The organism is Schlegelella aquatica (genome assembly GCF_026013905.1).
Classification (GTDB): Bacteria; Pseudomonadota; Gammaproteobacteria; order Burkholderiales; family Burkholderiaceae_C; genus Caldimonas; species Caldimonas aquatica.
This window is the reverse complement of sequence record NZ_CP110257.1, coordinates 1,582,057-1,637,267: the sequence shown is the minus strand read 5'-3', so window position 1 is coordinate 1,637,267 and position 55,211 is coordinate 1,582,057. Positions and strand designations below refer to the sequence as shown.

At 68.8% G+C, this 55,211-nt stretch carries 52 protein-coding genes, 1 tRNA gene and 1 riboswitch (2 of these 54 only partly in view); of the genes, 17 read left to right on the top strand and 36 right to left on the bottom strand.

Going from position 1 to position 55,211, the window contains the following annotated elements:
* On the bottom strand, positions 1 to 591 hold the 5' end (the start) of the coding sequence (locus OMP39_RS07370) for a S8 family peptidase (protein WP_264894340.1). 918 nt of this gene lie to the left of the window's left edge; the window shows 591 of its 1,509 coding nt (coding positions 1–591); the start codon lies at positions 589 to 591; the stop codon falls past the left edge of the window.
* A gap of 83 nt (positions 592 to 674) precedes the next feature.
* On the opposite strand from OMP39_RS07370, the gene OMP39_RS07365 reads away from it, so the two are divergent.
* The 3 genes from OMP39_RS07365 (at position 675) to egtB (ending at position 3,613) form a co-directional block, all read left to right on the top strand.
* Complete coding sequence (locus tag OMP39_RS07365; protein ID WP_264894338.1) at positions 675 to 1,133, top strand: CBS domain-containing protein; 459 nt, start codon at positions 675 to 677, stop codon at positions 1,131 to 1,133.
* A gap of 219 nt (positions 1,134 to 1,352) precedes the next feature.
* Positions 1,353 to 2,345 (top strand): L-histidine N(alpha)-methyltransferase, encoded by a 993-nt coding sequence (gene egtD / locus OMP39_RS07360; protein ID WP_264894336.1) that lies wholly within the window; start codon positions 1,353 to 1,355, stop codon positions 2,343 to 2,345.
* The gene (gene egtB, locus OMP39_RS07355; protein ID WP_264894334.1) at positions 2,342 to 3,613 is read left to right on the top strand and encodes an ergothioneine biosynthesis protein EgtB; all 1,272 of its coding nucleotides are present in this window, start codon (positions 2,342 to 2,344) and stop codon (positions 3,611 to 3,613) included. The genes egtD and egtB overlap by 4 nt, the downstream gene beginning before the upstream one ends.
* An 18-nt stretch (positions 3,614 to 3,631) precedes the next feature.
* On the opposite strand, the gene OMP39_RS07350 is transcribed toward egtB, so the two are convergent.
* The 7 genes from OMP39_RS07350 to thiC form a co-directional block, all read right to left on the bottom strand.
* Positions 3,632 to 4,495: an SDR family oxidoreductase gene (locus OMP39_RS07350; protein ID WP_264894332.1), complete on the bottom strand. Its 864-nt coding sequence runs from the start codon at positions 4,493 to 4,495 to the stop codon at positions 3,632 to 3,634.
* Positions 4,496 to 4,831: 336 nt separating this feature from the next.
* Positions 4,832 to 5,833, bottom strand: coding sequence for a biotin synthase BioB (gene bioB / locus OMP39_RS07345; RefSeq protein ID WP_264894330.1), 1,002 nt, complete (start codon positions 5,831 to 5,833; stop codon positions 4,832 to 4,834).
* 43 nt (positions 5,834 to 5,876) lie between these two features.
* Positions 5,877 to 7,511 carry a bifunctional hydroxymethylpyrimidine kinase/phosphomethylpyrimidine kinase gene (gene thiD / locus OMP39_RS07340; RefSeq protein WP_264894329.1) on the bottom strand — a complete coding sequence of 545 codons (1,635 nt, stop codon included), beginning with the start codon at positions 7,509 to 7,511 and terminating at the stop codon, positions 5,877 to 5,879.
* Positions 7,508 to 8,314: a thiazole synthase gene (locus tag OMP39_RS07335; protein WP_264894328.1), complete on the bottom strand. Its 807-nt coding sequence runs from the start codon at positions 8,312 to 8,314 to the stop codon at positions 7,508 to 7,510. Before OMP39_RS07335 ends, thiD begins: the two co-directional genes overlap by 4 nt.
* A 1-nt stretch (position 8,315) precedes the next feature.
* Complete coding sequence (thiS, locus tag OMP39_RS07330; RefSeq protein ID WP_264894326.1) at positions 8,316 to 8,576, bottom strand: sulfur carrier protein ThiS; 261 nt, start codon at positions 8,574 to 8,576, stop codon at positions 8,316 to 8,318.
* Positions 8,573 to 9,748 (bottom strand): FAD-dependent oxidoreductase, encoded by a 1,176-nt coding sequence (locus OMP39_RS07325; RefSeq protein ID WP_264894325.1) that lies wholly within the window; start codon positions 9,746 to 9,748, stop codon positions 8,573 to 8,575. The genes thiS and OMP39_RS07325 overlap by 4 nt, the downstream gene beginning before the upstream one ends.
* 8 nt (positions 9,749 to 9,756) lie before the next feature.
* Complete coding sequence (thiC, locus tag OMP39_RS07320; protein WP_264894323.1) at positions 9,757 to 11,643, bottom strand: phosphomethylpyrimidine synthase ThiC; 1,887 nt, start codon at positions 11,641 to 11,643, stop codon at positions 9,757 to 9,759.
* Between the two features lie 83 nt (positions 11,644 to 11,726).
* Positions 11,727 to 11,826, bottom strand: a riboswitch (TPP riboswitch).
* A 150-nt stretch (positions 11,827 to 11,976) separates the two neighbouring features.
* On the opposite strand from thiC, the gene OMP39_RS07315 reads away from it, so the two are divergent.
* From OMP39_RS07315 to OMP39_RS07295, 5 genes are all read left to right on the top strand, one after another.
* Entirely contained in the window at positions 11,977 to 13,392 is a 1,416-nt protein-coding gene (locus OMP39_RS07315) for a sensor histidine kinase (protein ID WP_264894322.1), read from the top strand.
* Complete coding sequence (locus OMP39_RS07310; protein WP_264894321.1) at positions 13,385 to 14,032, top strand: hypothetical protein; 648 nt, start codon at positions 13,385 to 13,387, stop codon at positions 14,030 to 14,032. Before OMP39_RS07315 ends, OMP39_RS07310 begins: the two co-directional genes overlap by 8 nt.
* Positions 14,029 to 15,390 (top strand): sigma 54-interacting transcriptional regulator, encoded by a 1,362-nt coding sequence (locus OMP39_RS07305; RefSeq protein WP_264894320.1) that lies wholly within the window; start codon positions 14,029 to 14,031, stop codon positions 15,388 to 15,390. The genes OMP39_RS07310 and OMP39_RS07305 overlap by 4 nt, the downstream gene beginning before the upstream one ends.
* A 548-nt stretch (positions 15,391 to 15,938) precedes the next feature.
* Complete coding sequence (gene mdoH, locus OMP39_RS07300) at positions 15,939 to 18,164, top strand: glucans biosynthesis glucosyltransferase MdoH (RefSeq protein WP_264894319.1); 2,226 nt, start codon at positions 15,939 to 15,941, stop codon at positions 18,162 to 18,164.
* 299 nt (positions 18,165 to 18,463) lie between these two features.
* Positions 18,464 to 19,138, top strand: a complete 675-nt coding sequence (locus tag OMP39_RS07295) for a hypothetical protein (protein WP_264894318.1) — start codon at positions 18,464 to 18,466, stop codon at positions 19,136 to 19,138.
* A gap of 1 nt (position 19,139) precedes the next feature.
* Here the strand turns inward: OMP39_RS07295 and OMP39_RS07290 are convergent, their stop codons facing one another.
* Positions 19,140 to 21,569: a penicillin acylase family protein gene (locus OMP39_RS07290; RefSeq protein WP_264894317.1), complete on the bottom strand. Its 2,430-nt coding sequence runs from the start codon at positions 21,567 to 21,569 to the stop codon at positions 19,140 to 19,142.
* 109 nt (positions 21,570 to 21,678) lie between these two features.
* Complete coding sequence (locus OMP39_RS07285; protein ID WP_264894316.1) at positions 21,679 to 22,305, bottom strand: LysE family translocator; 627 nt, start codon at positions 22,303 to 22,305, stop codon at positions 21,679 to 21,681.
* Between the two features lie 231 nt (positions 22,306 to 22,536).
* On the opposite strand from OMP39_RS07285, the gene OMP39_RS07280 reads away from it, so the two are divergent.
* From OMP39_RS07280 to OMP39_RS07270, 3 genes are read left to right on the top strand one after another with little or no spacing between them, the layout of a single operon-like run.
* The gene (locus OMP39_RS07280) at positions 22,537 to 23,547 is read left to right on the top strand and encodes a D-2-hydroxyacid dehydrogenase family protein (protein WP_264894315.1); all 1,011 of its coding nucleotides are present in this window, start codon (positions 22,537 to 22,539) and stop codon (positions 23,545 to 23,547) included.
* 22 nt (positions 23,548 to 23,569) lie between these two features.
* Positions 23,570 to 24,157: a chromate transporter gene (locus OMP39_RS07275; protein WP_264894313.1), complete on the top strand. Its 588-nt coding sequence runs from the start codon at positions 23,570 to 23,572 to the stop codon at positions 24,155 to 24,157.
* On the top strand, positions 24,154 to 24,690 hold the full coding sequence (locus OMP39_RS07270; RefSeq protein WP_264894312.1) for a chromate transporter: 537 nt from the start codon (positions 24,154 to 24,156) through the stop codon (positions 24,688 to 24,690). The genes OMP39_RS07275 and OMP39_RS07270 overlap by 4 nt, the downstream gene beginning before the upstream one ends.
* A 22-nt stretch (positions 24,691 to 24,712) precedes the next feature.
* Here the strand turns inward: OMP39_RS07270 and OMP39_RS07265 are convergent, their stop codons facing one another.
* From OMP39_RS07265 to OMP39_RS07250, 4 genes are all read right to left on the bottom strand, one after another.
* Positions 24,713 to 25,153 (bottom strand): type 1 periplasmic-binding domain-containing protein, encoded by a 441-nt coding sequence (locus OMP39_RS07265; protein ID WP_264894311.1) that lies wholly within the window; start codon positions 25,151 to 25,153, stop codon positions 24,713 to 24,715.
* A gap of 244 nt (positions 25,154 to 25,397) precedes the next feature.
* Complete coding sequence (upp, locus tag OMP39_RS07260; RefSeq protein ID WP_264894310.1) at positions 25,398 to 26,030, bottom strand: uracil phosphoribosyltransferase; 633 nt, start codon at positions 26,028 to 26,030, stop codon at positions 25,398 to 25,400.
* A 134-nt stretch (positions 26,031 to 26,164) separates the two neighbouring features.
* Entirely contained in the window at positions 26,165 to 26,932 is a 768-nt protein-coding gene (rlmB, locus tag OMP39_RS07255; RefSeq protein WP_264894309.1) for a 23S rRNA (guanosine(2251)-2'-O)-methyltransferase RlmB, read from the bottom strand.
* Between the two features lie 9 nt (positions 26,933 to 26,941).
* Positions 26,942 to 27,640 carry an ABC transporter ATP-binding protein gene (locus OMP39_RS07250; protein ID WP_264894308.1) on the bottom strand — a complete coding sequence of 233 codons (699 nt, stop codon included), beginning with the start codon at positions 27,638 to 27,640 and terminating at the stop codon, positions 26,942 to 26,944.
* A 67-nt stretch (positions 27,641 to 27,707) separates the two neighbouring features.
* Between OMP39_RS07250 and OMP39_RS07245 the strand changes: the two genes are divergently transcribed.
* Together OMP39_RS07245 and mnmH are read left to right on the top strand one after the other, a co-directional pair.
* Positions 27,708 to 28,298 (top strand): arylesterase, encoded by a 591-nt coding sequence (locus OMP39_RS07245; protein ID WP_264894307.1) that lies wholly within the window; start codon positions 27,708 to 27,710, stop codon positions 28,296 to 28,298.
* 39 nt (positions 28,299 to 28,337) lie between these two features.
* Positions 28,338 to 29,417, top strand: a complete 1,080-nt coding sequence (gene mnmH / locus OMP39_RS07240) for a tRNA 2-selenouridine(34) synthase MnmH (protein ID WP_264894306.1) — start codon at positions 28,338 to 28,340, stop codon at positions 29,415 to 29,417.
* 136 nt (positions 29,418 to 29,553) lie between these two features.
* Here the strand turns inward: mnmH and phbB are convergent, their stop codons facing one another.
* The 5 genes from phbB to maiA form a co-directional block, all read right to left on the bottom strand.
* A complete protein-coding gene (phbB, locus tag OMP39_RS07235; RefSeq protein WP_264894305.1) occupies positions 29,554 to 30,291 on the bottom strand; it encodes an acetoacetyl-CoA reductase in 738 nt (245 codons plus the stop codon).
* Positions 30,292 to 30,396: 105 nt separating this feature from the next.
* Complete coding sequence (locus tag OMP39_RS07230) at positions 30,397 to 31,575, bottom strand: acetyl-CoA C-acetyltransferase (RefSeq protein WP_264894304.1); 1,179 nt, start codon at positions 31,573 to 31,575, stop codon at positions 30,397 to 30,399.
* A gap of 49 nt (positions 31,576 to 31,624) precedes the next feature.
* Complete coding sequence (locus tag OMP39_RS07225) at positions 31,625 to 33,331, bottom strand: PHA/PHB synthase family protein (protein WP_425340668.1); 1,707 nt, start codon at positions 33,329 to 33,331, stop codon at positions 31,625 to 31,627.
* 390 nt (positions 33,332 to 33,721) lie between these two features.
* Complete coding sequence (gene pgeF, locus OMP39_RS07215) at positions 33,722 to 34,501, bottom strand: peptidoglycan editing factor PgeF (RefSeq protein ID WP_264894303.1); 780 nt, start codon at positions 34,499 to 34,501, stop codon at positions 33,722 to 33,724.
* 15 nt (positions 34,502 to 34,516) lie between these two features.
* Positions 34,517 to 35,158 carry a maleylacetoacetate isomerase gene (gene maiA / locus OMP39_RS07210; RefSeq protein WP_264894302.1) on the bottom strand — a complete coding sequence of 214 codons (642 nt, stop codon included), beginning with the start codon at positions 35,156 to 35,158 and terminating at the stop codon, positions 34,517 to 34,519.
* Between maiA and OMP39_RS15405 the strand changes: the two genes are divergently transcribed.
* Positions 35,157 to 35,774, top strand: a complete 618-nt coding sequence (locus OMP39_RS15405) for a chorismate--pyruvate lyase family protein (protein WP_425340667.1) — start codon at positions 35,157 to 35,159, stop codon at positions 35,772 to 35,774. The two genes, maiA and OMP39_RS15405, sit on opposite strands and share 2 nt — an antisense overlap.
* 10 nt (positions 35,775 to 35,784) lie before the next feature.
* On the opposite strand, the gene OMP39_RS07205 is transcribed toward OMP39_RS15405, so the two are convergent.
* Positions 35,785 to 36,480 carry a fumarylacetoacetate hydrolase family protein gene (locus tag OMP39_RS07205; protein ID WP_264894301.1) on the bottom strand — a complete coding sequence of 232 codons (696 nt, stop codon included), beginning with the start codon at positions 36,478 to 36,480 and terminating at the stop codon, positions 35,785 to 35,787.
* A gap of 89 nt (positions 36,481 to 36,569) precedes the next feature.
* On the opposite strand from OMP39_RS07205, the gene OMP39_RS07200 reads away from it, so the two are divergent.
* The gene (locus OMP39_RS07200) at positions 36,570 to 37,115 is read left to right on the top strand and encodes an NUDIX hydrolase (RefSeq protein WP_264894300.1); all 546 of its coding nucleotides are present in this window, start codon (positions 36,570 to 36,572) and stop codon (positions 37,113 to 37,115) included.
* A gap of 46 nt (positions 37,116 to 37,161) precedes the next feature.
* On the opposite strand, the gene OMP39_RS07195 is transcribed toward OMP39_RS07200, so the two are convergent.
* The 16 genes from OMP39_RS07195 to OMP39_RS07120 form a co-directional block, all read right to left on the bottom strand.
* On the bottom strand, positions 37,162 to 37,518 hold the full coding sequence (locus tag OMP39_RS07195; RefSeq protein ID WP_264894299.1) for an ArsR/SmtB family transcription factor: 357 nt from the start codon (positions 37,516 to 37,518) through the stop codon (positions 37,162 to 37,164).
* 159 nt (positions 37,519 to 37,677) lie between these two features.
* A complete protein-coding gene (gene soxB, locus OMP39_RS07190) occupies positions 37,678 to 39,417 on the bottom strand; it encodes a thiosulfohydrolase SoxB (RefSeq protein WP_264894298.1) in 1,740 nt (579 codons plus the stop codon).
* Between the two features lie 114 nt (positions 39,418 to 39,531).
* Complete coding sequence (locus OMP39_RS07185) at positions 39,532 to 40,575, bottom strand: c-type cytochrome (RefSeq protein WP_264894297.1); 1,044 nt, start codon at positions 40,573 to 40,575, stop codon at positions 39,532 to 39,534.
* The gene (soxC, locus tag OMP39_RS07180) at positions 40,559 to 41,929 is read right to left on the bottom strand and encodes a sulfite dehydrogenase (protein WP_264894295.1); all 1,371 of its coding nucleotides are present in this window, start codon (positions 41,927 to 41,929) and stop codon (positions 40,559 to 40,561) included. The genes OMP39_RS07185 and soxC overlap by 17 nt, the downstream gene beginning before the upstream one ends.
* A gap of 199 nt (positions 41,930 to 42,128) precedes the next feature.
* Positions 42,129 to 42,205: transfer RNA gene (locus OMP39_RS07175), tRNA-Pro, on the bottom strand.
* Positions 42,206 to 42,235: 30 nt separating this feature from the next.
* Positions 42,236 to 42,718, bottom strand: a complete 483-nt coding sequence (locus tag OMP39_RS07170; RefSeq protein WP_264894294.1) for a MerR family transcriptional regulator — start codon at positions 42,716 to 42,718, stop codon at positions 42,236 to 42,238.
* A 34-nt stretch (positions 42,719 to 42,752) separates the two neighbouring features.
* On the bottom strand, positions 42,753 to 43,094 hold the full coding sequence (locus OMP39_RS07165; protein ID WP_264894293.1) for an integration host factor subunit alpha: 342 nt from the start codon (positions 43,092 to 43,094) through the stop codon (positions 42,753 to 42,755).
* A gap of 85 nt (positions 43,095 to 43,179) precedes the next feature.
* Positions 43,180 to 45,597 (bottom strand): phenylalanine--tRNA ligase subunit beta, encoded by a 2,418-nt coding sequence (gene pheT, locus OMP39_RS07160; protein WP_264894292.1) that lies wholly within the window; start codon positions 45,595 to 45,597, stop codon positions 43,180 to 43,182.
* Between the two features lie 25 nt (positions 45,598 to 45,622).
* Positions 45,623 to 46,660, bottom strand: coding sequence for a phenylalanine--tRNA ligase subunit alpha (locus OMP39_RS07155; RefSeq protein ID WP_264894472.1), 1,038 nt, complete (start codon positions 46,658 to 46,660; stop codon positions 45,623 to 45,625).
* 137 nt (positions 46,661 to 46,797) lie between these two features.
* Positions 46,798 to 47,157 (bottom strand): 50S ribosomal protein L20, encoded by a 360-nt coding sequence (rplT, locus tag OMP39_RS07150; RefSeq protein ID WP_264894291.1) that lies wholly within the window; start codon positions 47,155 to 47,157, stop codon positions 46,798 to 46,800.
* Positions 47,158 to 47,188: 31 nt separating this feature from the next.
* Positions 47,189 to 47,392 (bottom strand): 50S ribosomal protein L35, encoded by a 204-nt coding sequence (rpmI, locus tag OMP39_RS07145; RefSeq protein WP_264894290.1) that lies wholly within the window; start codon positions 47,390 to 47,392, stop codon positions 47,189 to 47,191.
* Positions 47,393 to 47,536: 144 nt separating this feature from the next.
* A complete protein-coding gene (gene infC / locus OMP39_RS07140) occupies positions 47,537 to 48,061 on the bottom strand; it encodes a translation initiation factor IF-3 (protein WP_264894289.1) in 525 nt (174 codons plus the stop codon).
* Between the two features lie 101 nt (positions 48,062 to 48,162).
* Positions 48,163 to 50,082, bottom strand: a complete 1,920-nt coding sequence (gene thrS, locus OMP39_RS07135) for a threonine--tRNA ligase (protein ID WP_264894288.1) — start codon at positions 50,080 to 50,082, stop codon at positions 48,163 to 48,165.
* Between the two features lie 347 nt (positions 50,083 to 50,429).
* Positions 50,430 to 51,719, bottom strand: a complete 1,290-nt coding sequence (gene aceA / locus OMP39_RS07130; protein WP_264894469.1) for an isocitrate lyase — start codon at positions 51,717 to 51,719, stop codon at positions 50,430 to 50,432.
* 234 nt (positions 51,720 to 51,953) lie between these two features.
* Positions 51,954 to 52,379, bottom strand: coding sequence for a gamma-glutamylcyclotransferase family protein (locus tag OMP39_RS07125; protein ID WP_264894287.1), 426 nt, complete (start codon positions 52,377 to 52,379; stop codon positions 51,954 to 51,956).
* Entirely contained in the window at positions 52,376 to 52,858 is a 483-nt protein-coding gene (locus tag OMP39_RS07120) for an Lrp/AsnC family transcriptional regulator (protein WP_264894286.1), read from the bottom strand. Before OMP39_RS07120 ends, OMP39_RS07125 begins: the two co-directional genes overlap by 4 nt.
* Positions 52,859 to 53,016: 158 nt before the next feature.
* Here OMP39_RS07120 and aptA point away from each other — a divergent pair, with 158 nt between their 5' ends.
* The gene (gene aptA / locus OMP39_RS07115) at positions 53,017 to 54,327 is read left to right on the top strand and encodes an omega-aminotransferase AptA (protein WP_264894285.1); all 1,311 of its coding nucleotides are present in this window, start codon (positions 53,017 to 53,019) and stop codon (positions 54,325 to 54,327) included.
* 106 nt (positions 54,328 to 54,433) lie between these two features.
* Positions 54,434 to 55,211, top strand: partial view of a DMT family transporter gene (locus tag OMP39_RS07110; RefSeq protein WP_342454886.1) — the 5' portion only. It continues 158 nt past the right edge of the window; only the first 778 of its 936 coding nucleotides appear in the window; it begins with the start codon at positions 54,434 to 54,436; its stop codon lies off the right edge, out of view.

Sequence of the window (55,211 nt, the reverse complement as noted above, 5' to 3'; positions counted from 1 at the left end):
CAGGCGAGGCCCGCCGAGCCGCAGCGCCTTCCATTCGCGAGGCCAGGCGCCATGCAAGGGATACGCGGCCACGAGCGGCAAGGCCGCCAGATCCTGAGGCAAGCGCACCTTCAGTTCCCCGCGGGAGTTGGTCACCCCCTCGACGCCGACCCCTGCCTCGGTGTCGGTCAGCACCACCAGCACGCAGTCGGGCAAAGGCGCGGCCGCGGCTCCCTCTCCGGTCGTCACCCGCAGCGTCACCGTCGCAAGGGGTGCGGGCTGGCGCGCGGAGATGCGATGACGCACGCGCAGCCGCGGCGCGCGCGCCGGCATGTAGCGTCGCTCGGGCACGATGCGCAGCCCTGGCGCCTGGGCCTGCAAGAGCGCCACCTCGTCCGCGGTGAGTTCCACCACCTTGGTTCCGTCGCTCGCTGCCGAGGCGACGACCCTCACCGGCACGCCCGAAAGCGTCTCCACGGGCCCCACGGCCGGCACCAGTTGCCGCAGGAGTTTCGTGGACTGGGGCAAGGCGTAGGCCCCCGCGGCGAAGCCCACGGGCGGCAGGACGAGAAAGCGATGGCGCTGCAAGGCGGTTCCCCCCGATGTCGTCATGGAACGGGGGATTGTCGCTTCGGCAGGCATCCCGATTGCGATGCAGCGACGATTCCGGAATGCCGACGCGAGGAGCCTTTTCGATGTCCCCCGTCCCCGTCTCGAAGCTCATGACCCGAGAGGTGCATACGGTCTTGCCCGCCGACAGTCTTCAGGAGGCCGCCGCGGCGATGGAGCGGCACGACGTGGGTGCCTTGCCGGTGTGCGAGGTCGGCCGCCGCCTCGTCGGGATCATCACCGACCGGGACATCACCGTGAGGGCTGCGGCCTGTGGCCTGGAAGCGGCGACGACGACGGTCGCGCAGGTGATGACGGAACAGGTGCGTTGGTGCCTGCAGGACGAGCCCGTGGAGGATGTGGCCCAGCGCATGAGCCAGGTGCGCATCCGCCGCCTGCCGGTGCTCGACCGCCGCGAGCGCCTGGTGGGCATCGTCACGCTGGCCGACCTGGCGCGTCAGCCGGATTGCGACATCGCCCCCGTGCTCGCGGAGATCTCCAGCCCTTGCGAGCCCGACCGGCCCGCACCGCAGAGCACACATTGACACCAAGCGCCCGGTTGACGGCCCCCTGCAATCGCACGAGGATCGAAGCGACGGCCGGAGAGCCGGGGCCCGCGGGCAGCCAAGCCCGCACACGGCGGAACACGAAGCAAGCCGCGAACGCAGCGAAAGGCACCGATGTTCGATCCCCCCTGCGCGCCACATCCGGCGTCACCCCTGGCGTCATCCCCGGCGGCGTCGCCCGAGCCGCATGGCAGGGCCGTGCGCGCCACGACGCCCGACGCCGGCGCCTCGGCTTTGCGACTCGTCACCGGCCGGGTGCCTTCGCAAGCGGCGCGGCGAGCCTCGTTGCTGGCGGGCCTGCTCGCGCGGCCCGCGCGCATCGCACCGAAGTTCTTCTACGACGCTCAAGGGTGCGCGCTGTACGGAGCGATCTGCGAACTGCAGGAGTACTACCCCACGCGCACCGAGCGCGCGCTCCTCGAGCGCCATCGGGCCGCCATCGCCCGGCATCTTCCTCGCGCAGCGCAGTGGGTGGACCTCGGCTGCGGTGACGGCAGCAAGTCCCTGCCGTGGCTGGCCGCGATCCAGGCACGCCGCTACGTGGGGGTCGATGTCTCGCCCACCTGGCTCGTGCGGGCGGCTCAGGCGGTCGAGGCCGCGCGTTCCGGCATCGAGTGCGTGGGCGTGGTGACCGACTTCGAGGAGCCGCTCGACTTGCATCCCGTGCTGAGCGAGCGGCCCCACGCCCCGCCCGTGCTGTTCTATCCCGGCTCGTCCATCGGCAACTTCGAGCCGCAAGCCGCCGCCGAGCTGCTCGCCAGCTTCGCCCGACACACCGGCGGCGAGGGGGCACTGCTCATCGGCGCGGACCTGGTCAAGGACCGCGCGCTGCTCGAGGCGGCCTACGACGACGCGCTGGGTGTCACCGCCGCGTTCAACCGCAATGTGCTGCGCGTGGTGAACCGCGAACTCGATGCGGATTTCGAGCCGCGCGCCTTCGACCATGTCGCACGCTACGACGCCGTTCACCAGCGCATCGAGATGCGGCTCGTCAGCCGCCGGCCGCAGGCGGTGCGGTTGGGCGAGGAGATCCGCCACTTCGAGGCGGGCGAGAGCATCCTCACCGAGTATTCGCACAAGTACACGGCAGAGGGTTTCGAAGCGATGCTGCGCGCGGCGGGCTACGGGCAGGTGCGGCATTGGACGGACCCCCACGGCTGGTTCGCCGTCTTCCTGGCCCGCGCGTCATGAGCGTCGCCCCCGCCTGCTCGAACAGCGGCCCCGCGGCGGTGCAGACTGCCGCTGCCCGCTACGCGCGCATCCGCCAGCACACCGAGGCCCTGATCGAAGGCCTGAGCGCGGAGGACTGCCAGGTGCAGTCCATGCCCGACGCGAGCCCGGTGAAGTGGCACCTGGCTCACACCACCTGGTTCTTCGAGACCTTCATCCTCGAGGCGGCACTGAGGGACTACCGGCCCCACGATCCTGCGTACCGGGTGCTGTTCAATTCCTACTACGTGGGTGTCGGGGAGCGTCACCCGCGGCCGCAGCGCGGGGTGTTGTCGAGGCCGTCCTTGCAGGAGGTCCTCGCCTATCGCCAGGCCGTGGACCGACGCATGGGTGAGCTGCTACTCGGCCCCTCGCCGCAGCCGTGGCTCGACCTGGTGGAACTCGGCTTGCAGCACGAGCAGCAGCACCAGGAGTTGATCCTCACCGACCTCAAGCATCACTTCGCCTGCAATCCGCTCCAGCCCGCCTGGCGCCCGCCGCCGGCAGCCCGGCCTCTTGCTTGCCGCCAAGCCCCGGGGCGCGTGCGCATCGAAGCGGGGCTGCACGAGATCGGTCATGCAGGCCCGGGCTTCGCCTTCGACAACGAACAGCCCCGCCATCGCGTCTGGTTGGACGCCTACGAACTGGACACCCGGCTCGTGACGCAGGGCGAGTACCAGCGCTTCATCGACGATGACGGCTACGAACGGCCGCAACTGTGGCTGTCGGAGGGGTGGGACGTCTGCCGGCGCGACGGCTGGCGTGCGCCGCTTTACTGGCAGGACGACGGCACCCACTACACGCTGCACGGCCGCAGGCCGAGGTTCGAAGACGAGCCCGTGTGCCACGTGAGCTACTACGAAGCCGATGCCTATGCGCGTTGGGTCGGAGCGCGCCTGCCCACAGAGGCCGAGTGGGAGGTGGCCGCTCGGGGCCAAGCCGCTGAGCCGGGTGCGCTGCTCGGCGATGCCGCGGCCTGCCACCCGCGCCCAGCGACGGGCAGCGGGCTCGCGCAGCTCTACGGAGACTGTTGGGAGTGGACCGCCAGCGCCTACCTGCCCTACCCCGGCTTTCGTCCGGCGTCTGGCGCGGTGGGCGAATACAACGGGAAGTTCATGATCAACCAGATGGTCCTGCGCGGCGGCTCCTGTGCCACGCCGTCGGACCACATCCGGCCCAGCTACCGCAACTTCTTTCCTGCCCACGCGCGGTGGCAGTTCAGCGGCATCCGGCTCGCGTGGTCCGCCTGACCGGACACCGCCTTCGCCTCACCCGTTGACCACGTCCCCGCCGTTCGGGTGCAGGACCTGGCCGCTGATGTAGCTCGAGTCCTTGCTCGCCAGGAACACGTAGCTCGGCGAGATCTCGTCGGGCTGACCGGGGCGCCCCATCGGCACGTTGCTGCCGAATGTCTCGACGTGTTGCGCGTCGAAAGTGGACGGAATGAGCGGCGTCCACACCGGCCCGGGTGCCACCGCGTTGACGCGGATGCCTCGCTTGACGAGCTGCTTCGACAGCGAGCGCGTGAAGGCGACGATGGCTCCTTTCGTGGCCGAGTAATCGAGGAGCTGCGGATTGCCCCGGTAGGCGGTCACCGACGTCGTGTTGATGATGGTGCTGCCCGGCTTCATGTGCGGCACCACCATGCGCGTGAGGTTGAACATCGAGAAGAAGTTGGTCCGGAAGGTCTGTTCCAGCTGCGCCGAGGTGACGTCCTCGATCTTCTCCTTCGGATGCTGCTCGGCCGCGTTGTTGACGAGGATGTCGATGCGGCCGAACCGCTCCAGCGTGGAGTTGACGAGGATCTGAAGAAAGCCCTCGTCGGCGATGTCGCCGGCCAGAGCCAGACACTGCACCCCCTGCTCCTCGACCTTGCGCAGCGTGTGCCGGGCGTCCTCGTACTCGTTCAGGTAGCTGATGACGACGTTCGCGCCTTCTTTCGCGAAGCAGATGGCCACCGAGCGGCCGATGCCGCTGTCACCCCCGGTGATGATGGCCACCTGGCCCTTGAGTTTGCCGGAGCCGACATAGTCCTCGGCATCCGCCTTGGGCGCCGGCCGCATCTCGCCCTCGCGGCCGGGCTGCACGTCCTGTTGCTGCGGCGGCAGCGTCTTCGATGAGTCTTGCGACATCGCAGTCTCCTTACAACGAGCTGGAACGTCGCAAGCCGCTGCAAGCGCCGTGCCCCGCCACCGGGCGCAAGCCGCGCCGGAGCGGGAAAGGCCGGCGGCCTTGGATCTTTGCCCCCGGGGCTTGCGCCCGACCCCCCACGGGGGTGTCGGCCCGGCTTCGGGCGGCCGAGCGCCGGGCCTTATGTCTTTGCCCCCGGGGCTTGCGCCCCACCCCCCACGGGGGTGTCGGCCCGGCTCCGGGCGGCCGAGCGCCGGGCTTTGTATCTTTGCCCCCGGGGCTTGCGCCCCACCCCCCACGGGGGTGCGGCCCGGCTCCGGGCGGCCGAGCGCCGGGCCTTAGGCCGCCGAGAGACCGAGCTTGGCGAACAGCTGCTGGTCCCGCTCCCAGTCGGGGTTGCCCGTCGTCAGGAGCTTGTCGCCATAGAAGATGGAGTTGGCCCCGGCCAGGAAGCACAACGCCTGCACGGCCTCGCTCATCTGCTGCCGACCGGCCGACAGACGCACGCGGGCCTTGGGCATGGTGATGCGGGCGACGGCGATGGTGCGCACGAATTCGAGCGGATCGAGCGGCTCCAGCCCATGCAGCGGCGTGCCTTCCACCTGCACCAGGTGATTGATCGGCACCGATTCGGGGTACGGGTCCATGTTGGCGAGCTGGGCGATCAAGCCCGCACGCTCGCGCCGCGACTCGCCCATCCCCACGATGCCGCCGCTGCACACGTGCATGCCGGCCGCGCGCACGTGCTCCAGGGTGTCGAGGCGGTCCTGATAGTCGCGCGTGGTGATGATGCGGCCGTACGCCTCGGGCGCGGTGTCGAGGTTGTGGTTGTAGTAATCGAGCCCCGCGTCTTTCAACCTGCGGGCCTGTTCCTCGGTCAGCATGCCGAGCGTGCAGCAGGCTTCGAGGCCGAGGTCCTTCACGCTGCGCACGAGCTCGGCCACCTTCTCGATGTCGCGGTCCTTGGGCGCGCGCCATGCCGCGCCCATGCAGAAGCGCGTCGCCCCCTGCTCCTTGGCGGCCTGCGCGGCCGCCTTCACTGCCTCCACATCGAGCAGCTTGCCCGCTTCCACCCCGGTGTCGTAGTGGACCGATTGCGGGCAGTAGGCGCAGTCCTCCGGGCAGCCGCCGGTCTTGATCGACAGCAGCGTCGACAGCTGCACCTGATTGGCCGGGAAGTGCTCGCGATGCACCTCTTGCGCACGAAACAGCAGGTCGTTGAACGGCAGCTCGAACAGCGCCTCCACCGCGTCGATCGGCCAGCGGGCCGCGGAAGGCGCGGCCCCGGCCGCATCGCGGCGAACGACGTGGACGGGTTGAACGACAGTGGCCTGGGTCATGGGCAAGTGCGTGTACGAATGGTGTGGACGCGGCAGTGTATCGTCATCGCTCGACGCTCCTCGGGCTTGTACCCAGGGGCTCTGTCCAGGAGTCCCCCCTGGCCGCACAAGGCCCTGCGAGCGTCGGACGCGCCCTCGCGGGCGGGGCGCGCCTCGGCAGCCATACGCCCTGGTTGATGGCCGCCTGCAATCGCGCCACGGTCTCGCCCACCCGCTCGGCCTGCACCAGCCCTCTCAACACGGCCACACCGGCCGCGCCGCAGCGCATCGCTTGCCGGCTGCGTTCCTCGTCCATCCCGGCGATCGCGACGACGGACTCTTCGAGCACGTGGCACCAGTACGCCAGGTTGTCCTCACCCTGCGGCCTCCACGGCATCTTCTTGGTGACCGTGGCGTGGATGGGCCCGCAGGCGATGTAGCTCGGGCCCTCGGCGCGGGCGCGGCACACCTCCCAGTAGCTGTGCGTGCTGATGCCGAGCCGCAGGCCCGCTCTGCGCAAGCGCTCCAAGTCCTGCGGGGCCACAGCGCTCAGGTCTTCCTGCCCGAGGTGCACGCCCCAGGCCCTTTCCTCCAGCGCCATGCGCCAGTGATCGTTGATGAAGATCTGCGCATCCGCCGCCCGCGCGGCCGCCACCGCGCGGCGCACTTCCGCACGAAGGCCCTCGCCGCCCGGCGCCTTGATCCGCAGTTGCACTGCACGAGCGCCGGCCCGGATGACGCTCTCGACCTGCTCGGCACGCTCGACGATGGCGTAGAGCCCCATGCAGACGGGCTGCAGAGGCGCAAAGCCTGCGGGCGCCCAGGTCGGGCGATCGGGATGCAGCGTGGGCAGCCCGCCCCGCACCAGCGCGAAGTCGGCCCCCGGTCGCACGGGACCGGCCCCGCGCCCCGCGGCGTACCCACGACGCAGTGCCTGGGTGGTGGCGAGCTTTGCGAGCACCAGCGCATCCGCCTCGCAATGGCCGAGGGCAAGCGCCGCGGCCGCCGACGACGCGAACACGCAGCCGGTGCCGTGATGGTGAGGCGTGTCCACCCGCGGCAGGGTCAGCCAGCCCTGCGCCTGAGGGGTGTCGATCCAGTCGGCCGCCAGTCCATCGCCGCCCGGCTCGCGTGCGTCGCCGCCCGTGATCGCCACGGCGCGGGCTCCGGCGGCACGCAGCTCACGCGCGGCCTCAGGCACCTCGTGCGCTTCCAGGCGCTCCATCCCGAGCAGCCAGGCCGCCTCGGCGCGGTTGGGCGTGACGATCGTGGCGCGCGGCAGCAATTCGTCGAGGCAGGCCTCGCGCAACGCCGAAGCCGCCAAGGCCGCGCCCGTGGTCGCCCGCCAGACCGGGTCGATCACCAGGGCGAGCGGCCTTTCCCGCCGCAGCCGGTCCACCCAGCGCGCCACGCAGTGCACGTTGTCCACGCTGCCCAACATGCCGAGCTTGATCGCCACGGGCGGCAAGTCCTCGGCCAGCGCCGCGAGTTGCGCCTCGAGCAAGTCGGGGGCCACGGGCTCGCTGCGACACACCCGGAGGGAATGCTGCGCGGTGATCGCCGCCACCGCCGTGCAGCCGTGAACCCCGAACGCCTCGAAAGCCTTGAGGTCTGCCTGCAGTCCGGCCCCGCCGCCGCTGTCCGAGCCCGCGATGCTCCAGACGACCGGCGGCGGCATCGACGATGCGGGGGCGCTCATGGAAGCTCGAGCGGACGGTCCCACACCGGTGTGGAAGGCACCGCCATGGGCTGCGGGGCGAGCAGGCCCGACCGCCACCCCAGCCGCCCCGCCTCGATGGCATGGCGGAACGCCGCGGCCATGCCCACCGGGTCGGCCGCCTGGGCGACCGCCGAGTTGAGCAGCACGGCGTCGTAGCCCAGCTCCATGGCTTGCGCCGCGTGCGAAGGCCGGCCGATGCCCGCGTCCACGATGAGCGTCGCGTCTGGCAGGCGCTCGCGCAGCGTCCGCAAGGCCCAGGGGTTGAGCAGCCCTTGGCCGGAGCCGATCGGCGCGCCCCACGGCATCAGGACGCGGCAGCCCGCATCGAGCAGGCGTTGGCAGGTGACGAGGTCGTCGGTGCAGTAAGGAAAGACCTCGAAGCCCTCGCGCACCAGCTCGCACGCGGCCTCGACCAGCTCCCAGGGGTCGGGCTGCAGCGTGTGCTCGTCGCCCACCACCTCGAGCTTGATCCAGTGGGTGCCATAGAGCTCACGCGCCATGTGAGCGAGCGTGACCGCCTCGCGCGCGGTGCGGCAGCCGGCCGTGTTGGGCAGGAGCCGCGCCCCGCTGTCGCGCACGATCTGCACGAAGCTGCCGGCGCCGCTTGCCAACTGCCCCGCATCGGACAGCTGGCGCTTGAGGCCCAGCGTCACCACCTCGGTCCCCGCCGCCGCGATCGCCTCGCGCAGCACCTGCGGCGACGGGTAGCCCGCCGAGCCGAGCAGGAAGCGGCTCGCCAAGGGCACATCGGCCAGCAGGAACACGTCGTCTTGCCTCTCCATTTCAACCTCCCACGATGGGCTCGAAGCAGGCCACCTCGTCGCCTGCTTGCAGCGTGACGGCGCTGCGCGACTCTCGCGCCACGAAGCGGCCGTTGATCGAGGTCGCCACCGAGGCCGGCGTGCGTCCCAGGCGCTCCACGAGTTGCGCGAGCGTCGTGCCGGGCGGCACGTGCCGCGGCGCGCCATTGACGGTGACGGCGATCGCCCCATGCGCGTGCGCGTCCACGTAGGCTTGCGTGGGCAGGGTGCCAAGCGGTGTCATGCCACCTCCTTGTCGGGAACATCGGAGCTCGACTGCTCTGCACACGACAGCAGTTCGCAGCACTGCAACGCCTCCTCGACCAGGGCGGGCGCCAGCAGCCAACCATGACGGAACAGCCCATTGATGCGCACCAGCCCGGACTCCACGTGCAGCGCAGGCAGGTTGTCGGGCAGCGCGGGGCGCAGGTTGGTCTCGCTGTGCACGATGCGGGCCTCGGCCAGCGCCGGCACCGCGCTGTACGCCGCGCTCAGCAAACCGAGCGCGCTGCGCACCGACACGGGCGAGAGGTCCTCCGACTCGATCTCGGTGGCCCCCACGACCACGCCGTCACCGGGGCGCGGCACGAGGTACACCCGCCAGCGCGGGTGCAGCAGGCGCAGCGGCCGGCGCAGCGCCACCCCCGGCGCATGCAGCCAGAAGACCTCGCCACGCACTCCCCTCACGGGGCATTGCGGCCGCGCACCCAGCCCGCGCACGTCGAAGACGAGGTCGTGACGCCGGCACTCGCCCGCGGCGTCGAGCCACAACGCGCCCGGGTCCACCCGCCGCACCGGCGAGGCCCAGTGCCAGCGCACCCCTTGCGCGCAGCCCCCGCGGTACAGCGCCTCCAAGGCCTCGACGGGATGGATCTGCCCTTCACCCGGCAGCAGCCACGCATGGGCGGGCCCGTGCACCGCGGGTTCCAGCCGCGCAAGGGCCTCGCGGTCGAGGGGCTGTGCCGGCCTGTGCGTGCCGGGCAGGCGCGCGGCCATCACGCTCAGCAAGCGCCGGGCGCTGCCCAGGTCCTCGCGATGGGCGAGCAACAGACTTCCCTCTCGGCGGAAGTCGACCGCACGAGCCCCGCCGCCCGGCGGTGCGCCGTGGCAGCCGCCCTGCTCGCCGGCGTGGGGCCCCAGTCCCACGGGCAACACGTGCGGCAGGCGCGGCACCAGCGCCTGCCACCGCTCCATCGAGCGCAGGCCCCAGCGCGCGAGGCGCTCGTCCCCGGTCTCGATCTCGGCGAAGGGGCTCAGCATCCCGGCCGCGGACCAAGCCGCCGCCCGCGGGCTGGCGCCGCACGGGGGCCGCGGCCCGGGGGCTGGATCGTGCACGTGCACCTCGTGCCCCAGCGCGGAAAGCTCGAACGCGAGCAGGCGCCCCAAGAGGCCCGCTCCTGCAATGCCGATGCGCATGGCCGCCCTCAAGAAGCGGGCCGGACGGGCACGTACAGCTCGCCCCCCGCCTCGCGAAACTCCGCCGACTTGGCCTGCAGGCCTTCGGCGAGCGCCGCCTCCTCGCTCACGCCCTGGCGCGCGGCGAACTCGCGCACCTCCTGCGTGATCTTCATCGAGCAGAACTTCGGCCCGCACATCGAGCAGAAGTGCGCCACCTTGCTCGACTCCTTGGGCAGCGTCTCGTCGTGGAAGTCGCGCGCCGTCTCCGGGTCGAGCGAGAGATTGAACTGATCGTGCCAGCGGAACTCGAAACGCGCCTTCGACAGCGCGTCGTCGCGCGCGCGCGCGCCGGGGTGGCCCTTGGCGACGTCGGCCGCATGCGCGGCGATCTTGTAGGCGATGATGCCCTGCTTGACGTCCTCGCGGTCGGGCAGGCCCAGGTGCTCCTTGGGCGTCACGTAGCACAGCATCGAGGTGCCGAACCAGCCGATCATCGCCGCGCCGATCGCGCTCGCGATGTGGTCGTACCCTGGGGCGATGTCGATCGTGAGCGGCCCGAGCGTGTAGAACGGCGCCTCGTGGCAGTGCTCGAGCTGCTCGTCCATGTTGGCCTGGATCATGTGCATCGGCACATGGCCGGGGCCCTCGATCATCACCTGCACATCGTGCTTCCAGGCGATCTGCGTCAGCTCGCCCAGCGTGCGCAACTCGGCGAACTGCGCCTCGTCGTTGGCGTCGGCGAGCGAACCCGGGCGCAGCCCATCGCCCAGCGAGAAGCTCACGTCGTACGCCTTCATGATCTCGCAGATCTCCTCGAAGTGCGTGTAGAGGAAGTTCTCCTGGTGGTGGGCGATGCACCACTTGGCGAGGATCGAGCCCCCGCGCGAGACGATGCCGGTGCGGCGCTTGGCGGTCATCGGGATGAACGGCAGCCGCACGCCGGCGTGGATGGTGAAGTAGTCGACCCCCTGCTCGGCCTGCTCGATCAGCGTGTCGCGGAAGATCTCCCAGGTGAGGTCTTCGGCCACGCCGCCCACCTTTTCCAGCGCCTGGTAGATGGGCACCGTGCCGATGGGCACCGGTGAGTTGCGGATGATCCAATCGCGCGTGGTGTGGATGTTCTTGCCCGTGGAGAGGTCCATCACCGTGTCGGCGCCCCAGCGGATCGCCCACACCAGCTTCTCCACCTCCTCCTCGATGCTGGAAGTCACCGCCGAGTTGCCGATGTTGGCGTTGATCTTCACGAGGAAGTTGCGGCCGATGGCCATCGGCTCGATCTCGGGGTGGTTGATGTTGGCCGGGATGATGGCGCGGCCGCGCGCCACCTCCTCGCGCACGAATTCCGGAGTGATCACCTCAGGAAAGCACGCGCCCATCGGGTGGCCGCGCAGGCGGCCTTCGCGTTCGGCATCGGCCAGGTACTCGGCCATCCATTCGCGCCGGCCGTTCTCGCGCAGCGCGACGAACTCCATCTCGGGCGTGACGATGCCGCGCCGCGCATAGTGCATCTGCGTCACGTTGTGCCCGGCCTTGGCTCGGCGCGGGCGGCGTTGCAGGCCGGCCGCCTCCTGGCGCAAGCGATCCAGCCGCTCGGCCTCGCGCGTCTCGTGCTTGGCGCCGTCGTCCAGCGGCCTGGGCGCGCGCCCGTCGTAGGGCTCGGTGTCGCCGCGAGCCCCGATCCAGTCCGCGCGCAGGGCCGGCAGTCCGCGCCGCACGTCCACGGCCACCGTGGGGTCGGTGTACGGCCCGGAGGTGTCGTACAGCGTCACCCTCTCGCCGTTGGTCAGGCGCACCTCGCGCATCGGCACCCGCACCTCGCGGTGCAGTTGGCCGGGAACGTGGACCTTGCGCGAGGCAGGAAACGGCTCGCGCGTCAACGCGAGCCATTGCGAGAGCTTGTCGGGGGCGTTCATCGGGGCTCCTTCCGGTGGATGTGGTGCGACCCCGGAAGTGCCCCTGGCGGTGTGCGGGCCGCCGTTCAGACGGACGGGCCGCAAGGGACATTCGTTGCTCTTCTTACGCCGGTACTAGCCGGATCAAGTTCACGGGTTCGGCAGGTCGCCGTCTCAGCACGAGGTGCACCCCGGAGCGCGAAGCGCAGTGTAGGAGGCGGCCCGCCCGCCCGTCAACACGCGCGCCAGCGCACGCCGGCCCAGGGGCTGCCCTCCCCGGCACCCGCTGCGCGAGCCGGTGGGAATGGATACCACTTCCCCGTAGGCGCGAGGCTATATTTGCCGCCTCTCGCCATGGTCTCCTTGCATCGCATTTCGTTCCGCCAGCTGCTGCTGGTGGCTTTCCTGCTCATCGCCGCGCTGCTGGCCGCGGTGTCGCTGCGCGGCCTCGTCACGCTCGAACGGCTGATGGCCCAGGCCCGGCAGTCGTCCGAGACGTCGATGCGCCTGGCCGCCGAGGCTCAGACCCTGATGGACCACAGCGTGACGATGGAGCGCGCCGCCCGCCAATACGTGGTGCTGGAAGACCGCGCGCTCTGGCAGCGCTACGAAGACGCGGCCCGCGAGGCCGAGCAGGTGCTGGCGCGGCTCGCGCCCGATTTGCCGCCCGAGCAGGTGCAGAACTGGCGGCAGCGCGTGGAGCAGATCGGCAGGCAGATGCAGGGGCCCCGCGCGACGGCGCGCGTGCGGGAACAGGCCCTCATCGCCGCCTTTCGCGAGCTAGCCGACCACAACGCCACCATCGCGCTGCAGATCCGCCGCTCCACCGAGGAGCGAACGCGCCGCCTTCAGGACGAACTCGAGGCCAGCCGACTGGCCTTCGGCCGGCAGGTCCTCATCGCCATTGCTGCGGCCGTCGTGCTGGCGTTGGCCTTCGGCTTGTGGCTGGCTCGACCCTTCAAGCGGCTGGAGCGCGCGATCGTCGGCCTGGGCGAGAACCGGCTGGACCAGCCGATCGACATCCGCGGGCCGACGGACGTACGGCAGCTGGGACGCCGCCTCGAGTGGCTGCGCCTGCGCCTGGCCGAGCTCGACGCCGACAAGGCGCGCTTCCTTCGGCACGTGTCGCATGAGCTCAAGACGCCCCTGGCCGCCATGCGCGAAGGCGTGGCGCTGCTGGAAGACGAGGTGGCCGGGCCGCTCACCGCCAATCAGAAGGAGGTGGTGCGGATCCTGCGGGAGAACACCGCACGTCTGCAGGGGCAGATCGAAGACCTCCTGCGCTTCAACGCCGCGGCGTTCGAGGCGCGCCGCTTGCAGCGCCGGCGCGTGGACCTGACGGCGCTCATCCAGCGTCTGCTCGACGAGCAGAAGCTGCAATGGCAAGCCAAGCAGCTGCAAGTGCGTGTCGAAGGCGACCCGGCCTGGGCCGACGTGGACCCGGACAAGCTCGGCATTGCGCTGGGCAACCTGCTGTCCAACGCGATCCGCTTCAGCCCTGCCGGCGGCACCGTCGAATGGCGGCTGAGTCATCTGGGCGACCGGCTCATCATCGACATCACCGACGAGGGCCCCGGCGTGGCACCCGCCGACCGCGAGCGTGTGTTCGAGCCGTTCTATCGCGGCGAGCGCCAGCCCGAAGGTGCGGCCCGCGGCACCGGCGTCGGCTTGTCCATCGTGCAGGAGTACGTGGCGGCCCACGGTGGGCGCGTGCAACTGCTGCCCGAGGGCCCGGGTGCCCACTTCCGTATCGAGTTGCCCCATGCCTGATTGCCTGCACTCCCCCGCCCTGACCGTGCCGCTGCGTGCGGTCGTGTGGCTCCTCGCGCTGGCCGCAGCGGCCTGCGCCCCGCTGCCCGAGGTGACCGAGGTGCGCCAGGTGAAGGTGCCGGTGCGCGTGCCCGTCGAGATGCAGGTCCAGGTGTTCGAGCCGACCGACGCGGCCGCGCGCCATGTGCTGGCGTACTTCGAGCGCGTGCGCGTGATGCCGCCTGCGGAGTTGCAGAAGGAGTTGGCCCGCCTCGCGGAGACGCCCACCACCCCGGCTGCGGTGATGGAGCAGGCCATCGTGCTCGGTTTCACGCGCGGGCCGAACGACATCCAGCGTGCCCTGGTGCTCCTGGACGCACTGCTCAAGTCCACTGCGCCGGACGTCACCCCCTGGCACCCGCTGGCCCGGTTGTTGCAAGCGCGCTATCAGGAGCAGCGGCGGGTCGAGGACCTGCTGGATCGCCAGAACCAGCGCCTGCTCGAAGCCCAACGCCGGCTGGACCAGCTCAACGAGAAACTGGAGGCCTTGAAGGCGATCGAGCGCAGTCTCGCGCCGCGCAGTCCGGCACCGCCCCCGGGCCCCGCCGCGCCGGGCGGACCGGCGCCGACCCCGCGACCCAACGGAGACGCATCACGATGAGTGCCCACGTCCTGGTCGTCGACGACGATCCCGACATGCTGCGCCTGCTGTCGATGCGGCTGCAGGCCGCGGGATACCGGGTGACGGCGGTCGAATCCGCCGAGGCCGCACTGGCGCAGCTCGCCGTCGAGCGGCCCAACCTCGTGCTGAGCGACGTGCAGTTGCCGGGCAAGGACGGCATGGCCCTGTTCGACGAGATCCGCGCCCACCATCCGGCGCTGCCCGTGATCCTGCTGACGGCCCACGGCACCATCCCCGACGCGGTCGAGGCCACGTCGCGGGGCGTCTTCACCTACCTCACCAAGCCGTTCGACGGCAAGCTCCTGCTCGACAAGATCGCCCAAGCTCTGTCGCTCACCGCGCCGGCCGCCCGCCCGGCCTCCGGAGACGGCAGCTGGCGCGCGGACATCGTGAGCCGCTCGGCGCGCATGGAGGAACTCCTCGCCGAGGCCCGGCTCATCGCCCAGTCGGATGCGAGCGTGCTCATCCATGGCGAGAGCGGCACCGGCAAGGAACTGCTGGCCCAGGCCATCCACAAGGCCAGCCCCCGCGCACAACGGCCCTTCGTCGCGGTCAATTGCGGCGCCATTCCCGAGGCGTTGCTCGAGTCGGAGCTCTTCGGACACGTGAAAGGGGCGTTCACCGGCGCGGTCGCCAACCACCGGGGTCTTTTCCAGGCGGCCGACGGCGGCACTTTGTTTCTGGATGAAATCGGCGACATGCCGCTCGCCTTGCAGGTCAAGCTGCTCAGGGTCTTGCAGGAGCGCTGCGTGCGCCCGGTCGGCGCCAGCCACTCGGTGCCGGTGGATGTGCGCATCATCTCCGCCACCCATCGCAACCTGGAGGCCGCCATGGCCGAGGGGCAGTTCCGTGAGGACCTGTACTACCGGCTCAACGTGGTGTCCCTGACGCTGCCCACGCTGGCCGAGCGCCGCGAGGACATCCCGCTGCTGGCCAACCACTTCCTGTCCCGGCTGGCGGTCAAGTACGGCAAGCAGGTCAACGGCTTCGCCCCCGAGGCCCTCAAGGCGCTCGCCACCGCCCCCTGGCCCGGCAACGTGCGCCAGCTCTACAACGTGGTCGAGCAGGTGTGCGCCCTGGCCACCACGCCCCTCATCCCGCTCGCGCTGGTGCAGCGGGCCCTGCGCGTCCCCTCGGTCGAGGTGCTGAGCTACGCCGAGGCCAAGCAGCGCTTCGAGCGCGAGTATCTCGTCGGGCTGCTCAAGCTGACCGACGGCAGCGTGGCCGATGCTGCGCGCCTGGCACAACGCAACCGCACCGAGTTCTATCGCCTGCTGCAAAAGCACGGCCTCACCCCGGGGCTGTTCCGCACCGAGGGCAGCAGCCCCACCGAGTAACAGAATCCTTGTCGCCGTTTGGCGACAATAGAAATTCGTTGCCTGACAAGGAGTTGCGAGACTTCGCGTGAAGAATGTCGCTGCTTGGCGACGCTTGCCTCCTGGCCCACCGGCACCATCTTCAAGTTATTTCTAAGACTTCCTGCCTAACTCCCTGTCTCGCATAGGAAAACGGAGTCTGGCACACCCCTTGCGAGCGAGAGGCGAACCCGCCGTGAGCGAGCGGGACCATGACAGGGAGTACAGCCGAATGCCAGAGGCACACCGACCGCCGGCTCGCCGGGCCCTCTCCTCGGGAGAGGCCTTGCAGGCGCCCGGCGGCTCGTTTCGTGCGCTGCGGGGCATGCACGGCAGGGTTTGTCGAGTCCGCGGCCGGATGGGCCTGGACCGCGGGGCACCGCGGCCGGCACCTCTCCCCACCATCCGCGCCCGCGGCTCGGCCCCTGGGGCCGCCTTCTCTTCCTGTCACCGGTGTCCGCCCGCCCTGCCGCTGCGGCACGCAGCGGCAGCACGCCCTTCGGTCTACAGGAACATTGAGCAGCCCACCCATGGAGCACACCGAGTTTTTCCGTCCCCCGCATCGGCGTGAACCGGCTCCCCCTCGGGGGAACGGTGCGAGCGCGCCGCCGATCCACCGCGGCTCCATGCCTGCCCGGCCGTGGCGTGGCCTGGGCCGCGGCCTCGCCGAAGCCGCGTTGCGGGCACTGACGGGCCGCTCGCTGCCCCGCCCCCCGGCCGACGCGGCCTGGGAGCGAGCCGCGGTCGCCCGTCGCCGGATCTTCATCGCGCTGATCCTCGGCTGCAGTGCGGTGGCCACGGCGCTCATGGCGCACGTCCAGCCCGCCGACGGCGACCCCTGGCTCAAGTACGGGCAACTGGCCCTGTTTGCGCTGCTGTTCGCCTGGGTCTCGGCCGGCTTCGTCACTGCGCTCATGGGCTTCATGGTGCACCTGGGCGGCGATCCGCATTCCCTGTCCCGCCGCGACGCCGAAGGACAACCCTTGTCGGACGACGCCCGCACCGCCATCGTGATGCCCATCTGCAACGAGCACGTGCCGACGGTGTTCGCCGGTCTGAGGGCGACCTGCGAGTCGCTCGCCAGCACCGGGGCCCAGCGCCTGTTCGACGTGTTCGTCCTCTCGGACAGCAGCGATCCCGACGTGCGTGCCGCCGAGCTGGCCGCCTGGGCGGACCTGCGCGACCGGCTCGGGGGGCGAATCCGCATCTACTACCGCTGGCGCCAGCGCCGCACCAAGCGCAAGGCGGGCAACGTGGCGGACTTCTGCCGCCGCTGGGGCCGGGACTACCGCTACATGGTGGTGCTCGATGCCGACAGCGTGATGAGCGGCGACTGCCTCACCACCCTCGTGCGCCTGATGGAAGCGCACCCCATGGCCGGCATCATCCAAACCGCGCCCCAGGCCGTCGGCCACGCGACGTTGCATGCCCGCGCCCAGCAGTTCGCGAGCCGCGTCGTGGGCCGGCTCTTCACGCTCGGCATGCAGTACTGGCAGCTCGGCGAATCGCATTACTGGGGTCACAACGCGATCATCCGCGTCGAGCCCTTCATGAAGCATTGCGGCCTCGCCCCGCTCAAAGGCCGCGAGATCATGTCGCACGACTTCGTCGAGGCCGCTCTGATGCGCCGGGCGGGCTACGAGGTGTGGCTCGTGGGCGACCTGCAAGGCAGCTACGAGCAGCAGCCCCCCAATCTCATCGAGGAGTTGCACCGCGACCGCCGCTGGTGCCAGGGCAATCTGCAGAACGCCGGGCTGATGGCCGAGCCGGGGTTGCACGGGGTGCACCGCGCGATGCTCTTCACCGGCGTCATGGCCTACCTCTCGGCCCCGCTATGGCTGGCCTTCATGCTGCTGGGCGGCGCCTTGTGGTTTGCGGGCGCCGATGCCGGGCCCGTCGCGCAGGACCTGCCACGCGTCGTGACGGCCCTGTGGGTGGCCACGCTCACGATGTTGGTGCTGCCGCGGGTTCTGGGCATCGTCGCCATCGTCTTGCGTCAGGAGCAGCGCTTCCATGGCGGCACCTTGCGCCTGGTGCAAAGCGCGCTGCTCGAAGCGGGCCTGTCGATGTTGCAGGCGCCGGTGCGCATGGTGGCTCACACCTTGTTCGTGCTGGGCCCCCTGACGGGCGTGCGCATCGATTGGAAATCGCCGCCCCGCGAGGCCGAGTCCATCGGATGGGCCGAAGCCGCGCGACGCTTCGCGCCCATCGGGCTGGCTGCACTGGCGGTGCTCTCGGTCGCCGCGCTGCTGAACCCGACGGCCATGCTGTGGCTGATGCCCGTGGCCGTCCCGCTCGTGCTCGCGGTGCCGATGATCGTCCTGACGAGCCAGGAGGGGCTGGGCGAGTCGATCCGCGCGCGCAACCTGCTGCTCATCCCCGAGGAGGCGTGGACCCCAGCGGTGTTGCGGCACGCGTGGGCCTACGCCAAACGGTGGACGCGCGAAGTGCGCTGGTCGGACGTGCTGCTCGACGCCCGCCTGTTCGAGATCGCCCGACGTGCACCCGGCCGCCGCCTGGCACATACCGGCCTGCGCGCCGAGGCCCGCCGTCGTCACTTGCAAGCGCTGCTCAAGACCCCCGGCGCCGGGCTGTCGCGCGACGACAAGTTGCGCGCGCTGGCCGAGCCGGCCTGGCTTTCGATGCTGCGCGAACACCGCGACACGTGGGGCTGGACACCGCGGGCGGCTGCTTCGCGGTCACCCTCTGCGCTTCAAGCCGCCGCGGCTCAGGGAGCCAAGCCCGCCAGCGCCTGAGTCCGCGGGCTGAGCCCCTCGGCCCGCGGCCCTTCCCCTTTCTTGCCGCGTTCGCGGGGCCCAGGGCCTCGCTTTTCTTTGGCGCCTTCTTCCGCGCTGCCCGCCTTCCTGGGCGGTGGGGCTCGGCCCCCTGCACCGCGGCCCCGCCGGCGGGACCGCCGCTTGCAAGGGGATAGGGGTCTACCCTTGGCGATCCCAGTCGGCCGCGAAATACTTCACGATGTATTCCACGCCTGGGCTCGCCCAGCGCCAGTGGAAGCCCGTGCTACGCCGCCCGCGGTGGCAAACTCCCCTCCCGCATGTCCGAACCGCCTCTGTCCATGCCTGTCTCGCCCAGCGCCGCAGCACCCGGCGCTGCGCCTGGGCGGCCCCGCACGGCGGCCGACCGGGCCACGGAGGCGGTCGTCGGCGTCTTGCTGAGCATGGTCTTCGTCGGCCTGATCGCACTCACCGGCGCCGGCCGGGGCGCCCTCCTCGTCGCGGCCCTGAGTGCCAGCGCAGCCTGGGGCGGTGTGTGCGCGGTGCTGTGCCGGCGGGGGTTGTCGCTGCTCGGCCTGTGGCGACGCCGTTGGATCGCACGGCTCGCGCAGGCTGACTCCGGCCAGGAGATGCGCCGCGCGCTCGCACAAGCCCTGCCCGCTTCGGTCGCCGAGGCCGTCGAGGCCGAGGATGTGGCGCGCCTGCAGGCGCTCGCGGCGCAGCAGGGCCGCCACGCCGAGCGAGCCGATCACCTCCAGGTGCTCATGGCGGCGCTGGCTGCGATGCTGGCCCCGCTGCCCCTGTGGTGGCCGTTCGTGATGGTGGCCGACACCGCCCTCGCCTTGCGGCTGGTGCATGGCACCGCGGCCGTCTGGCTCTTCCTGTTGGGCGCCTGGGCGGCCCGCCGCGCCGGGGTGTCGCCCTGGCTCGCCGCGGGCGGCCTCGCGCTGCTCGCCGGCATGCTGGGGACGATGCACGCCTGGCTGCGCGGCTGATTCAACGCACCCTGTCCGCCGCGGCGGGTTCCAGCCGCAAGACTTCTTTCGCTGGCGCATCCCATAGCGGGACGTACTCCACGTGCGCCCATCGGTGCACGAAGTCCCGGTAGGCCCGCACGAGCGGCAGCCCCGGCTGTCCGGTCGAATGGATCACGCGCGAGCGCGAAGGGTCCTGCAGGTCGTACAAGGCCCGAAAGCTCGGCCCGTGCTCGTTCAGGTAGCGCTCGCCGGTGACCGTATCGGCGCTCAGGTTCACCCGCGCGGCGTTGACGGTGTAGGTGTCGCCGCCCACCGGCACACGCAGCTCGAAGAACCGGGCCAACGCCGGGACCTTGCTGAACGGCCGGTGCTCGCTGCGCGCTTGGTGTGCGGCGCCCCAACGCCACCGGGCCGGGTCGGGCCCCTGCAGTTGCTGGAGTTCGTCGAGCGCCAGCCCCAGAGCCCGATTGCTCATCTCGGCGCAGTGCTCCGCGGCCGGGGTGCGTTTGTCGTCGCACCACCAGGCGTCCTGGCGCTCCAGCACCCGCTCCATCGCGTCGTAGAAGTTCCGACCGTTCAGCCGGCTCCACAGGCCGTCGCCCAGCTCATCGCCGAACAGCAGCGCCTGCAGGTGGCGCGTCCACGCCCAGAGGATCAACGGCGCCGCGCGGTCGGCCTCCATGCGCCCGTCGAATCCCTCCAGCTGCGCCAACGCAGCCGCGGCCAGGGGGTGCGCCGAGCGCGCCGACCGCAGATGAGGCAAGAGCTTGCGGGCCGCCAAGGACGTGATGTCCGCATGGATCGCAGCCAAGCTGTTCATGTCGTGCCGCGGCCGCGCCTCCAGCAGTTCCTCGATGCGCTGCTGACGGTAGGGCAGCGTCCACTCGCTCGTGATGAAGTGGGGGTAGTCGGCCGCATGGATGCGTTGGTTCGCGGTGGCGATCCACCCCCGCGCAGGGTCCCGCTCCCGCGGGGTGAGCGAGGGGTCCAGGTAGCCTTGCCAGTCGTACCGGGCTTCCCACCCCGGCGCCGGCACCAGCCCCTTGAGGTCGTGATCGGCCCGCCGCAGCGGCACCCGGCCGGCCGCGACCATCGCGATGTGCCCCGCACGGTCGGCCACGACCATGTTCTGCATCGGCGCCACATGCAGGGCGCTCGCTCGGATGAACTCGTCCACCGAACGCGCTCGGTTGAGCGCGAGGCCCGCCTCGACGGTGGTGTTGGGCACGTCCAGAGCCGTCCAGCGCATCGCGAGCACGTAGCGCGAGCTCTGGGCCGGCCCCGTCAAGCCCTCGGCGACCCCCGGCGCGTCGGAGATCACGGGGCCGTGCCGGCTCGCGCGGACCGTCATGCGCACGTCGGGGCGGCCCTTGACGCGGATGACCTCCTCGCGCGTCTCGAAGGGCTGCCAGCCGTCGGGCGTGCGGTAGCGCGTCGCGTCCTGCGGGTGCAGTTCTTCGAGGTAGAGGTCCTGGACGTCCGGGGCCGTGTTGGTGAACCCCCAGGCAATGTGCTCGTTCTGTCCCAGCACCACCATCGGCAGCCCGGGCATGGTGGCACCCGCCACGCGCAGGCCCGGCGCCTCCAGCCTCGCGACGTACCACAGCGCCGGCGCGCTGAGCTTCAGGTGGGGGTCGTTGCCGAGCAACGGCGCGCCTGTCGTCGTGCGAGTGCCGGCCAGTACCCAGTTGTTGGAGCCCACCCCTTCCACGCCGGACTCGGGGGCCGCCAGCTCGGCCTGCCTGCCGAGATCGGGGTCCACCTTCAGTTCGCGGAAGAGCTGGACGTAGTCGGCCGTCGCCAGCGGCGCATCACCGGGATACGGGGGCAGGAGCTCGTTGATCCGGTTCAGCGGCAGGCGCAGCCCGAGCCGCATGCGCAGCAGTTCGTTGTTCCAGTTCGCGCCGAGGTCCCACGCCATCATGATCGCCCAGGCGAGGCTGTCGGCCGGCTCCCACGGGGTCGGCTCCAGGCCCAGGATCACGAACTCGGGCGGGCGGGCCGTCATGTGCTGCCGTACGTGGGCGTTGATGCCGTCGGCATAGGCCTGCAGAAGCTCCCTCGTCTGCCCGCGCACCTGCTCCCATTGCCGCCGCGCCGTCTCGCGCACGCTCAACGCGCGCAGGAACTGGTCGTTCTTCAGCGCCGGTTCGCCGAACGCCTCGGCCAGCCGGCCCGCCCCGATACGCTGGTGCGTCTCGAGCTGCCAGAGCCGGTCCTGCGCGTGGACGAATCCCAGCCCGAAGGCCAGGTCCCGCAGGTTCTGCGCACGGATGGTCGGAATGCCGTGGGCATCACGTTCGATCGAGATCGCCGCCAGGGGCCCCTGGACCTCGAGCCGCCCCTGCGTCTCAGGGACGGCCCGCCATGCGTAGAGCCCCAAGCCCACGACCGTGGTCACGACGACCACCAGCAGCGCCACCGCCGCCCGCTTCATCCATTTCGACACAGCCCCTCCAGCTCCTCGCCCGCGGCACCGCACCCGGGCACTCACTCACCCGACCGACGATGTCCCGGGCGTCGTCGTCAGCCTCACCCTGTCCGTCGCCCGAGACCCGTCAGGTCCTTGCGCTCAGCGCGAGGCGCACCCCCAACGCCACGAACACCCCGCCCACCACCTTGTCGATCCAGCGCCCGGGCCCGCCGCCCCGAGCCCGCAGCCTCGCCTGCAGGGTGCCCGCAGCCGCCGCGGCCGCGAGATTCACCGCCGTGCCGGTGGCCGTGAACAAGAGACCCAGTATCGTGAATGCCCAGGCCTTGCCCGGGCTCGAGGCGTCGATGAACTGCGGCAGAAAGGCAAGGAAGAAGAGCGCCACCTTCGGGTTGAGCACATTGACCAGCATGCCCTGCACGAACACCCCGTCCGTGGCCCGGGGGGCCCCACCGTCGGCCGCCGGGCCGCGCCGCCACAGCAAGGCAAGGCCCGCGTACACCAGGTAAGCCGCGCCCAGGTACTTCACCAGCTCGAAGGCCCAGGGCGAGGAGGCGATGACCGCCGAGATGCCGACCGCGGCCAGCCCCACGTGCACCAAGCACCCCGCTCCGATGCCGAGCGCGGCAAGCCAGCCGGCCCTCACGCCGCGCGACGTGCTCGTGCCGATGACGTAGAGCATGTCGGGCCCCGGCGTGAAATTGAGGAGCAGCCCCGCGGCCAGGAACAACGGCAGGTCGTGGACCGCGTCCATGTCACACCCTCCCGAGGCCGAGCACGCCCTGCGCGGCTGTCCGCAGGTGGTGGCGGGCCCGCGCGGTGCACGAGCCAGCGAGCCTGCGTTCGGACGACGCGACTGCGGTGCAATGCAGACGGGCGCTCATGGTCGTTCTCCTTGTTGCCGGTGCATCCTAGCTGGTCGCGCAGAAACATGCAGAATGACGAGACGCGTCGCTTGCCGGCGCTGCTGCTGTCGCGCGAACCCATGAACATCATCATTCTGGACGACTACCAGGACGCGGTGCGCAAGCTCAAGTGCGCCGCCAAGCTGGAACCGTACAACGCCAAGGTTTTCACCAACACCGTCAAGGGCATCGGGCAGCTCTCGGTGCGGTTGCGTGATGCCGACGTCCTGGTGCTGATCCGCGAGCGCACGCAGCTTCCCCGGCAGCTGCTCGAAAAGCTTCCCCAACTCAAGCTCATCTCCCAGACGGGTCGCGTGGGCCCGCACATCGACCTCGACACCTGCACCCGCATGGGCATCGCAGTGGCCGAAGGCGTCGGCTCCCCGGTGGCGCCGGCCGAGCTCACCTGGGCCCTCATCATGACGTCGATGCGCCGGCTGCCGCAGTACATCGGCAATCTCAAGCACGGTGCATGGCAGCAATCGGGCTTGAAGGCCGCCTCGATGCCACCCAACTTCGGCATCGGCATGGTGCTGCGCGGCAAGACCCTCGGCATCTGGGGCTACGGCAAGATCGGCCAGCTCGTGGCGGGGTACGGGCGCGCCTTCGGCATGCGCGTCCTCATCTGGGGCAGCCCGTCGTCGCGCGAGAAGGCGGTGGCCGACGGCTACGAGGCCGCCGCCTCGCGCGAAGAGTTCTTCGAGGCCAGCGACGTGCTCAGCCTGCACCTGCGCCTCGTCGATGCGACGCGGGGCATCGTGCGGCTCGACGACCTGCTGCGCATGAAGCCCACGGCCCTGTTCGTCAACACCTCGCGCGCCGAACTGCTCGAGGAAAACGCCCTGGTCACCGCCCTCAACCGCGGCCGGCCCGGCATGGCGGCGGTCGACGTCTTCGAAAGCGAACCGATCCTGCAAGGTCACCCGCTGCTGCGGCTCGAGAACGCCGTGTGCACCCCGCACATCGGCTACGTCGAGCTGGACAGCTACGAACTCTACTTCAGCGCCGCGTTCGACAACGTCGTCAACTTCATCCAGGGCAACCCCACCAACATCGTCAACCCGGACGCCCTGAAGGTCCTGCGACGCTGAAGCGCCCCGCTACACTGCGCGGATGGCCATTTCATCGGATGATTCGCTCGCTGCGCCCCTGGGGCGGCCGCAGGGGCTCGGTGAACTCTTCTGGGTCTTCAACCGCCTGGCGCTCCAGGGCTTCGGCGGCGTTCTGCCGGTGGCGCAGCGCGAACTCGTGGAGCGCGTGCGCTGGCTGACGCGCGAGGACTTCCTCGAACTGCTCTCGATCGGGCAAATGCTGCCCGGCCCCAACGTGGTCAACGTCGCGCTGATGATCGGCGACCGCTTCTTCGGTCTGCGCGGGGCCTTCGTCGCGCTGGCGGGAATGCTCGCCGCACCCACCGTCATCGTGTTGACCCTTGCAGCCTTGTACGGCCACTTCGCCGAGCAACCGGCGGTCGCCGGCGCGCTGCGCGGCATGGGAGCCGTCGCGGCGGGGCTCGTCCTGGCCACGGCGATCAAGCTCGCCGCCACCTTGCGGCGCTCGCCCCTGGGCGTCGGCCTCGCCTCGGCGCTGGCCGTCGCCACCACCGCCCTGGTGGCGGTATGGCGCTGGCCGCTCGTGTGGGTGCTGGCAGCGCTCGGGCCTCTCGCGCTGACGCTGGCGGCTCGGAGGCTTCGGCGATGAACGTCCTCTCCCTCGGCGAGTACGTCGAGCTGATCGGCCACTTCATGGTCCTTTCGATCATCGCCATCGGCGGGGCGATCACCACCGCACCCGAGATGCACCGCTACCTGGTGCTCGAACGCGGCTGGATGTCGGATGCGCAGTTCACCGGCTCGATCGCGCTCGCCCAGGCTGCACCGGGGCCCAACATCCTGTTCGTCGCGGTCTTGGGGTGGACGGCGGCCGGGCCCTGGGGGGCGCTCGTCACCATGCTCGGCATCATGCTGCCCTCGACCACACTCGCATTGGCGGCCGCGCGCTGGGGCCGTGCCCGGCGCGACACGCTGGCGGTGCGGGCCTTCACGGCGGGCATGGCGCCCCTCACGGTGGGGCTGCTGTTCTCGACCGGTTGGGTGCTGACCGAGCCCACGCGCACCTCTGCGGTGGCCCTCGTGCTGGTGGTCGGCTCGGCCGCCCTCCTGTTACGCACCCCCGTGAGCCCGATGTGGCTCATCGCCGCGGGTGCGGTCAGCGGAGCACTGGGCTGGGTGTGACGTCGCCTCCGAGCAGGGGCGCTCAGGCCAAGGCGGTGTCGATGACGGCGGCCAACCTGTCGGCGGCCTCGGGCCCCAGCGCCTCGGCAGCCTCGGCCGCAGGGGGCTCCCGGAAGCGGACCTCCGCCCTGCCATCGGGCAGTGCGACGACCACGAGCGCCAGCGGCGCGTCGATGCGCCGGGCCTGCTCGTCCACGAGGACGGGAGTCACGCCTTCCGGCAGCCCGAGCACGAGCGCAGCGCCTTCCGACGCGACACCGGCCGGAGCGGACACCTTGGCGAGCACCGAGTAGCCGCAGCCCCGAGCGGCGGCTTCGAGCTTGCGCAAGGTCTCGCCCGGTCCGTAAGGGCTGTGACGTGCCGAGGATGGCCGCTCCACATGGGCGCGCGCGAACTCCGCACTGACGGCCGCCATCACGACCGCCAGGCACCCGGTCAGCCAGATCCGCACTCCATGGCTCATCTCGATCTCCTGCGCCAACGGCCACTGGGTTTCCGTTGCCCTCGGAAGGTTTCCCGGCACGAGGTAAGGGAGTGTTGCAGCGAGGCTCCCCCACCCCACGCGGCGGCAAGCGCCACGCCGCTCAAGCGTAGGCCAGCTTCCCGCCGCCTACGACTGGCAAATGTGCCAATGGCGCGTGACAGACGCATGAAAGCGCTGCCGCGCGAGCCGATGAAGCGCCCGGATGTCCGGCAGAAGCCGACCGCTACTCGTGCTTGGTGCCGAAGATCTTGTCGCCCGCGTCCCCGAGCCCCGGGATGATGTAGCCCTGCGCGTCGAGGTGGCTGTCGATGGCCGCCGTCCAGCAGCGCACGTCCGGGTGCGCGGCGTCGAGCGCACGCACTCCCTCGGGCGCCGCCACGAGCACGAGCGCCCGGATGTCGCGGCAGCCCTTGCGTTTGAGCAAGTCGACAGTGGCGATCATCGATCCCGCGGTCGCCAGCATCGGATCGATGATGAGCGCCGTGCGCGCGGCCAAGTCCCCGACGAACTTCTCGAAGTAGTGCTCGGGCTCCAGCGTGTCGTGGTTGCGCGAAAGACCGACGACGCTGATCTTCGCGTTGGGAACCATGTCCAGCACCCCGTCCAGCATCCCCAGCCCCGCGCGCAGGATGGGCACGACGGTGACCTTCTTGCCGCGGATCTGGTCCACCTCGGTCGGGCCGCTCCAGCACTGGATCGTCGTCTTCTCGAGCGGGAAGTCGGCGGTGGCCTCGTAGGCGAGGAGGCGCGCCACTTCCGCCGTCAGCTCGCGGAACTTCTTGGTGGAGATGTCGGCCTCGCGCATGAGGCCCACCTTGTGCTTGACGAGGGGGTGCTTGACTTCGATGACGGGCATGACGACAAAGGCGGCCGCTGCCGGCGCGCCGCAGGTGGATGCAATGCGGCAAGTGTAGCGAGCGCCGGCCTGCGGGTTCAGGTGGTCACGAACAGCCGGGGCACGGCCTCGGCGGCCGCCCCCCGAGGCGGACGTCAGGCCCCGCCGGGCGAGAGGCTGGCCGGCGAAGCCGCTGCCCGCTGACGCAAGGCCTCGTACAGGCACACACCGCTGGCCACCGAGACGTTCAGGCTCTCGACCGCCCCACGCATGGGGATGCGCACCAGCTCGTCGCAGCTCTTGCGCGTGAGCTGCCTCATGCCCGGCCCTTCCGCCCCGAGGACCAGCGCCACGCCGGCGCGCAGATCCGCCTCGTAGAGCGTCTTCGGGGCGTCTTCGGCCGTTCCGATGACCCAGATGTTGCGCTCCTTGAGTTCCGCGAGCGTGCGCGCGAGGTTGGTCACCATGAAGTACGGCATCGTCTCTGCCGCACCGCTCGCCACCTTCGCTACCGTCGCATTCACGCCGACTGCATGGTCCTTCGGTGCGATGACGGCGTGCGCACCGGCGCCGTCCGCCACCCGCAGGCAAGCGCCGAGATTGTGAGGATCGGTCACGCCGTCGAGCACCAGGAGCAAGGGCGGCTCGCTCAAAGCGTCCAGCAAGTCGTCGAGCGAACGGACCGCGGACAGCGGCGACACGCGAGCGACCACCCCCTGGTGACGGTGGGTGCCGCACAGCTTGTGCAGCCTGTCGTCATCGCTCTCGATCAACCGGGCCCCTGCTTCCTGCGCGCGGGCAAGGAACTGCCGCATCCGCTGGTCGCGTCGGGACGCGTCGTAGTAGATCTCCTGGACGGACTCGGGCGCGGTCTTCAGCCGAACGGTGACGGCGTGGAAGCCGAAGAGGATCTTTGCACTCATCCGCCCATCTTAGGGCAGCGCCACCTCGGAAGGCTCCATGGGCACCACACGTCCGGCTTCAAGCCGGATCTGGCGGTCGCAGCGGGCGGCGATCTGCCGGTCGTGAGTCACCAGTACGAGCGTGGTCCCGCGCTCCCGGTTGAGCTCGAACATCAGGTCCATCACCTTCTCTCCGGTGGCGAAGTCGAGGCTGCCCGTCGGCTCGTCGGCCAGGAGCAGCGCCGGTTGCACCACGAAGGCGCGTGCCAGGGCGACGCGCTGCTGTTCGCCGCCCGACAGCACCTTGGGGTAGTGATGCAGGCGCTCGCCCAGCCCCACCCGGTGCAGCATCTCGCCGGCGGCCTTGCGGGCGTCGCGGCGCCCCTGCAACTCGAGCGGCAGCATCACGTTCTCCAGGGCCGTCAGATTGCCCATCAGCTGAAAGCTCTGGAACACGAAACCGACCTTCTCGGCGCGCACGGCGGCTCGCGCGTCCTCGTCCAGCGCAAACAGGTCCTGCCCGGCCAGCCGCACGGTGCCCTCGCTCGGCGTGTCCAGCCCGGCGATGATCCCCAACAACGTCGACTTGCCGGAGCCCGAGGCACCCACGATCGCCACCGATTCCCTCGGCATGAGGGCGAAATCGATATCCTGCAGAATCGTGAGTTCCCCGGTGGAGTCCTTCACGCGCTTGGTCAAACGCTCCACGACGATGATGGGTTGGGACATGACGTGCCTTGAGAATCGACGCCGCGACTTTATCCTGCAACTCGGGGCCGTTCTCGCCCTGGGGGCGATGGCCCCACATGCCCGAGGCGCCGCCCGCGCGAAGATTCTCGTGCTGGGCGACAGCTTGTCGGCCGAGTACGGGTTGCGACGCGGCAGCGGCTGGGTGGCGTTGCTCAAGCAGCGGCTCGAGCGCGAGGGTGTCAAGGCCGAGGTGGTCAACGCGAGCATCAGTGGCGAGACCACCTCCGGCGGCCGCTCCCGCCTGCCGGCGCTGCTCCAGCAGCATCGCCCCACCCACGTCGTGATCGAACTCGGAGGCAACGACGCCCTCCGGGGCCTGCCGCTGGAGATGACCCGCTCGAACCTCGAGGCCATGGTGCTCGCGGCCCAGGAGGCCGGGGCGCAGGTGCTGCTGGTCGGCATGCGCATGCCCCCCAACTACGGCAGGAAGTACGGCGAGGAGTTCAGCGGCCTCTTCCGCGAGGTGGCACGCGAGCGGAAAACCGAACTCGTGCCCTTCTTTCTTCAGGGCATCGCCGACGTGCCCGGCGCCGAGCACTGGTTCCAGCCGGATCGCATCCACCCCAACGAGTCGGCCCAGGAACGCCTGCTCGAAAACGTGTGGCCGGTGCTGGAACGCATGCTCAAGCGACGCTGAGCCCGAGCGCCGCCACCCGCGGGCGGGCGACAATACCGCATGGCCGTACAGTTCGTCACCGCCGCCGAGGCCCTGGCTCGGCTGGCAGAGTTCGACACCGTCATCGACGCTCGGTCTCCCGCCGAGTACGCCGAGGACCGCCTGCCCGCAGCGGTCAATTGGCCCGTGCTCGACGACGAGGAGCGCGCGCGAGTCGGCACGATCTACAAGCAGGTCTCGGCCTTCGAGGCCCGCAAGGTGGGGGCCGCCCTCGTCTCGCGCAACATCGCGGCGCACCTCGAGCGTGAAATGCCCGGGCGACCCAAGCACTGGAAGCCGCTCGTCTATTGCTGGCGCGGCGGCAAGCGGTCCGGCTCGCTCGCGCTGGTCCTGGACCAGATCGGCTTTCGCACCTGCGTGCTCGAAGGCGGCTACAAAGCCTTCCGCGCACAGGTCCGCGAGGACCTCGACCGCCTACCCGCCAAGCTGGACTTGCGGGTGGTGTGCGGACGCACCGGTAGCGGCAAGACGCGGCTGTTGCAGGCGCTGCGCGCAGCCGGGGCGCAGGTCCTCGATCTGGAGGGCCTGGCCTGCCACCGCGGCTCGGTGCTCGGTGTGCTGCCCGGGCAGCCGCAGCCGTCGCAGAAGCACTTCGAGACGCGGATCTGGCATGAGCTGCGTGGCTTCGACCCTGCTCGCCCCGTCTACGTGGAAAGCGAAAGCCGAAAGGTCGGCAACCTGCGCGTGCCGGAGGTGCTCATGGAGCGTATGCGCCGCGATTCGGAGTGCATCCGCGTGGAACTGCCCGACGAGTCGCGCGTGCGGTTGCTGATGGAGGACTACGACTTCTTCCTGCGCGACGTGGACCTTTTCGAGCGACAGCTCGAGTGCCTCGTCGAGCTGCGCGGCCGCGCCGTGGTGGACCGCTGGAAAGCCCTGGCCCGCGGCGGCGAGATGGCCCAGGTCTGCCTCGAGCTGATGCACACCCACTACGACCCGGTCTATCTCAAGTCCATGCAGCGCAACTTCGCCCACTTCGAGCAGGCCCGCGTCGTGCAGCCACGCTCCGGAGATCCGGACGAACTGACCCGGGTCGCGGCCGAACTCCTCGCCGGCGAAAACACCGCCTTGCCGGCGTGAGGCTTGGCGCCCGGCCGCCCGAAGCCGGGCCGTCACCACCCTCGGGGGGTGGGGCGCAAGCCCCGGGGGCAAAGACATAAGGCCCGGCGCCCGGCCGCCCGAAGCCGGGCCGCGCACGCGGCCCTCGGTGTGCGCTTCAGTGCATGTGCAAGCCGCCGTTGATCGAGAAGTCCGCCCCCGTGGCAAAACCGGACTCGTCCGAGGCCAACCAGCCCACGATGGAGGCGATCTCTTCCGGCGTGCCGAGCCGCCGCACGGGGATGGTCGCGATGATCTTCTCGAGGATCTCGGGCTTGATCGAACGGACCATGTCGGTACCGATGTAGCCGGGGCTCACCGTGTTGACCGTCACGCCCTTGGCCGCGAGCTCCTGGGCGAGCGCCATGGTGAAGCCATGCATGCCGGCCTTGGCGGCCGAGTAGTTGGTCTGCCCGGCTTGCCCCTTCTCGCCGTTGACCGAGCTGATCTGGATGATCCGGCCCCACCCGCGCTCGACCATGTCCGGCACGACCTGCTTGGTGACGTTGAACATCGAGTTGAGGTTGGTGTCGATCACCGCGTGCCAGTCTTCCGGCGTCATCTTGAGGAACATGCGGTCCCGCGTGATGCCGGCGTTGTTCACCAGCACGTCGATCGGCCCGTGCTCGGCCTTGGCCTTCGAGAACGCCTCGACCGTGGATTCCCAGTCGGCGACGTTGCCCACCGAAGCATAGAACGTGAAGCCCAGCTCGCGCTGCTGCGCAAGCCACTTCTCGTAGTCTCGGCTGGGGCCGCAGCCCGCGATCACCTTGTAGCCCATCTTGGCCAGCCGCTGGCAGATCGCGGTACCGATGCCTCCCATGCCGCCTGTGACGTAAGCGACTCTTTGTGTCATTGTCGTTGCTCCTTCGAAAAACCAGTCTCGTCGTGACGAGGGTTGCGCCGTTCGCCGCTGCGGTCAACCCGTGTTCCCCCTGCCCCCCGTCGCCGCGCGTGCCGCTCAGCGTTCCACCGTGAGCGCCACACCCATGCCACCCCCGATGCACAGCGACGCGATCCCCTTGTGCGCATCGCGCCTTGCCATCTCGTGCAACAGCGTGACCAGGATGCGGCAGCCCGAGGCGCCGATCGGGTGACCGAGCGCGATGGCCCCGCCGTTGACGTTGACCTTGCTCGTGTCCCAGCCCATTTCCTTGTGCACCGCACACGCCTGGGCCGCGAACGCCTCGTTGATCTCGAGCAGGTCCAGGTCCGCCGGCTTCCAGCCCGCGCGCTCCAGCGCCTTGCGTGCGGCGGGCACCGGTCCCATGCCCATGTAGGCGGGATCGAGGCCGGCACTGGCATACGAGGCAACGCGCGCCAGCGGCTTCAGGCCCAGCTGCTCGGCCTTGCGCGCGCTCATCACCACCACCGCCGCCGCACCGTCGTTGATGCCCGAGGCATTGCCGGCCGTGACGCTTCCGCTCTTGTCGAAGGCGGGCCTCAGTCCGGCCAGCGCCTCGGCATTCGTCTTGCGGTTGACGAACTCGTCCGTATCGAAAGGCACCGGCTCGCCCTTCTTCTGCGGCAGCATCACCGGCACGATCTCGTCCTTGAACTTCCCCGCATCCTGCGCCGCGGTCGCCTTACGCTGCGACTCCAATGCCAGCTCGTCCTGCATCTCGCGCGAGATGCCGTACTTCTTCGCGACGTTCTCGGCCGTGATGCCCATGTGGTACTGGTTGTAGACGTCCCACAGGCCGTCGGTGATCATCGAGTCGATCATCTTCCAGTCACCCATGCGCTGCCCCTCGCGCGAGCCGAGGAGCACGTGCGGCGCGAGGCTCATGTTCTCCTGCCCGCCGGCCACGACGATCTCGGCATCCCCGTCGCGAATCGCCTGGGCGGCGAGCATCACGGCCTTGAGGCCGGAGCCGCACACCTTGTTGATCGTCATGGCGGGAACCGCATGGGGCAGGCCGGCTTTGATCGCCGCTTGCCGCGCCGGGTTCTGCCCGCAGCCGGCCTGGAGCACCTGGCCGAAGATCACCTCGCTGACCTGCTCGCCCTGGAGGCCGGCGCGCCGCAGCGCCTCGGCGATGGCCACCGCCCCCAGTTCGGTGGCCGGCGTCTTGGACAGGCTGCCGCCGAACTTGCCGATGGCCGTGCGCACGGCCGAAACGATGACGATGTCGCTCATGAGTCGCTCCTGATGTGTGTCCGAATTCGGGTGCGGCAACGGAATGCCCTCAGGCCCGTTGCTTGACATACCGGCCCGGCGCCGGCTCGATCGGCCGGTACGTCCGGTTGCCGGGGCTCTTGGGTGCCGCCACCTGCTTGCCGGAATGCGAGGTGATCCATTCCGACCACCGGGGCCACCAGCTTCCCGGGTGTTCGGTGGCCCCGGCCAGCCAGGCGTGCGCATCCGCAGGCAGTTCCGGGTTCAGCCAGTGGCTGCGCTTGTTCTTGGCCGGCGGGTTGATGACTCCGGCGATGTGCCCGGAGGCCCCCAGCACGAAGCGCTTGTCGCCTTTGAGCAGGCGCGTCGAGGCGTAGGCTCCTTCCCACGGCACGATGTGATCTTCTCGCGAGCCGTAGATGAAAGCCGGTGCCTCGATACGCCCGAAGTCCACCGGCACGCCGCACACCTTGACCTTGCCGGGCTGCGCCAGGTTGTTCTCGAGGTAGGTGTTGCGCAGGTACCAGCAATACATCGGGCCGGGCAGGTTCGTGCTGTCCGAGTTCCAGTACAGCAAGTCGAAGGGAGGAGGCGTCTCCCCCTTGAGGTAGTTGCCCACCACGTAGTTCCAGACGAGGTCGTTGGGGCGCAGGAACGAGAAGGTCGCCGCCAGATCGCGCCCCTGCAGGAGCCCCCCGCCGGTGGGGCTCTGCTCTCCGATGGTCATCTCGCGCACGCGCACGGACGCCTCATCGACGAAGATGTCGAGCACGCCGGTGTTGCTGAAATCGAGGAACGACGTCAGCAGCGTCAAGCTCCCCGCCGGCTGCTCACCGCGACCGGCAAGCACCGCCAGTGCCGTGCCCAGCATCGTGCCGCCGACGCAAAAGCCCAGCGTGTTGATCTGCTCCTGCTTGGCCACGTCCTGGACGATCCCGATGGCGCGAATCACCGCGTCTGCGATGTAATCGTCCCACGTGCGCTTGGCGATGGACTCGTCGGCATTGCGCCAGCTGATGAGGAAGACCCGCAAGCCCTGGTCCGCCGCATAGCGCACGAACGAGTTCTCGGGCTGCAGATCCAGGATGTAGTACTTGTTGATGCACGGCGGCACGATCAGCAAGGGGCGCTCGTACACGTCGGCGGTGCGCGGCGCGTACTCGATCAGCTGGAACAGCTCGTTCTCGTAGATCACGCTGCCTTCGGTCGTGGCGACGTTGCGCCCCACCTCGAACATCGACTCGTCCGTCTGCGACAGATGCCCGCGCCGGACGTCCTCCAGCAAGTGCTGCACTCCCTGCGCGATGCTCTGGCCCCTGCTCTCGAGGGCCTTGCGCTGCGCCTCCGGGTTGAGTGCGAAGAAGTTGCTCGGCGCGGTGGCATCGATCCACTGCTGCACGGCGAACCGGATGCGGGCCTTCGTCTTGTGGTCGGCCTGCACGCTCTCGGCCAGCTGCATCATCGTGCGGGCGTTCAGCAGGTACATCGCAGCCATGTAGGCCGCGGCCGGATTCTGGGTCCAGGCCTCGTCGGAAAAGCGCCGGTCCGGCAAGGACAGCCCCTGCCCGGCGTGCAAGATGGTCTTGTTCCAGATCTCGGCCGCCTCGCGCAGGTACTCGGCCTGCAGCATGGCCCAGCGCTGCATCGGCACCGGTGCCGCCTGCACCCCTTTCAGCTGGGTCCACACGGCTTCCAGCGAAGGCATGGCGCCGAAAAAGGGCGCGGCACTGGCTTCCCGAGCCCCGGTCTCGTGCTCGCCCGCTTGCTGCTGTTTCATCTTGTCCTCGCCATCGAGGGGGCCATCGGGGTTTCGCGCCGGGCCGCCCGCATGTCCTGCGGCCCGTTTGTACACTGCCTGGCTCGCTTTGCCGGTCTTCGTCGTCGTCGTGCGTTGACGTTTATCAATCGGGCTCGTTTGCCTTTTCACTGGCTCTCCTCGATGTACCTGGTCGCAATCGTCTGGCTCTACATTGCGCTTATGATGGCCGTGGCCGAAGCCACGCACACGCAAGGCACCGTCCTGGGCGCGGTCTTCACGTTCATCCTGTACGGCGCTGCGCCGGTGGCGCTGGTGACGTACCTCCTCGGCACGCCCGGTCGGCGGCGTGCGCGCCGGGCGGCACAGGCTGCACACGCCGCCCGCGCTGTCGGCCCCTTGCCCCTGGCGTCACCCACGCTCGATCCAGACGAGCGCCGCCATGCGCCCGGTGACACGGTCTCGCCGGAACGAATAGAACCTTGAGTCGTCCTCGACGGTGCACCAGCGGCCGCCCGTCACCTGCCGAACGCCCGCCCGCGCCAGGCGCGTGCGGGCCAGCCCGGCGAGGTCGGCCCGCCACTTCCCGGAAGAAGCCGGGTGGAAATGCCCCCGCGCCTCGGGGCCTATCGACTCCTCGAAGGCCATAAGCACATCCTCTCCCACCTCGAACCGGCGTGGGCCGATGCAAGGTCCGAGCCAGGTCACGATCTCATCCGGGCGCGATCCGGTGCCCTCGCACAGCGCGTGCAAGGTGGCCTCCAGGACGCCACCGGCCAGCCCGCGCCAACCCGCATGGGCCGCGGCCACCCCGCGGCCTTGCGGCGCAGCGAAAAGCACGGGCAGACAGTCGGCGACCATCACGACGCACGCCAGGCCGGGCTCGCTCGTCCAGGCGCCGTCGGCCCTCGGCAAGGCGTCGCTTGCGGGCATGGAAAGGCGCACGACGGTGCACCCGTGCACCTGGTCCAGGAACACGGGTCGCGCTCCGATCGCCTGCGCGAGCCATTGCCGATGACGCTCGACGGTGTGCGGATCGTCACCGACATGCAAGGCGAGGTTGAAGCCCCGGTAGGGCGCGGCACCGAGGCCGGCACAGCGCGTCGTCATCACCGCCCGAACGCCAGCCGGGGCATCCCACTCTGGGGTGATCCAGCCAGAGCGCAGGTCGGCGAGCGGTGCGGCTGTCATCGTCGCGAGGCCGATTCAGCCCTGAGCGTCAGGACAGCGGGAAGGCTGGGCCGCCACGAAGGCGGGATGCTGCATGCACTGCTCGAACACGCGCATGACAGTGGGCAGGTGATCGAGGCGGCAGTCGAAGCGTTGGGCATTGAAGATTTGCGGCACCAGCACGCAGTCGGCCAGCGTGGGTCGATCCCCGTGACAGTAGCGGCCCGTGCCGGCCTCGTCGCGCAGCCGGGCTTCCACCACCTCCAGCCCGGATTCCACCCAGTGCCGGTACCAGGCATTCTTGGCCTCTTCGCTGACGCCGAGCTGATCCTTCAGGTACTTGAGCACCCGCAGGTTGTTGAGGGGGTGGATCTCGCAGGCGATGTCCAGCGCCAGGGAGCGCACGCGCGCCCGGCCGGCCGCATCCCGGGGTAGCAGCGGCGGTTCCGGCTGGACTTCGTCCAGGTACTCGATGATGGCCAGCGACTGGCTGAGGCGCTGCTCGCCATCGACGAGCAGTGGCACCAGCCGCGCCGGCGCGAGACCGGCGTAGTCGGCCGTGAGCTGCTCTCCCTTGACCAGATGCACCGGCACGTACTCGTACGCCAGCCCCTTGAGCGCCAGCGCGATGCGCACCCGAAACGAGGCCGAGGATCGGAAGTAGTTGTAGAGCTTCATGCGCCGCAGTGTAGCGAGGCCGCGCTCGCCCGGGTGGCTATCATCGCGGCCTTGCCTTTCGCACCGTCCGATGCTTCGTTGGTCTGCCTGCCCGCCTGCCACCCGAACGCTGCGCCGCTGGCTCGCGGCGGCCGGCTCGCTCACCGCCCATCTGAAGCGCACGAGCCACCGGTTCGCGGTGGAAGTGCGGCGCCAGTCGGGCCCCGTCGGGGCACGCAGCCCCCTGCTCGCCCTGAGGCAGGGACGCCCCTTGCGGCACCTGCGCGAAGTGGCCCTGCACGCCGACGGGCTCCCCTTGGTTTACGCGTGCAGTGGGGTCGAATCGAGCGCCCGGCGGGGCCCTTGGCGGGCGCTGCGGGGGCTGGGCACCCGGCCTCTGGCCGAACTGCTCTTCGGCGACGGGCGCATCCGCCGCGCCTCGATGCAGTGGTGCAAGCTCCCCGCTGCCCACCCGCTCGGCCGGCGAGCCGACCGGGCGGGGGTCCGCGGCCGCGGCCCGCGGTGGGCGCGGCGATCGGTCTTTCGCCAGCGAGCGAGCCGTCTGGCGCTGATCGAAGTCTTCAGCCCGAGCGTCGCCGAGCGGCGGCCTTTGCCTCCCCCGGCTCGAAGGCGTTGAGCCGCTCGCCTCAGTCGACGATGCGCACACGCAAGGGGGGCAGGCCCTCGATGTGGCCCTCGAGAAGATCGCCACTCACCACGGCCCCCACCCCTTCCGGTGTGCCGGTGAAGATCAGATCCCCCGGGGCGAGCGTCCACGCGGACGACAGGTGCTCGATGATCTCGGGCACGCTCCAGATCAGCTTGCTGGTGCGACTGCGCTGCCGCACCTCACCGTTGACCTCGAGCCGGATCTCCGCGTCGAGCACGCCGGGCGCTTCGCTCGCGCGCACGATCGGGCCGATCGGCGCCGCCTCCTCGAAGCCCTTGCCGATGCACCAGGGGCGCCCCTGCTTTTTCATCTCGTTCTGCAGGTCCCGCCGGGTCATGTCCAGGCCCACCGCGTAGCCCCACACATGCTCCAAGGCCTGGCCCGCGGGAATGTCCCTGCCGCCCTGGCCGATGGCCACGACCAGCTCCAACTCGTGGTGCAGATTCTTCGTGAGACTCGGGTAGTGCATGCTGCCCAGGGCGCCCTCGTCCACCGGCACCACGGCGTCGGCCGGTTTCAGGAAGAAGAACGGCGCCTCCCGCCCGGTGTGCCCCATCTCGATGGCGTGTTCCACGTAGTTGCGGCCCACACAATAGATCCTGCGCACCGGAAAGAGCCCGCCGCCGCGCACCGGCACCCGAGGCACGGGTGGCGCTTGAATCACGTCCGTCAAGTTGAACTCCTCTCGAGGTTGGAACAGCCCATGCTAGCGCGTTCGCACGCAGGCGGCAGCCGCCTCGGGTGACCCGCTACACTGCCCCCATGCTTCTTGCGCGACAAATCAAGTTTTGCCGGGCTTGCGGCACCGCGGTGCAGTACGTCATCCCCGTCGACGACAACCGGGAGCGGGCCGTGTGTCCGGCCTGCGGCACGATCCACTACGAAAACCCGTTGAACGTGGTCGGCACCCTCCCGGTCTGGGAGGATCAGGTGCTGCTGTGCCGACGCAACATCGAGCCCCGGTACGGGCTGTGGACGCTGCCCGCCGGCTTCATGGAGCTCGGCGAGACGACGGAACAGGGCGCCGTGCGCGAGACCGAGGAGGAAGCCGGTGCGCGCGTGGAGTTGCAGGGGCTCTACACCCTGCTCAATGTCGTGCGCGTCGGGCAGGTGCACCTGTTCTATCGGGCCCGACTGCTCGACACGCGCTTCGAGCCGGGCCCCGAGACGATCGAGGCCCGCCTGTTCCGGGAGTCGGAGGTGCCCTGGGACGAGATTGCCTTCCGCACGGTGCGCGAAACGCTGAGGCATTACTTCGAGGACCGCGCCCGCGGCCGGTTCGAGCTGCATACGGGAGACATCGGCTGACGCGCAGCCCCTCCCGCGGGGGCCATCCGGCTGGTGAGCCCCTGGGTCATCCCCGCACAGCGGTGCGCAGGCGCTCGCGGGAGTCGATCTCAGCCTCCGGGTCCAGTTCCATTGCGATCTGCGTGCACACGACCCGGCACAACTCGGCAACCCGAGCGCTTTCGAGCCGGTAGTAGATCTGGGTGCCCTCGCGACGCTTGCCCAGCACACCGCAGCGGTACAGCATCGCGAGGTGCTGCGACATGTTGGGCTGCGTCGTATCGATCTGCTGGAGCAGTTCCGAGACGTTCTTTTCCCCGTTGCACAGGGCGCTGATGATCTTCAGACGGATGGGCGTGGCCAGCACCGAGAAAAGCTCGGCAGCCGACTCGAAGACCCGATCCTCGCTGCGCTTGAGATCCATGCTGGTTGCCGGTATGCGTGCTCTTGAATATAGCGATTCACGGCAGGACGCGCAGCCGGGAATCCCCCGCCCTGCCCGCCCTCGCGTGACAGGCAATCCCGGCCCGAACCGGCGTCCTCCCGCCGAGGGGCGGCCGCCGGCAGTCGAAGCCCAAGAGCGTCAGGCCGCGGCGATGCCCGGGTTGCCTTGTACGCCGACCAGCTTCGGCGTGTTGAGCCGCCGCGGCCCGACCCGCCCGCCCTGCGCCTTGAGCCACGCCTCCACGTGCTCCCACACGGGCTTGATGCCAGGCTGGTTGCGGACCTCCTCGGACACCGGCGCCCAGCCAGCCACCTTGTAGGTCTTGTCGGCCTCGATGGGCTTGCCGTTCAGGCGCATGTCGCTGATGCGCTGGCCCATCTTCTGGGCCGGATCGCAGGTGTAGGTGAGGCCGCCCACGCGCACCATGTCGCCGCCTTGCTGGTAGTACGGATCGGGGTTGAAGAGGTTGTCCGCCACGTCTTCCAGCACGGTCTTGATCATCTCCCCGCGCATCTCGGTCAGCGTGGCATACGGGTAGGTGATGGCCAGCTGGTCCATCATCAGCTCTCGCGTGATGACGTCGCCCGGCAGCAGCGTCGTGCCCCAGCGGAAGCCGGGCGAGAACGCGATCTGCGCGCCTTGCACCTCCATCAGCGCATCGCAGATGAGCTGGTCCCAGGTGCCGTTGAAGTTGCCGCGCCGATAAAGCAGCGTATCGGTCACCGCCAGCTTCTCCGAGAGCTGGGCCTCGTACGGTGCGCGCACACGCTGAATCAGCGCCTCCATCTCGGGATCGGGCACCAGCTGGTTCGAGAACACCGGCAGGAGCCGATAGCGGAAGTCCACCACCTTGCCGCCCTTGACGTCGAAGTCCATCACGCCGAGGAACTTGCCGTTGCTGCCCGCGTTCGTGACGAGCGTCGTCCCGCCGGCGTTGCGCACCGGAATGGCCACCGGAATGCCGTCGTGAGTGTGTCCGCCGAGGATCGCATCCACGCCGCGCACGCGCGAAGCCATCTTGAGGTCCACGTCCATGCCGTTGTGCGACAAGACGACCACCACTTGGGCGCCCTTGGCCCGCACCTCGTCCACCATCTGTTGGAGGTTGTCGTCCTGGATACCGAAGCTCCATTCGGACACGAAGTACCGCGGGTTGGCGATCGGCGTGTAGGGGAAGGCCTGCCCGATCACCGCGCAGGGAACGCCATTGATCTCGCGCAGCACGTAGGGCTTGAAGACCGGGTCGCCGAAGTCGGCCGTCTTCACGTTCTGCGCGACGAACTCGATGCGCCCGGCCAGGTCCTTTTCCACCAGTTCCTTGACGCGATCCTGGCCATAGGTGAACTCCCAGTGCCCGGTCATGATGTCCACGCCGAGCAGCTTGCAGGCATCCACCATGTCCTGCGCGCGCGTCCACAAAGAGGTCGCCGAGCCCTGCCAGGTGTCGCCGCCGTCCAGCAAGAGAGCTCCCGGTCGACTCGCCTTGAGCTGCTTGACCAGCGTGGCGAGGTGCGCGAAACCGCCGACGCGGCCGTAGCGGCGCGCGGCCCGCTCGAAATCCAGGTACGTGAAGGCATGCGCCTGCGGCGTGCCGGGGCGCAGGCCGGCCGAGCGCAAGAACTCCTCTCCCACCCGGTGGGGCCACTGCCCCTTCATGCCGCCGACGCCCAAGTTGACGCTGGGCTCGCGGAAGTAGATGGGCTTGAGCTGCGCGTGGCAATCGGTCATGTGCAGGAACGACACGTTGCCGAAACGCGGAATGTCGTAGAGGCCGCGCTGCGCCGTCGCGGCGTCGGCCTCGGCGTACCGGGACAGGCTCATGCCGGCCACCGAGGCCGCGCCGAGCACGTGGAGGAACTCGCGTTTGGAAAGATTCATGCTGCCACCTTCGCACCACGGCCGAGCCGTGGCGCCATCATCGCGGCGCGTTGCGCCGTCACGAGTATCGTCGAGCGGCCGCACCTGCGAGACGCAGGGCGGCCGCACGGGCTGCTACTTGGCGCCCTGGGCCAGCCACTGTCCAATGGCCAGCGCATCGGCCTCCGGCAGGGCCTGCGGAGGCATCGGCACCGCGCCCCACACGCCAGACCCGCCGGAGCGTATGCGGGCGGCCAGGTAGGTGGCCGCGTCCGAGCGATCGGCATACCGCGCCGCCACCTCTCGCAGCGCCGGGCCCACGATCTTCTGATCCACCCCATGGCAAGCGACGCAGGCGTGCTTGCGCAGCAGCGCCCCGACGTCCTGCGCCCGCGCGGCCGCGGCGGCTGCCGGGCTCGGCTGCGCGACGGGGGCGGTCTGCGCGCCGCGCTGCGCCCCGACCAGACGGTTCTGGTCGGCGAGGTTGCCGTGGGCGTTGCGCGCATGATCGGGCAGGAAGGAAGCCACCTTGGGCTCGACGGGGCAGTTGCGCATGCAGTTGGTGCCCTGCACGTCGGGCTTGCCGTGGCCGATCTCCTTGCCCGGCCACATGCCGTGCTGAGTCTGCATCCCGTTGCGGTTGGGCAGCCGCGCCTGCACCTCGGCGATATTGCGGTCCGAGAGGACGAAGTCTTCGGGCACCACCCCGCCGAGATGAAGGATGTACGCCGTCACCGCATACACCTCCTCCACGCTCAGCGACTTCGGCGCCGTCCACGGCATCGCGCGGTGGATGTAGTCCCACAGCGTCGAGACGGTGGCGAGTTTCATCATTGTCGTGCGCCCGGGGTAGCTGTTGTCCTTCAGGCGGGCCACCCGTCCCGTACGCACGTCCTCGGCGCTGGTGCCACCGACGATGGGCGTGAAGACCTCGTTGCTCTCGCCGAAGACGCCGTGGCAGCCCGCGCACTTCGCTTCCCACACCTCCATGCCTCGGTTCACCGAGCCGCTGCCCCGCGGCAGCCCCTTGAAATCGGGGCGCACGTCGATGTCCCAGGCAGCGACCTCTTGCGGGGTCGCGGCACGGCCGATCCCGACGAAGCGCGCCGGCTCGGCCGCCACCGCCGCAGTGGCCCCGACCGCGAGGGCCAGCAACAGCGCCTTACGAAAGCTGGACATTCTTCACCTCCCCGCCTTCCTGCACGAGCCACGTCTGGATGGCGTTGTTGTGGTAGATAGAGCGGGAGCCGCGCACGCCCCGCAGTTGGCGGTAGGTCGGCTGCACATGGCCGGTCTCGTCGACCGCGCGACTCTGGATGAGTGCCGGCTTGCCATCCCACACCCAGTCGAGGTTGAAGCGAGTGAGGCACTTGCTCATCACCGGCTGCTCCAGGCGCGCCTGCCGCCAGTTGCGCCCGCCATCGACCGACACATCCACTCGAACGATCTTGCCCCGGCCCGACCACGCCAGGCCCGTGATGCAGTAGTACCCCTTGTCCAGCAGCACCTGCCCGCCCGAAGGCGTCGTGACCACGCTCTTGACCTCCTGGATGCTCGTGTACTGCCGGTGCGTGCCGTCCGGCATCAGGTCCACGTAATGCAGCACTTCGTCCTTGCTGCCGTAGGGCTGGTCCCCCACCTCCAGGCGGCGCAGATACTTGACCCAGCTCACGCCTTGCACGCCAGGCACCACCAACCGCAACGGGTAGCCGTTCTCGGGGCGCAGCATCTCGCCGTTCTGCCCATAGGCCACCAGCACCTCACCGGACTCCACGAGCGACATCGGAATCGTGCGCGTCATCGAGGAGCCGTCGGCGCCCTCTGCCAGTACGAAGCGGGCGCGCTTGTAATCGACCCCCGCCATGTCCAGCAGCACACGCAGGGGCACGCCCGTGAACTCGCTGCAACTGAGCATGCCGTGCGTGTACTGCACCGTCGGCACAGCGACGTTGCCCCACTCCATCCCGGTGTTCGCCCCGCACTCGATGAAGTGGAAGCGCGAGACGCTCGGCAGACGCATCAGCTCGTCCATGGTGAACACCATCGGCGTCTTCAGCAGCTTGGGGTCCGAGCCGTTGATCATCAGCCGGTGCTTCGACGGGTCGATGTCCCACCAGCCCTGGTGATGGCGCTCGAAGTGCAGCCCGCTGGGCGTCACGATGCCGAACAGCGACTGCAAGGGAGCGAACGAGACCGAGGCCTGGGTCGTTTGCGTCAAACCCGGGCTCTGGCGGCGCTGCACATTGGCCTCGTACTTGGAGGGCAAGCCGTAGCCGCGCGTGACGACGGGCTGCCCCAAGGCCTTGCTGTGCTCCGGCAATTCCAGGATGTTCGGATCCCCGCCGGTGGCCGGCACCGGGTTGCTGGACGCGACGGCGGCGCCCCCCACCGCAGCCGAGGCGGCCGCGAACGCCCGGCGGATGAAGTCCCGACGGCCCTGCCGCGCCTCGGCAAACACCTGCTTCACTCCGCTTGGGTCGATGAAGTTCTCCGGCGCTTTGAGAATGCGCCCGGAAGCTGGCTTCGGATCCACAAGTACTCCTCGATGGACGGGCGCAATCTGCGCCCAGACTTATATTCGCAACCGCGAATATATAGCCCGATCCGAGGGCGGCCCGTCCGGGCTTACCCGGGGTCAAGGAGCGAACCCGCAAGAACCGGCGGAGAACGCGACGAGCAAAAAACAAACGGCCGGCCGTTGCATGCACAACGGCCGGCCGTCTCAGATCAAATGGTCGGGGTGGCGGGATTCGAACTCGCGACCCCTTGCACCCCATGCAAGTGCGCTACCAGGCTGCGCTACACCCCGACGAAGCCTTTGATTATAGGGGCAACTTCTTCAAACCGCCAAGAGCTCCCGGATCGCCATCAGTTCCTCGCGCAGATCGGGCACGCTCACCCGTGTCGCTGCCACCGGCACGGCGGCCGCCGCGCTCACCGCAAGGGCGGCCGCCGGGCGCGCCGCGTCCGCTGTCACCCCCGCTCCTTCGATCGCAGCCTCGGGCGCCGTGTCTGCAGCCACCCGCGGCAGCTCGGCACTCGCAGCGGCCATCCCGCGCGCGCTGTGGCCCGTCTCGGCCAACTGATTGCGGGCACCGCTGATCGTGAACCCCTGTTCGTACAGAAGTTCTCGGATGCGACGGATCAGCAGCACCTCGTGGTGCTGGTAGTAACGGCGATTGCCCCGCCGCTTCATCGGCTTGAGCTGCGTGAACTCCTGCTCCCAGTAGCGCAGGACGTACGGTTTCACGCCGCACAGCTCGCTGACTTCACCGATGGTGAAGTAGCGCTTGGCCGGGATCGCTGGAAGCGCTTTCTCCATTGAAATCAACGAGGTTGGGCAAGATTCCTAGACTTTACTCGAAGTCTCCCCCGGGCGGTATCTCGCCTTGGACAACCCCCTTGAGCTTGTGGCTGGCGTGGAAGGTCACGACGTTGCGCGCCTTGATCGGGATGGTCTCCCCTGTGCGCGGGTTGCGGCCCGGGCGCGGCGCCTTGCGCCGGATCTGGAAGTTGCCGAAGCCGGACAGCTTCACCTCCTCGCCGCGCACGAGGCTCTCGTGGATGATCTCGAAGAACGCCTCCACCATGTCCTTCGATTCCCGCTTGTTGAGGCCCAGCCGCTCGAACAGCAAGTCCGCCAACTCCGCCTTGGTCAAGGTCGGGGTCTCGATCGACGGCAGGATGACTCGGTCCATCGCTTCGCTCCTTGTCTCATCGCCCTCGCGGCGACCTCGGGCGGCGGGTCGGGCCGGTCCATGGCGGCCGACCGCTGCCCTGCCCTCACCCTCGTAGACGCGCGCCCACCCGGGTCGCCAACGACCCCACCACCGCCTGGACGGCCGCCTCGATCCGCTCGTCGGTCAGCGTCGCCTCCTCGTCGAGCAGTTCCAGGCGCAGCGCGAGGCTGCGCTCGCCGGCCCCGATCTCGGGTGTGGTGTCTTTCGGCTTGTAGATGTCGAACAGTGTCGCACCCCGCACCAAGCCCTGGGCGTCGGCCGCCTCCACCGCGGCCATCAGGGCATCGTGGGTGACCGACTCCCTGACGATGACGGCGATGTCGCGCCAGACCGACTGCTGCCTCGGGATCGGACGGTACTGTGGGACGGACCGCTCGCTCACCGCCTGCGCATCCAGCTCGAACACCAGCGGGGCGTGCGGGAGCTCATAGGCCTGCTTCCATCGCGGGTGCAGCTCGCCCACATGCCCCACGCACCGCCCTTCCACCCACACCGCGGCCGAACGGCCAGGATGGAGCGCCGGATGCTCGGCCTTCTGCAGCGTGACGGCACGCGGTGCGAAGAGTTGCTCCAGATCGCCCTTGACGTCGTAGAAGTCGACCAGGCGATCGTCGCACCCCCACTGCAAGGGCAGCGCCGGTCCATAGGCCAGAGCGCACACGCGCAGCGGCTGCGCCACGCCGGCCACCGTGGTGTCGCTCTCCGGCACGGCAGCGTCGCGCAGGAACACCCGGCCGATCTCGAACACCCGCACACGGCTGGCCTTGCGCGCGAGGTTGAACCGCAGCACCTGCACGAGGCTGCCGATCAGCGACGAACGCATCACGCTCAGGTTGCTGGCGATCGGGTTGAGCAGCTGGATCGGCCGGTCGTTGCCCGCGAAGTCGCGTTCCCAGCGATCCTCCACGAAGCTGAAGTTGACCGTCTCCTGGTAGTCCAGCGCGGCGAGCGCGTGCCGCACGGCGTGCAGGCCGCGCTGCCGCTCCGGACGGGTGCGCGGCACCACCGGTGCGATCGGCGGGGTGTCCGGCAGGTGCTGGTAGCCCAGCACACGGATCACCTCCTCGATCAAGTCCTCCTCGATGCGCAGGTCGAAGCGCCAGCTCGGAGGAGTCACCGTGAGGCGCCCCGGCTCCTCGACGAACTCCAGGCCCAGCCGGCGGAACACGCCCGCGCACTGCTCCTGGGTCACCGGCATGCCGATCACCTTCGAGGCACGATCGACCCGCAGCGTCACGGGCGTACGCTGCGGCAGGTTGACCACGTGGTCGTCGATCGGGCCGGCCTCGCCGCCGCAGATCTGCAAGATGAGCTGGGTGATGCGCTCGATGTGCTCCACCGTGGTGGCCGGATCCACGCCGCGCTCGAAGCGGTGACCGGCGTCGGTCGAGAAGTTGAACCGACGCGAACGCCCCGCCACCGCCTCCGGCCACCAGAAGGCCGCCTCGAGGTAGATGTCGCGGGTGCTGTCCGACACCGCGGTCGCCTCGCCGCCCATGATGCCCGCGAGCGACTCGACCGCCTTGTCGTCCGCGATCACGCCGACCTGCTCGTCCAGCTCCACGGTGTTGCCGTTGAGCAATTCGAGCGTCTCGCCCTTACGGGCCCAGCGCACCGCCAGACCCCCCTGGATCTTGCCCAGGTCGAAGATATGCGACGGCCGTCCCAGCTCGAACATCACGTAGTTCGAGATGTCCACCAGCGGCGAGACCGAGCGCTGGCCGCAGCGCTCCAGGCGCTCGATCATCCAGGCCGGCGTGCGCACCCGCGTGTTCACGTTGCGGATCACGCGGCCGGAAAACCGCCCGCACAGGTCCGGCGCCTCGATGCGCACAGGCAGCACCTGGTCATGCGTGACCTCGGCCGGCGTGAACGACGGCGACTTCAGCGGCGCACCCGTCAGCGCCGAGACTTCACGAGCGATGCCGTGGACGCTCAGCGCATGCGCCAGGTTCGGCGTGAGCTTGAGCGTGAAGAGCGTGTCGTCGAGCCTCAGGTACTCGCGCAGGTTCTGTCCGACCGGAGCCTCCTCCGGCAGGATCAGCAGACCGCCGTGGTCCTCGGAGAGCTTGAGCTCGCGGGCCGAGCACAGCATCCCCTGGCTTTCGACGCCGCGCAGCTTGCCCAGCTGGATCTGGAAGGGCTTGCCGTCCTCGCCCGGAGGCAACTCGGCGCCCACCAGCGCGCACGGCACCTTGATGCCCGCACGCACGTTCGGTGCGCCACAGACGATCTGCAACGTCTGGCCCGTGCCCGCATCGACTTGGCAGACGTTCAGGCGGTCGGCGTTCGGGTGCTTGGCCACCTCCAGCACGCGCGCGATGACGACCTGCGAGAACGGCGGCGCCACCGGCCGCAGTTCCTCCACCTCCAGCCCGGCCATCGTGAGCAGATCGGCCAGCTCCTGCGTGCCGATCGGCGGGTTGCAGAACTCGCGCAACCAGGATTCTGGGAATTGCATCGATCCGTTCCTTCCCTCTCGTGGATCACTTGAACTGCGACAGGAAGCGCAGATCGCCGTCGAAGAACAGGCGCAGGTCGTTCACGCCGTAGCGCAGCATCGCCAGCCGGTCGATGCCGGAGCCGAAGGCAAAGCCGATATAGCGCTCCGGGTCGAGGCCCATGTTGCGAATCACCTGCGGATGGACCTGCCCCGAGCCCGACACCTCGAGCCACCGGCCCTTGAGCGGCCCGGTGTTGAACATCATGTCGATCTCGGCACTCGGCTCCGTGAACGGGAAGTAGCTCGGGCGAAAGCGAATACGCATGTCGTCCGTCTCGAAGAACTCGCGCAGGAAGCTCACATAGACGGACTTGAGATCCTTGAAGCTCACGTTCTCGCCGACCCACAGCCCCTCGACCTGGTGGAACATCGGCGAGTGCGTCGCGTCGCTGTCCACCCGGTAGGTGCGGCCGGGGGCGATCACGCGGATGTCCGGCATCGAACCGCCCGCATCGAGCACCGCACGGTGCTTCTTCACGTGCTGGACCGCATAGCGGATCTGCATGGGGCTCGTGTGCGTGCGCAGCAGATGCCCCCCTTCCACATAGAAGGTGTCGTGCATCGAGCGCGCGGGATGGTCCTCGGGCGTGTTGAGGGCCGTGAAGTTGAACCAGTCGGCCTCGATCTCCGGACCATCGGCCACGTCGAAGCCCATCGAGCCGAAGATCTGCTCGATGCGCTCCATCGTTCGGGTCACCGGGTGCAAGCCGCCCATGCCGCGGCGCCGGCCGGGCAAGGTCACGTCGAGCGCCTCGGCCTCGAGTTGGGCCTGCAGTTCGGCCTCGGCCAACTGCTGCCGGCGTGCCGTCAAGGCTGCCTCGATGCGCTGTTTGGCGGCATTGACCGCTGCACCTTGGGCCTTCTTGTCCTCCGGCGACAAGGCGGCCAAAGCTTTCAGGTGCTCGGTGATGCGGCCGGCCTTTCCGAGATATCGCGCCTTCGCATTCTCGAGTTGGGCGGGCGTTGCCGCTGCCGCAAAGTCCGCCTGCGCTGCAGCGACCAGTTGATCGAGCTCGTTCATCATTCGCACGTCTTGCCCGAGGCGCAGGGCCCGGGGAGTTCCGACATAAAAAAAGGCCGAACAGGTGTCGGCCTTTTTCTGCTTGCCGCAGTCTTCGGCGGCACGACGCACCGGGCCTCACACCCGGCGCGGGGCGATCACGCAGCCAGTTGAGCCTTCACCTTCGCCACGAGGCTGCCAAAAGCGGCCGGATCGTTGACCGCCAGGTCCGCCAGGACCTTGCGATCGATCTCGATCGACGCCTTCTTCAGGCCATTCATGAACTTGCTGTAGCTCAGGCCCAGCTCGCGGGACGCCGCATTGATACGGGCGATCCACAGGCGGCGGAACTCACGCTTCTTCGCACGGCGGTCACGATAGGCGTACTGGCCCGCCTTCATCACCGCCTGTTTGGCGACGCGGAATACGTTCTTGCGACGGCCACGGAAACCCTTGGCCAGGGCCAGCACCTTCTTGTGCCGGGCGCGGGCGGTGACACCACGTTTGACGCGAGGCATGTCTTACTCCTTCAAGCGTAGAAGCCGGGGCTCAGAGACCGGCGAAAGGCATCATCTGAGCGACGTGGCCCAGATTGGTCTCGTGCACGTTGGCCGCACCGCGCAGATGGCGCTTGCGGGTCGTGGACTTCTTCGTGAGGATGTGACGCTTGTACGCCTGACCGCGCTTGACGGTCCCACCCGGACGAACGCGAAACCGCTTGGCCGCGCTCTTCTTGGTCTTCATCTTGGGCATGACTGCTCCTGCTACTTTGTGCCCGTGAGGCGCCGCGAACCTCTCGCGGTCTTGCCGGCCCCGGGCCACTTGTGGCCGCAGCCGGCGACCAGACCGACTGCGGATCGCCCCTCGCGGGGCCGATTCTTACTTGCGCTTACTGGCTCACTTGCGCTTCTTCGGCGCCAGCACCATCACCATCTGCCGGCCCTCCAGCTTGGGCATGTGCTCGACGACGCTCACATCGGCCAGGTCGTCGCGCACCCGCTCCAGCAGCCGCATCCCGAGCTCCTGGTGAGTGATCTCACGGCCACGGAAGCGCAGAGTCACTTTGCCCTTGTCGCCCTCTTCCAGGAAGCGGCGCAGATTGCGCAGCTTGATCTGGTAGTCGGCTTCGTCGGTACCCGGGCGGAACTTCACCTCCTTGATGTCGATGACGTGCTGCTTGGCCTTGGCCTCCGCCGCCTTCTTCTGCTCCTGGTACTTGAACTTGCCGTAGTCCATCAGCCGGCACACCGGCGGACTGGCCGTGGGCGCAATCTCGACCAGATCCACGTCGTACTCGCCCGCCAGGCGCAGGGCTTCCTGCAAGCTCACGATGCCGAGCGGCTCGTTGTCCGGCCCGTTCAACCGCACCTCAGGCGCGGTGATCTCCCGGTTCAGACGGTGCTTGCGCTCGACGTTGGGCACTCTACGGTCGACGAAAGTAGCGATGGCTCAGTTCCTCTGGGGTACCGCCCCAAAAAACAAAAACAACTCAAGCGACCTTGCCCACCCGAGCACCGGCCGGCTCAGATCCTCTGGGCAATGTCGCTCGCAATCCTCTGGGAAAACGCATCCACCGACATGGTGCCCAGATCTTGGTTGCCCCGGGCACGCACGGCAACGGTGCCGGCTTCCTTTTCCTTGTCACCGACGACAAGGATGAACGGCACCTTTTGCAGGGAATGCTCCCGGATTTTATACGTGATCTTTTCGTTGCGCAAATCGCATTCGACCCTAAGTCCTTGATTCCGCAGCGTTTTGGTCACCTGGGCAGCATATTCGGCTTGGGCATCGGTGATGTTGAGCACCGTCGCCTGCACCGGGGCCAGCCACACGGGCAAGGCGCCGGCGTGCTGCTCGATCAGGATGCCGATGAAGCGCTCCAGGCTCCCGACGATGGCCCGGTGGAGCACCACGGGCCGGTGGCGGGCACCGTCTTCGCCCACGTACTCGGCGTCCAGACGCTCGGCGAGGTTGAAGTCCACCTGCATGGTGCCGCACTGCCACTGGCGGCCGATGGCGTCCTTGAGGGTGTACTCGATCTTCGGACCGTAGAACGCTCCGTCGCCAGGCGCGACCGTGAATTCGCAACCGCTGCGTCGCAGCGACTCCATCAAGGCGTGCTCCGCCTTGTCCCAGAGCTCGTCCGACCCGATGCGGGCCGCCGGGCGCGTCGCGACCTTGTAGATGATCTCGGTGAAACCGAAGTCCCGGTAGACCCTCTGCAGCAGCGTCGTGAAGGCCTCGCACTCGGGCAGGATGTGGTCCTCGGTGCAGAAGATGTGCCCGTCGTCCTGCGTGAAGCCGCGCACGCGCATGATGCCATGCAGGCCGCCCGTCGGCTCGTTGCGGTGGCACTGCCCGAATTCGCCGTAGCGCAGCGGCAGGTCGCGGTAGCTCTTGACGCCCTGCTTGTAGATCAGCACATGGCCCGGGCAGTTCATCGGCTTGAGCGCGTAGTCGCGCTTTTCCGACTCCGTGACGAACATGTTCTCGCGGTACTTATCCCAGTGGCCGGTCTTCTCCCACAGCGTCTTGTCCAGCAGCTGCGGCCCCTTGACCTCCTGGTAGCCGTTGTCACGGTAGACACGCCGCATGTACTGCTCGACCTCCTGCCAGACCGCCCAGCCTCGGGGGTGCCAGAACACGACGCCCGGAGCGTGATCGTCGATGTGGAACAGGTCGAGCTCCCTGCCGAGCCGGCGATGATCCCGCTTCTCAGCCTCTTCCAGCATGTGCAGGTACTGCTGCAGCTCCTCCTTGGTGGCCCAGGCGGTGCCGTAGATGCGCTGCAGCTGCTCGTTGCGATGGTCGCCGCGCCAGTAGGCGCCGGCCACCTTCATCAGCTTGAAGTGCTTCAGCTTACCCGTGCTCGGCACGTGGGGGCCCCGGCACAGGTCCTCGAACTTCCCCTCTCGATAGAGAGAGACCTCCTCACCGGACGGGATGCTTTCGATGATCTCGGCCTTGTAGTGCTCGCCCAGCTCCTTGAAGTAGCGTACCGCCTCGTCGCGCGGGAGCACGCGGCGCTCGACCTTCTCGTCCTTCTTGGCGAGCTCGGCCATCTTCTTCTCGATGGCCGACAAGTCCTCGGGCGTGAACGGCCGCTTGTACGCGAAGTCGTAGTAGAAGCCGTTCTCGATGACCGGGCCGATGGTCACCTGCGCGTCGGGGAACAGCTCCTTGACCGCGTACGCCAACAGGTGCGCCGTCGAGTGACGAATGATCTCCAGGCCGTCGGGGTCCTTGTCGGTCACGATGGCCAGCGCCGTGTCCTGCTCGATGCGGTAGCTGGTGTCCACCAGCCGGGCCTCCTGCCCGTGGCCGATGCGCCCGGCGAGCGCCGCCTTCGCCAGGCCCGGCCCGATGGAAGCGGCCACCTCGGCCACCGTCACCGGGCCGGGATATTCACGTTTGGAACCGTCGGGAAGCTGCACAGAAACCATCGATGACCTCTCGATCCGTCGCTCGCCGCGACGAGCGGACAACAAAAAAGCGCGGTGGGTGCACCGCGCTTCTTGTAGGGGGCAGGCAAGAACCAGCCAGGCACGCCGCGGTGACCACTACTCCTTGATGAAGAAGGTGGTAGTTCGCGGTGTCATAACCCGTGGTGCCTTTCTCGCTCTTGCTGCAGGTGGATGTACGGTGCCTATTGTAGCGGGGCGTCTTGCGCACCGCAAAAAAAGCCCGGCGGGCGCAAGGCCGGCCGGGCAAAGCATCCACGAGATGCGGTTGGAGCTTCTCACAGCTGGGGCGGCGCGAAGCCGCCGAAGCAGGAGACGGAGGTCGAGGATCAGCCGTGCTTCTTGTCGAAGAACTGCTCGTCCTCGGTCGAGCCCTTGAGCGCGGCCGTGGAGGCCTCGCGCTCGATGGTGGTGGTGACGGCATCGAAGTAGCCGGTGCCCACCTCGCGCTGGTGCTTGACGGCAGTGAAGCCCTTTTCGGCGGCGGCGAATTCCTTCTCCTGCAGCTCGACGAAGGCGCTCATCTGGTTGCGGGCATAGCCGTAGGCCAGCTCGAACATCGAGTAGTTCAGGCTGTGGAAGCCGGCCAGCGTGATGAACTGGAACTTGTAGCCCATCGCGCCCAGCTCGCGCTGGAACTTGGCGATGGTGGCGTCGTCCAGGTTCTTCTTCCAGTTGAACGACGGCGAGCAGTTGTAGGCCAGGAGCTTGCCGGGGAACTGCTTGTGGATCGCCTCGGCGAACTTCTTCGCGTACACCAGGTCGGGCTTGCCGGTCTCGCACCAGATCATGTCGGCGTACGGCGCGTAGGCCAGGCCGCGCGAGACGGCCTGCTCGAGGCCGGGCTTGGTGCGGAAGAAACCTTCCACCGTGCGCTCACCGGTGCAGAACGGCTTGTCGTTGTCGTCGATGTCGCTCGTGATGAGGTCGGCGGCCTCGGCGTCGGTGCGCGCGATCAGCACAGTGGGCACGCCCATGACATCGGCCGCCAGACGGGCCGCGACGAGCTTGCTGACGGCCTCACGGGTCGGCACGAGCACTTTGCCGCCCATGTGGCCGCACTTCTTCACGGAGGCCAGCTGGTCCTCGAAGTGCACACCGGCCGCACCGGCCTCGATCATGGCCTTCATCAGCTCGAACGCGTTCAGCACGCCGCCGAAGCCCGCTTCCGCGTCGGCCACGATGGGGGCGAAGTAGTCGACATCGTTCTTGCCTTCAGACCACTGGATCTGGTCGCAGCGCTGGAAGGTATTGTTGATGCGACGCACGACGGCCGGCACCGAGTTGGCCGGGTACAGCGACTGGTCGGGGTACATCTCGCCGGCCAGGTTCGCATCGCCGGCCACCTGCCAGCCGGACAGGTAGATGGCCTTGAGGCCGGCCTTGACCTGCTGCATGGCCTGGTTGCCGGTGAGCGCGCCGAGGGCGTTCACGAAGGGCTCGGTGTTGACGAGGCTCCACAGCTTCTCGGCCCCACGCTTGGCCAGCGTGTGCTCGATCTGCAGCGAACCGCGCAGGCGCACCACGTCGGCCGCGGTGTAGCCGCGCTTGATGCCCTTCCAACGGGGGTTCTCGGCCCACTCCTTCTCCAGGGCCGCCACTTGTTGCTCGCGAGTCAGGTTCGTCATGAACGCCTCCAGTGCCTAAGAAGAAAAGCAATTTCGATGGCGATAGCTTAGAGGCGCTCCCCGCGCGCTGAGAACACTTATGTCTTATAGAAGAGTCAGTTCATTTTTCTTGAAATTCAAGGACTTAGCGTTTGCATTTCGCAATGAGGAAGCGGTTTTTCCACCTTGGAAAATTTTGCTGCCCTGCAACAGAGGCCCATCTCATATGACGAAACGTTTTTCTCGCTATGCGCAATGCGAGGCATGCAGCAGCCAGTCTCCGGGGGAAAGCGGCTCGCGTCCTTCGGCGTAGCGGGGATTGAGCTCGTAGACCAGGCAGCGCAGCCGCTGGCGCCCCACCTCCACGTCCACCACCCGCTTCAGGTATTCGTCCCGCTGCTCGGGGTAGAGCTCTTCGATGCCGTCCAGCACAGGTTCGAGGTCGGGGGCGAACCGGTACACCTCTCCTTCCACCCAGTCCGCCGTGTCGTCGAGGACGACACCGGGGTAGCCGCCGAAGCCGTACATGCGGCCCCTCAGGCGCGCCATGCCGATGAACACAGGGGGAGGCTGCAAGCGAGTGATGTCGTTCGCTCCGCCGCGGCGGAGGGTTCCATAGACGAAGACGTGCTCCACGCCGCTGGGCACGTGAAGGGCAAGGGGACCCGTCATCGAACCTCCAGGGCGGTCGTGCGCTTCACCGTGCGCAACACCAGCATCGAGTTGGACCGGACGATCCCGGGCAGCCGAGCCAGGACCTCGGTATGGAACGACTCCAGGTCGGCGGCATCCCGGTACGTGAACCGCAGGAGATAGTCGTTGCTGCCGGCCACGTAGTAGCAGTCGAGGATGGACGGCTCGGCTTTCACGGCCGCCTCGAAGGCGCTCATAGCCTCAGGGGTGATGCGCTCCAGGTTCACGATGGTGAAGGACGTGCCCGGCTGCCCGACCGCGCGAGGGTCGAGCAAGGCCACATAGCGTGCGATCCCCCCTTCCTCCTCCAGCCGCTTGACCCGCCGCAGGCACGCCGAAGGCGAAAGGTGGACCCGTTGCGCGAGCTCCTGGTTCGACAGGCGGGCGTCGTGCTGCAGGATCTGCAGGATCTGCCGGTCGATGGCATCGAGTTGCGTGGAGGGACGAGCAGGCGGCATGGGCTGTCGTGGGGAACGGTCCTTTGCGAATGATATTGCGTAGGGCGAGCCGTCTCGGTACGAACGCGCACACACATTGCGTGGCGGCCTCACTAGACTCCCTCGAGGGGCGCTCTTTGCGTGCCCCACGACCCCGCCCGAGATGACAGGAGACGCGCATGCGCACTGAGTTCGACGCTTACTGGATGCCCTTCACGGCCAACCGTCAGTTCAAGAAAGCCCCCCGTCTGCTGGCGCGCGCCGAGGGGATGCACTACTACACCCCGGATGGGCGCAAGGTACTCGACGGCGTCGCAGGTCTGTGGTGCGTCAATGCGGGCCACGCGCGGCCGCGGATCGTGGAGGCCATCCGCGCCCAGGCGGGCGAGATGGACTATGCGCCGCCCTTCCAGATGGGCCATCCGAAAGCATTCGAGTTGGCCGAACGACTGGTGCAGCTCACCCCGCCGGGACTGAACCGCGTCTTCTACACCAACTCGGGCTCCGAGTCGGTCGAGACGGCACTCAAGATGGCGATCGCCTACCACCGCGTGCGCGGCGAGGGCCAGCGCACGCGGTTGATCGGGCGCGAGCGCGGCTACCACGGCGTCAACTTCGGCGGGATCTCGGTGGGCGGGATCGTGGCCAACCGACGGATGTTCGGCACGCTGCTGGCCGGCGTGGATCACATCCGGCACACGCACGATCCCCAACGCAACGCGTTCTCACGCGGTCAGCCGGCGCACGGCGCGGAGTTCGCCGACGACCTCGAACGGCTGATCGCCTTGCATGACGCCTCGACGATCGCCGCTGTCATCGTGGAGCCGGTGGCCGGCTCCACCGGCGTGCTGATCCCACCCCAGGGCTACCTTCAGCGGCTGCGCGAGATCTGCGACAAGCACGGCATCCTGCTCATCTTCGACGAGGTCATCACCGGCTTCGGCCGGCTGGGTACCCCCTTCGCCGCGCAGCGCTTCGGCGTCACGCCGGACATCATGACCGTGGCCAAGGGCATCACCAACGGCTGCGTCCCGATGGGCGCGGTGTTCGTGAAGCAGGAGATCCACGACACCTTCATGCAGGGTCCGGAGCACCTCATCGAGTTCTTCCACGGCTACACCTACTCCGCCCACCCGCTCGCTTGCGCCGCCGGGCTCGGGACGTTGGATACCTATGCCGAGGAGGGCCTGCTCGAGCGAGGCAGCGGGGAGCTCGAGTCCTACTTCGAGAATGCCGTCCACTCGCTCAAGGGGCTGCCGCGCGTGATCGACATCCGCAACATCGGCCTCGTCGGCGCGATCGAGCTCGAGCCCATCCCGGGGGAGCCGGCCAAGCGCGCGTTCCAGGTGTTCCTCGATTGCTGGGAACGCGGCGTGCTGATCCGCACGACCGGAGACACGATTGCCCTGTCGCCGCCCCTGATCATCGAGAAGTCGCAGATCGACCAGATCGTCGACACGCTGCGAGGTGCGCTTCAGCGTGCGGCCTGAGCGGCGGCCATAGCGCCGCGCACCGCTTCGCCGGCCCTGCAGGCGCGGTCGGCGAAGCTCCTCCACGCCAAGAACGAGCGCTGCGGCGCCGCTACCATCCTTGCCCATGCCTTTCCTGTCTCGTTCACTCGCATCTTCCGCCCACTCCACGGTTCCCTGGGTGTCCTATGCGTGCCTGGCCTCGAGCATGGCGCTCGTGGGCAGTTATGTCGGCCTGTCCAAGTTGCTGGTGGCGGTGTTCCCTGTGATGCTGCTGGCCTGGCTGCGCTTCGGCATCGCCGCCGTCGCGATGGCGGGCTGGGTGCGCCGACAGCCCGGCGAAAGCCGCTTGAGCCGGCGCGACCGGTGGCTGCTGTTCTGGGAGTCGTTCTTCGGGAACTTCCTGTTCTCGGTGTGCATGCTGTTAGGCGTCTCGATGACCTCGGCGCTGGCGGCCGGGGTAATCATGGCCGCCATTCCCGCTGTCGTGGCGGTGTTCTCGTGGGCGCTGCTCAAGGAGCGGATCTCCGGGCCGGTGAAGCTCGGCATCGCGTGTGCGGTGGCGGGGATCGCCCTGTTGTCACTGGGCAAGTCCGACGCGCAGGCCGGAGCAGCTCAGGTGTCCCTGCTAGGCAATCTGCTCCTGTTCGCCGCTGTCTGCTGCGAGGCGCTGTACGTGGTGATCGGCAAGCAATTGACGGGCAATGTGTCTGCCAAGCGCATCAGCGCACTCGTGAACCTGTGGGGGTTCGCCTTGGTGACGCCGTTCGGTGCGGCGCTGGCTTGGCAGTTCGATTTCTCGGCGGTGAGTGCCGGCTCCTGGGGCCTGCTCGTCTTCTACTCGTTGGCGGCCAGCATGATCACCGTGTGGCTGTGGATGACGGGCCTGAAGCATGTGCCCGCGG

Excerpts from the sequence above, each read along its gene's own strand:
- OMP39_RS07365 (WP_264894338.1), top strand. The coding sequence starts at position 675 with ATGTCCCCCGTCCCCGTCTCGAAGCTCATGACCCGAGAGGTGCATACG.
- thiS (WP_264894326.1), bottom strand. The coding sequence starts at position 8,576 with ATGACACCGCTTGGCACCCTGCCCACGCAAGCCTACGTGGACGCGCAC.
- OMP39_RS07350 (WP_264894332.1), bottom strand. The coding sequence starts at position 4,495 with ATGTCGCAAGACTCATCGAAGACGCTGCCGCCGCAGCAACAGGACGTG.
- OMP39_RS07230 (WP_264894304.1), bottom strand. The coding sequence starts at position 31,575 with ATGAGCGACATCGTCATCGTTTCGGCCGTGCGCACGGCCATCGGCAAG.
- soxB (WP_264894298.1), bottom strand. The coding sequence starts at position 39,417 with ATGAATCTTTCCAAACGCGAGTTCCTCCACGTGCTCGGCGCGGCCTCG.
- rpmI (WP_264894290.1), bottom strand. The coding sequence starts at position 47,392 with ATGCCCAAGATGAAGACCAAGAAGAGCGCGGCCAAGCGGTTTCGCGTT.
- OMP39_RS07165 (WP_264894293.1), bottom strand. The coding sequence starts at position 43,094 with ATGGACCGAGTCATCCTGCCGTCGATCGAGACCCCGACCTTGACCAAG.
- OMP39_RS07265 (WP_264894311.1), bottom strand. The coding sequence starts at position 25,153 with ATGAGCCATGGAGTGCGGATCTGGCTGACCGGGTGCCTGGCGGTCGTG.
- OMP39_RS07245 (WP_264894307.1), top strand. The coding sequence starts at position 27,708 with ATGGCCCCACATGCCCGAGGCGCCGCCCGCGCGAAGATTCTCGTGCTG.
- thiC (WP_264894323.1), bottom strand. The coding sequence starts at position 11,643 with ATGAACGCCCCCGACAAGCTCTCGCAATGGCTCGCGTTGACGCGCGAG.
- OMP39_RS07310 (WP_264894321.1), top strand. The coding sequence starts at position 13,385 with ATGCCTGATTGCCTGCACTCCCCCGCCCTGACCGTGCCGCTGCGTGCG.
- OMP39_RS07120 (WP_264894286.1), bottom strand. The coding sequence starts at position 52,858 with ATGCCGCCTGCTCGTCCCTCCACGCAACTCGATGCCATCGACCGGCAG.
- OMP39_RS07200 (WP_264894300.1), top strand. The coding sequence starts at position 36,570 with ATGCTTCTTGCGCGACAAATCAAGTTTTGCCGGGCTTGCGGCACCGCG.
- thiD (WP_264894329.1), bottom strand. The coding sequence starts at position 7,511 with ATGAGCGCCCCCGCATCGTCGATGCCGCCGCCGGTCGTCTGGAGCATC.
- bioB (WP_264894330.1), bottom strand. The coding sequence starts at position 5,833 with ATGACCCAGGCCACTGTCGTTCAACCCGTCCACGTCGTTCGCCGCGAT.
- OMP39_RS07170 (WP_264894294.1), bottom strand. The coding sequence starts at position 42,718 with ATGGAGAAAGCGCTTCCAGCGATCCCGGCCAAGCGCTACTTCACCATC.
- mdoH (WP_264894319.1), top strand. The coding sequence starts at position 15,939 with ATGGAGCACACCGAGTTTTTCCGTCCCCCGCATCGGCGTGAACCGGCT.
- mnmH (WP_264894306.1), top strand. The coding sequence starts at position 28,338 with ATGGCCGTACAGTTCGTCACCGCCGCCGAGGCCCTGGCTCGGCTGGCA.
- OMP39_RS07195 (WP_264894299.1), bottom strand. The coding sequence starts at position 37,518 with ATGGATCTCAAGCGCAGCGAGGATCGGGTCTTCGAGTCGGCTGCCGAG.
- OMP39_RS07280 (WP_264894315.1), top strand. The coding sequence starts at position 22,537 with ATGAACATCATCATTCTGGACGACTACCAGGACGCGGTGCGCAAGCTC.
- OMP39_RS07270 (WP_264894312.1), top strand. The coding sequence starts at position 24,154 with ATGAACGTCCTCTCCCTCGGCGAGTACGTCGAGCTGATCGGCCACTTC.
- rlmB (WP_264894309.1), bottom strand. The coding sequence starts at position 26,932 with ATGAGTGCAAAGATCCTCTTCGGCTTCCACGCCGTCACCGTTCGGCTG.
- egtB (WP_264894334.1), top strand. The coding sequence starts at position 2,342 with ATGAGCGTCGCCCCCGCCTGCTCGAACAGCGGCCCCGCGGCGGTGCAG.
- OMP39_RS07250 (WP_264894308.1), bottom strand. The coding sequence starts at position 27,640 with ATGTCCCAACCCATCATCGTCGTGGAGCGTTTGACCAAGCGCGTGAAG.
- OMP39_RS07295 (WP_264894318.1), top strand. The coding sequence starts at position 18,464 with ATGTCCGAACCGCCTCTGTCCATGCCTGTCTCGCCCAGCGCCGCAGCA.
- pheT (WP_264894292.1), bottom strand. The coding sequence starts at position 45,597 with ATGCAATTCCCAGAATCCTGGTTGCGCGAGTTCTGCAACCCGCCGATC.
- OMP39_RS15405 (WP_425340667.1), top strand. The coding sequence starts at position 35,157 with ATGCGCCGCAGTGTAGCGAGGCCGCGCTCGCCCGGGTGGCTATCATCG.
- OMP39_RS07335 (WP_264894328.1), bottom strand. The coding sequence starts at position 8,314 with ATGGAGAGGCAAGACGACGTGTTCCTGCTGGCCGATGTGCCCTTGGCG.
- OMP39_RS07225 (WP_425340668.1), bottom strand. The coding sequence starts at position 33,331 with ATGAAACAGCAGCAAGCGGGCGAGCACGAGACCGGGGCTCGGGAAGCC.
- OMP39_RS07275 (WP_264894313.1), top strand. The coding sequence starts at position 23,570 with ATGGCCATTTCATCGGATGATTCGCTCGCTGCGCCCCTGGGGCGGCCG.
- OMP39_RS07155 (WP_264894472.1), bottom strand. The coding sequence starts at position 46,660 with ATGAACGAGCTCGATCAACTGGTCGCTGCAGCGCAGGCGGACTTTGCG.
- OMP39_RS07185 (WP_264894297.1), bottom strand. The coding sequence starts at position 40,575 with ATGTCCAGCTTTCGTAAGGCGCTGTTGCTGGCCCTCGCGGTCGGGGCC.
- maiA (WP_264894302.1), bottom strand. The coding sequence starts at position 35,158 with ATGAAGCTCTACAACTACTTCCGATCCTCGGCCTCGTTTCGGGTGCGC.
- OMP39_RS07315 (WP_264894322.1), top strand. The coding sequence starts at position 11,977 with ATGGTCTCCTTGCATCGCATTTCGTTCCGCCAGCTGCTGCTGGTGGCT.
- OMP39_RS07285 (WP_264894316.1), bottom strand. The coding sequence starts at position 22,305 with ATGGACGCGGTCCACGACCTGCCGTTGTTCCTGGCCGCGGGGCTGCTC.
- OMP39_RS07305 (WP_264894320.1), top strand. The coding sequence starts at position 14,029 with ATGAGTGCCCACGTCCTGGTCGTCGACGACGATCCCGACATGCTGCGC.
- OMP39_RS07325 (WP_264894325.1), bottom strand. The coding sequence starts at position 9,748 with ATGCGCATCGGCATTGCAGGAGCGGGCCTCTTGGGGCGCCTGCTCGCG.
- rplT (WP_264894291.1), bottom strand. The coding sequence starts at position 47,157 with ATGCCTCGCGTCAAACGTGGTGTCACCGCCCGCGCCCGGCACAAGAAG.
- thrS (WP_264894288.1), bottom strand. The coding sequence starts at position 50,082 with ATGGTTTCTGTGCAGCTTCCCGACGGTTCCAAACGTGAATATCCCGGC.
- OMP39_RS07125 (WP_264894287.1), bottom strand. The coding sequence starts at position 52,379 with ATGACGGGTCCCCTTGCCCTTCACGTGCCCAGCGGCGTGGAGCACGTC.
- aptA (WP_264894285.1), top strand. The coding sequence starts at position 53,017 with ATGCGCACTGAGTTCGACGCTTACTGGATGCCCTTCACGGCCAACCGT.
- pgeF (WP_264894303.1), bottom strand. The coding sequence starts at position 34,501 with ATGACAGCCGCACCGCTCGCCGACCTGCGCTCTGGCTGGATCACCCCA.
- upp (WP_264894310.1), bottom strand. The coding sequence starts at position 26,030 with ATGCCCGTCATCGAAGTCAAGCACCCCCTCGTCAAGCACAAGGTGGGC.
- phbB (WP_264894305.1), bottom strand. The coding sequence starts at position 30,291 with ATGACACAAAGAGTCGCTTACGTCACAGGCGGCATGGGAGGCATCGGT.